Annotated in this window: 46 protein-coding genes, 1 pseudogene and 1 CRISPR repeat array; of the genes and pseudogenes, 20 read left to right on the forward strand and 27 right to left on the reverse strand. The window is 63.1% G+C overall.

The window, feature by feature from the left end:
- A partial coding sequence (locus V5F77_RS22530) for a transporter (RefSeq protein WP_429007592.1) occupies nt 1-586 on the forward strand: 586 nt, incomplete at its 5' end.
- 178 nt (nt 587-764) lie between these two features.
- On the opposite strand, the gene V5F77_RS22535 is transcribed toward V5F77_RS22530, so the two are convergent.
- The 3 genes from V5F77_RS22535 to V5F77_RS22545 are packed head-to-tail and all read right to left on the reverse strand — an operon-like array spanning nt 765 to nt 4,575.
- Complete coding sequence (locus V5F77_RS22535) at nt 765-1,985, reverse strand: ABC transporter substrate-binding protein (RefSeq protein ID WP_429007593.1); 1,221 nt, start codon at nt 1,983-1,985, stop codon at nt 765-767.
- A complete protein-coding gene (locus V5F77_RS22540; protein WP_429007594.1) occupies nt 1,985-3,922 on the reverse strand; it encodes an ATP-binding response regulator in 1,938 nt (645 codons plus the stop codon). The genes V5F77_RS22535 and V5F77_RS22540 overlap by 1 nt, the downstream gene beginning before the upstream one ends.
- Nucleotides 3,919-4,575: a LuxR C-terminal-related transcriptional regulator gene (locus V5F77_RS22545; protein ID WP_429007595.1), complete on the reverse strand. Its 657-nt coding sequence runs from the start codon at nt 4,573-4,575 to the stop codon at nt 3,919-3,921. Before V5F77_RS22545 ends, V5F77_RS22540 begins: the two co-directional genes overlap by 4 nt.
- 501 nt (nt 4,576-5,076) lie before the next feature.
- On the opposite strand from V5F77_RS22545, the gene V5F77_RS22550 reads away from it, so the two are divergent.
- The 3 genes from V5F77_RS22550 to V5F77_RS22560 all read left to right on the forward strand — a co-directional run bounded on the left by V5F77_RS22550 (nt 5,077) and on the right by V5F77_RS22560 (nt 6,908).
- On the forward strand, nt 5,077-5,541 hold the full coding sequence (locus tag V5F77_RS22550) for a hypothetical protein (RefSeq protein WP_429007596.1): 465 nt from the start codon (nt 5,077-5,079) through the stop codon (nt 5,539-5,541).
- Between the two features lie 132 nt (nt 5,542-5,673).
- Nucleotides 5,674-6,534: a hypothetical protein gene (locus V5F77_RS22555; protein WP_429007597.1), complete on the forward strand. Its 861-nt coding sequence runs from the start codon at nt 5,674-5,676 to the stop codon at nt 6,532-6,534.
- Between the two features lie 68 nt (nt 6,535-6,602).
- Nucleotides 6,603-6,908, forward strand: coding sequence for a hypothetical protein (locus V5F77_RS22560; protein ID WP_429007598.1), 306 nt, complete (start codon nt 6,603-6,605; stop codon nt 6,906-6,908).
- Between the two features lie 98 nt (nt 6,909-7,006).
- Here the strand turns inward: V5F77_RS22560 and V5F77_RS22565 are convergent, their stop codons facing one another.
- Both V5F77_RS22565 and V5F77_RS22570 read right to left on the reverse strand, forming a co-directional pair.
- Nucleotides 7,007-7,210, reverse strand: coding sequence for a hypothetical protein (locus V5F77_RS22565; protein WP_429007599.1), 204 nt, complete (start codon nt 7,208-7,210; stop codon nt 7,007-7,009).
- Between the two features lie 49 nt (nt 7,211-7,259).
- Nucleotides 7,260-8,225, reverse strand: coding sequence for a PDR/VanB family oxidoreductase (locus V5F77_RS22570; RefSeq protein WP_429007600.1), 966 nt, complete (start codon nt 8,223-8,225; stop codon nt 7,260-7,262).
- A 172-nt stretch (nt 8,226-8,397) separates the two neighbouring features.
- On the opposite strand from V5F77_RS22570, the gene V5F77_RS22575 reads away from it, so the two are divergent.
- A complete protein-coding gene (locus tag V5F77_RS22575; RefSeq protein ID WP_429007601.1) occupies nt 8,398-8,814 on the forward strand; it encodes a DUF2237 family protein in 417 nt (138 codons plus the stop codon).
- Nucleotides 8,815-8,830: 16 nt separating this feature from the next.
- Here V5F77_RS22575 and V5F77_RS22580 read toward each other — a convergent pair whose 3' ends face one another.
- Together V5F77_RS22580 and V5F77_RS22585 are read right to left on the reverse strand one after the other, a co-directional pair.
- The gene (locus V5F77_RS22580; RefSeq protein ID WP_429007602.1) at nt 8,831-9,163 is read right to left on the reverse strand and encodes a Rieske 2Fe-2S domain-containing protein; all 333 of its coding nucleotides are present in this window, start codon (nt 9,161-9,163) and stop codon (nt 8,831-8,833) included.
- A 63-nt stretch (nt 9,164-9,226) separates the two neighbouring features.
- Nucleotides 9,227-9,715: a hypothetical protein gene (locus V5F77_RS22585; protein ID WP_429007603.1), complete on the reverse strand. Its 489-nt coding sequence runs from the start codon at nt 9,713-9,715 to the stop codon at nt 9,227-9,229.
- A gap of 287 nt (nt 9,716-10,002) precedes the next feature.
- Between V5F77_RS22585 and V5F77_RS22590 the strand changes: the two genes are divergently transcribed.
- Nucleotides 10,003-11,298, forward strand: coding sequence for an aminotransferase class I/II-fold pyridoxal phosphate-dependent enzyme (locus tag V5F77_RS22590; protein WP_429007604.1), 1,296 nt, complete (start codon nt 10,003-10,005; stop codon nt 11,296-11,298).
- Between the two features lie 20 nt (nt 11,299-11,318).
- Here the strand turns inward: V5F77_RS22590 and V5F77_RS22595 are convergent, their stop codons facing one another.
- The gene (locus V5F77_RS22595) at nt 11,319-12,053 is read right to left on the reverse strand and encodes a DJ-1/PfpI family protein (protein ID WP_429007605.1); all 735 of its coding nucleotides are present in this window, start codon (nt 12,051-12,053) and stop codon (nt 11,319-11,321) included.
- Between the two features lie 165 nt (nt 12,054-12,218).
- On the reverse strand, nt 12,219-13,133 hold the full coding sequence (locus tag V5F77_RS22600) for a manganese catalase family protein (protein ID WP_429007636.1): 915 nt from the start codon (nt 13,131-13,133) through the stop codon (nt 12,219-12,221).
- 500 nt (nt 13,134-13,633) lie between these two features.
- Between V5F77_RS22600 and V5F77_RS22605 the strand changes: the two genes are divergently transcribed.
- The gene (locus V5F77_RS22605) at nt 13,634-14,401 is read left to right on the forward strand and encodes an alpha/beta fold hydrolase (protein WP_429007606.1); all 768 of its coding nucleotides are present in this window, start codon (nt 13,634-13,636) and stop codon (nt 14,399-14,401) included.
- Between the two features lie 42 nt (nt 14,402-14,443).
- Here the strand turns inward: V5F77_RS22605 and V5F77_RS22610 are convergent, their stop codons facing one another.
- From V5F77_RS22610 to V5F77_RS22625, 4 genes are all read right to left on the reverse strand, one after another.
- Entirely contained in the window at nt 14,444-15,691 is a 1,248-nt protein-coding gene (locus tag V5F77_RS22610) for a lytic murein transglycosylase (protein WP_429007607.1), read from the reverse strand.
- A gap of 122 nt (nt 15,692-15,813) precedes the next feature.
- A complete protein-coding gene (locus V5F77_RS22615; protein ID WP_429007608.1) occupies nt 15,814-16,122 on the reverse strand; it encodes an alkylphosphonate utilization protein in 309 nt (102 codons plus the stop codon).
- A 329-nt stretch (nt 16,123-16,451) separates the two neighbouring features.
- Nucleotides 16,452-17,663: a CaiB/BaiF CoA transferase family protein gene (locus tag V5F77_RS22620; protein ID WP_429007609.1), complete on the reverse strand. Its 1,212-nt coding sequence runs from the start codon at nt 17,661-17,663 to the stop codon at nt 16,452-16,454.
- A 2-nt stretch (nt 17,664-17,665) separates the two neighbouring features.
- Nucleotides 17,666-18,433, reverse strand: a complete 768-nt coding sequence (locus V5F77_RS22625) for an enoyl-CoA hydratase/isomerase family protein (protein WP_429007610.1) — start codon at nt 18,431-18,433, stop codon at nt 17,666-17,668.
- A gap of 252 nt (nt 18,434-18,685) precedes the next feature.
- On the opposite strand from V5F77_RS22625, the gene V5F77_RS22630 reads away from it, so the two are divergent.
- Nucleotides 18,686-19,747, forward strand: a complete 1,062-nt coding sequence (locus V5F77_RS22630) for an AraC family transcriptional regulator (RefSeq protein ID WP_429007611.1) — start codon at nt 18,686-18,688, stop codon at nt 19,745-19,747.
- A gap of 286 nt (nt 19,748-20,033) precedes the next feature.
- On the opposite strand, the gene fahA is transcribed toward V5F77_RS22630, so the two are convergent.
- Genes fahA through V5F77_RS22650 form a run of 4 tightly spaced genes read right to left on the reverse strand, consistent with a single transcriptional unit; the run spans nt 20,034 to nt 24,129 of the window.
- Nucleotides 20,034-21,389 carry a fumarylacetoacetase gene (gene fahA, locus V5F77_RS22635; RefSeq protein ID WP_429007612.1) on the reverse strand — a complete coding sequence of 452 codons (1,356 nt, stop codon included), beginning with the start codon at nt 21,387-21,389 and terminating at the stop codon, nt 20,034-20,036.
- Nucleotides 21,390-21,448: 59 nt separating this feature from the next.
- Nucleotides 21,449-22,042: a DUF302 domain-containing protein gene (locus tag V5F77_RS22640; RefSeq protein WP_429007613.1), complete on the reverse strand. Its 594-nt coding sequence runs from the start codon at nt 22,040-22,042 to the stop codon at nt 21,449-21,451.
- A 45-nt stretch (nt 22,043-22,087) separates the two neighbouring features.
- Complete coding sequence (actP, locus tag V5F77_RS22645; RefSeq protein ID WP_429007614.1) at nt 22,088-23,815, reverse strand: cation/acetate symporter ActP; 1,728 nt, start codon at nt 23,813-23,815, stop codon at nt 22,088-22,090.
- Complete coding sequence (locus V5F77_RS22650) at nt 23,812-24,129, reverse strand: DUF485 domain-containing protein (protein ID WP_429007615.1); 318 nt, start codon at nt 24,127-24,129, stop codon at nt 23,812-23,814. The genes actP and V5F77_RS22650 overlap by 4 nt, the downstream gene beginning before the upstream one ends.
- A 272-nt stretch (nt 24,130-24,401) precedes the next feature.
- Between V5F77_RS22650 and V5F77_RS22655 the strand changes: the two genes are divergently transcribed.
- Nucleotides 24,402-25,070, forward strand: a complete 669-nt coding sequence (locus V5F77_RS22655) for a GntR family transcriptional regulator (protein WP_429007616.1) — start codon at nt 24,402-24,404, stop codon at nt 25,068-25,070.
- Between the two features lie 242 nt (nt 25,071-25,312).
- Here the strand turns inward: V5F77_RS22655 and V5F77_RS22660 are convergent, their stop codons facing one another.
- From V5F77_RS22660 to V5F77_RS22670, 3 genes are read right to left on the reverse strand one after another with little or no spacing between them, the layout of a single operon-like run.
- Nucleotides 25,313-26,905 carry an efflux transporter outer membrane subunit gene (locus tag V5F77_RS22660; protein ID WP_429007617.1) on the reverse strand — a complete coding sequence of 531 codons (1,593 nt, stop codon included), beginning with the start codon at nt 26,903-26,905 and terminating at the stop codon, nt 25,313-25,315.
- A gap of 46 nt (nt 26,906-26,951) precedes the next feature.
- On the reverse strand, nt 26,952-30,110 hold the full coding sequence (locus tag V5F77_RS22665) for an efflux RND transporter permease subunit (RefSeq protein ID WP_429007618.1): 3,159 nt from the start codon (nt 30,108-30,110) through the stop codon (nt 26,952-26,954).
- Between the two features lie 9 nt (nt 30,111-30,119).
- Nucleotides 30,120-31,361 carry an efflux RND transporter periplasmic adaptor subunit gene (locus V5F77_RS22670; protein ID WP_429007619.1) on the reverse strand — a complete coding sequence of 414 codons (1,242 nt, stop codon included), beginning with the start codon at nt 31,359-31,361 and terminating at the stop codon, nt 30,120-30,122.
- 108 nt (nt 31,362-31,469) lie between these two features.
- Here V5F77_RS22670 and V5F77_RS22675 point away from each other — a divergent pair, with 108 nt between their 5' ends.
- Entirely contained in the window at nt 31,470-32,147 is a 678-nt protein-coding gene (locus V5F77_RS22675; RefSeq protein WP_429007620.1) for a TetR/AcrR family transcriptional regulator, read from the forward strand.
- Between the two features lie 175 nt (nt 32,148-32,322).
- Here the strand turns inward: V5F77_RS22675 and V5F77_RS22680 are convergent, their stop codons facing one another.
- The 3 genes from V5F77_RS22680 to V5F77_RS22690 all read right to left on the reverse strand — a co-directional run bounded on the left by V5F77_RS22680 (nt 32,323) and on the right by V5F77_RS22690 (nt 34,848).
- Nucleotides 32,323-33,000 carry an isochorismatase family protein gene (locus V5F77_RS22680; RefSeq protein ID WP_429007621.1) on the reverse strand — a complete coding sequence of 226 codons (678 nt, stop codon included), beginning with the start codon at nt 32,998-33,000 and terminating at the stop codon, nt 32,323-32,325.
- A gap of 169 nt (nt 33,001-33,169) precedes the next feature.
- Nucleotides 33,170-33,811, reverse strand: coding sequence for a pyridoxamine 5'-phosphate oxidase family protein (locus tag V5F77_RS22685; protein ID WP_429007622.1), 642 nt, complete (start codon nt 33,809-33,811; stop codon nt 33,170-33,172).
- A gap of 56 nt (nt 33,812-33,867) precedes the next feature.
- Nucleotides 33,868-34,848, reverse strand: a complete 981-nt coding sequence (locus V5F77_RS22690; protein ID WP_429007623.1) for an MBL fold metallo-hydrolase — start codon at nt 34,846-34,848, stop codon at nt 33,868-33,870.
- Nucleotides 34,849-34,989: 141 nt separating this feature from the next.
- On the opposite strand from V5F77_RS22690, the gene V5F77_RS22695 reads away from it, so the two are divergent.
- Both V5F77_RS22695 and V5F77_RS22700 read left to right on the forward strand, forming a co-directional pair.
- A complete protein-coding gene (locus V5F77_RS22695; RefSeq protein WP_429007624.1) occupies nt 34,990-35,904 on the forward strand; it encodes a LysR family transcriptional regulator in 915 nt (304 codons plus the stop codon).
- Between the two features lie 808 nt (nt 35,905-36,712).
- Nucleotides 36,713-37,357 (forward strand): hypothetical protein, encoded by a 645-nt coding sequence (locus V5F77_RS22700; RefSeq protein WP_429007625.1) that lies wholly within the window; start codon nt 36,713-36,715, stop codon nt 37,355-37,357.
- A gap of 65 nt (nt 37,358-37,422) precedes the next feature.
- On the opposite strand, the gene V5F77_RS22705 is transcribed toward V5F77_RS22700, so the two are convergent.
- Entirely contained in the window at nt 37,423-37,683 is a 261-nt protein-coding gene (locus tag V5F77_RS22705; RefSeq protein WP_429007626.1) for a helix-turn-helix domain-containing protein, read from the reverse strand.
- A 107-nt stretch (nt 37,684-37,790) separates the two neighbouring features.
- On the opposite strand from V5F77_RS22705, the gene V5F77_RS22710 reads away from it, so the two are divergent.
- From V5F77_RS22710 to V5F77_RS22730, 5 genes and pseudogenes are all read left to right on the forward strand, one after another.
- Complete coding sequence (locus V5F77_RS22710; protein ID WP_429007627.1) at nt 37,791-39,356, forward strand: hypothetical protein; 1,566 nt, start codon at nt 37,791-37,793, stop codon at nt 39,354-39,356.
- Nucleotides 39,357-39,418: 62 nt separating this feature from the next.
- Entirely contained in the window at nt 39,419-39,826 is a 408-nt protein-coding gene (locus V5F77_RS22715) for a hypothetical protein (protein WP_429007628.1), read from the forward strand.
- A complete protein-coding gene (locus V5F77_RS22720) occupies nt 39,823-41,019 on the forward strand; it encodes a COG3904 family protein (RefSeq protein ID WP_429007629.1) in 1,197 nt (398 codons plus the stop codon). Before V5F77_RS22715 ends, V5F77_RS22720 begins: the two co-directional genes overlap by 4 nt.
- Nucleotides 41,020-41,118: 99 nt before the next feature.
- Complete coding sequence (locus tag V5F77_RS22725; protein ID WP_429007630.1) at nt 41,119-41,655, forward strand: 3'-5' exonuclease; 537 nt, start codon at nt 41,119-41,121, stop codon at nt 41,653-41,655.
- Nucleotides 41,656-41,729: 74 nt separating this feature from the next.
- Nucleotides 41,730-42,896 (forward strand): annotated as a pseudogene (locus V5F77_RS22730) (CRISPR-associated endonuclease Cas3''); the annotation flags it as partial.
- A 63-nt stretch (nt 42,897-42,959) separates the two neighbouring features.
- Here the strand turns inward: V5F77_RS22730 and V5F77_RS29445 are convergent.
- From V5F77_RS29445 to V5F77_RS22745, 3 genes are all read right to left on the reverse strand, one after another.
- Entirely contained in the window at nt 42,960-43,400 is a 441-nt protein-coding gene (locus tag V5F77_RS29445; protein WP_449317026.1) for a hypothetical protein, read from the reverse strand.
- A gap of 54 nt (nt 43,401-43,454) precedes the next feature.
- Nucleotides 43,455-44,950: a CRISPR direct-repeat array (repeat unit 32 nt; unit sequence GTCGCCCCTCACGCGGGGGCGTGGATCGAAAC).
- Between the two features lie 104 nt (nt 44,951-45,054).
- On the reverse strand, nt 45,055-45,606 hold the full coding sequence (locus V5F77_RS22740) for a recombinase family protein (RefSeq protein ID WP_429007632.1): 552 nt from the start codon (nt 45,604-45,606) through the stop codon (nt 45,055-45,057).
- A 327-nt stretch (nt 45,607-45,933) separates the two neighbouring features.
- On the reverse strand, nt 45,934-46,716 hold the full coding sequence (locus tag V5F77_RS22745) for a LuxR C-terminal-related transcriptional regulator (RefSeq protein ID WP_429007633.1): 783 nt from the start codon (nt 46,714-46,716) through the stop codon (nt 45,934-45,936).
- 97 nt (nt 46,717-46,813) lie between these two features.
- Here V5F77_RS22745 and V5F77_RS22750 point away from each other — a divergent pair, with 97 nt between their 5' ends.
- Genes V5F77_RS22750 through V5F77_RS22760 form a run of 3 tightly spaced genes read left to right on the forward strand, consistent with a single transcriptional unit; the run spans nt 46,814 to nt 48,913 of the window.
- Entirely contained in the window at nt 46,814-47,461 is a 648-nt protein-coding gene (locus V5F77_RS22750; RefSeq protein ID WP_429007634.1) for an acyl-homoserine-lactone synthase, read from the forward strand.
- Entirely contained in the window at nt 47,421-48,713 is a 1,293-nt protein-coding gene (locus V5F77_RS22755) for a cytochrome P450 (RefSeq protein WP_429007637.1), read from the forward strand. The genes V5F77_RS22750 and V5F77_RS22755 overlap by 41 nt, the downstream gene beginning before the upstream one ends.
- Nucleotides 48,710-48,913 carry a hypothetical protein gene (locus V5F77_RS22760; protein ID WP_429007635.1) on the forward strand — a complete coding sequence of 68 codons (204 nt, stop codon included), beginning with the start codon at nt 48,710-48,712 and terminating at the stop codon, nt 48,911-48,913. The genes V5F77_RS22755 and V5F77_RS22760 overlap by 4 nt, the downstream gene beginning before the upstream one ends.
- Nucleotides 48,914-49,025 lie beyond the last annotated feature (112 nt).

Genomic DNA, 49,025 nt, shown 5'->3' on the forward strand with positions numbered 1-49,025 from the left:
CTCCTTCGTTGTGGCGCCTACGGTGTTCGATATCATCACCTCCGTGAGTCCAGACGAAATCGGTTTTTACAATACCTATTTCGCAAGTCAGGTGAGCTGGGCCATTACCGATGCATTGCGCATCGGATACCGGATCGGCGGTTACATCCCGCAAGATGGACCGGTTGCTTATAACTATGGAACTATTGAACAGCGCGCGGGCTTGACCTATCTCGCGAACGGTCTCCAGATGACCGCCAACTTCATGTATGGCGTGACCGTAGGCAACGGGCAGCAAGATCGGGGGCCAGATTACTTTGTGGCCGATCTTTCTGCGACCCAGACCTTCGGAAAATGGCAATTAGGGCCGGTGATGTATGCCACCGTCGATCTGACAAGCCCCTATGCCGGCTATCAGAAGCAGAGCCAGGTGGCTGTCGGCGGTCTGGTGGGATACGATTTCGGCGGTGCGACCTTGCAATTGAAGCTCACCACCGATGTATCGGAAAGCAACTACGGGGGGCGCGAGACGGTTGTGTGGAGCAACCTCATCATCCCGCTCTGGACGGCGAAGCCCGCGCCTGCGGCGCCTGCTGTTCACAAGTGAGCTGAGAAGATCAGCAGGAAGTGCGCCACGGCTTCGTATCGCCGTGCCTTGAAAAAGCGGATGGCATGGTCTTTCATGCCATCCGGACCCGTTGAATGCGGATGGACGGGACGAGTTGACCTATGCGGGCTCAAAAATGGCCCAGGCAGTACATCTCAGGCATCGGCTGCGGGACCGGTCAGACCTTGCGCATCCATGCCGGCAACTGGAAACGGCCGGTATTATACGGAACCGGGGCGATGACGACTTGTCCCTTCCGGTAATCTTGCACCTGATAAAACAGATGGGGCATCCCGCGTGAGGGGTCGTCGGTGGCGTCGGGATAGGGAATCGCGGCTTGCCATTTGGGATGATACTGAATCATGCCGAGCATGCTGCGGTAGCTGATATCCTTCAGCCGGCCCGCGACTTTTCTGTTCTGGGTGAATTCATAGGGCGCTCCGGTGCCCCCTGCCACGGCCGCGGCCAGGGCAAAATGATGCAAGGCGCTGTAGGACAAGGCGCCCACTTCGGGGGTCGAATTGGCGCCGAACCGCGCGCGGTAGCGCTCGCTGTAGGCAAAGCCTTCGGCATCGTGGACCAGGCCGACGACGGTGCCGATGATGGCCCCTTCAGCCGCTTGCCCGGCGATGTCGGTAAATGTCTGATGCATGCCGCCATATTGCAGGTAAACGAGGCAATCCATCGGGTTCTTCATGAATTGAAGCTGGAAGTGCGCAATATCCCCTGCGTAAAAATGCGTATTGGCGAGAACGGCCGGGCGGGTCTCGCGGGCGCGCTCGATGGCCGCCCGCCAATCGGTGGTCGGCGTCCTCACGATCTCCGGTCCGAACACCACCTGCCATCCGAAATCGGCCGCGACCGATTTCATCGCATTGGCGGTGACGATGCTGTAGGGGCGCGAGCCGGAGATGATGGCGAGGCGGTTCGATGCTGGCTGCCACTGCCCGCTGTCGCGCAGCCAGGATAGGAACTTGATGAATCCCTGGCCGTACCAATATTCCGCCGGATCGCTCATGAAGCAGCCGAAATAGCGCTCCGGATCGCTCATGACCGTGTCGTGATGCTGCAGCAGCGTATTGTGGTGGACGTAGATCAAGCCCGCGTCGGCGATGGGCTCATATTCCGCGTTCTGGGCCCCGATGTTGTAACCGTTTATGATCGCATGGACATGATGCTTGCCTATCAGCTCGCGGGCGGCGGCGGAGACGGATTCCGCGCTTTGATCACCGGTATCGGTGAAGATCGGCCGCAGTGGTATGCCGAGTATGCCGCCCTTTGCATTGACCTCTTCGATTGCGAGGATCAGCCCGTTGCGAAACTCGTGCCCGTCGGCGGAGGATGCACCGGTCAGTGGAACCATGCTGCCGATCGGAATCGTATCGGGCGGACTGGTCATCAGGTTCCAGGCTCCACCGAAACATGCGGGGTCTCGTACAGCAGGTGATGCATCGCGGAGCGCAGCCGCGCTGGGCTGATGGGCTTTATCAGAACCGGCAGGTCCGCCTCGCGGATCTGCGCGATCAGCGCTGGATCTGTATCCGCGGTGGCGACGATGCCGGGCAGGCGGATGCCCACCAGTTCGCGCAGGCGGGCCAACACCTCGGTGCCGGTCTGCCCGTTGGGGAGCCGGTAGTCGACGAGAACGAGGTCGGGGACCTCTCCGCCCTGCGCGACCAATTCTATCGCCCTGACGCCGTCGCTGGCGGCAGTCACCTGCACCCCCCAGCGCTCGAGCAGGCCGCAGACGGTGGTCCGCAGCATCTCGTTGTCTTCGATGACCATGACGTTGACCCCGAGAAATTCGCCACCCACCCGCTCTGAGATCTCGGGCTCGCCAAGATCGCTCTGCCATACATTTCCGATCGGTACCGAAACCGAGAACATAGACCCCCTGCCAGGCTTGGAACTTACGTCGATCTTGTGATCAAGCAGTTCTGCAAGCCTGGAAGCAATATTAAGGCCAAGTCCAAGCCCCTTCTGCCGATGGCTGGGTTGGTCAGCAACCTGATGAAACTCCTCGAATATCAACTCAAGCTGATTGCTTGGAATTCCAGCTCCCGTGTCCCACACTTGAATGTCCAATTGGCTGCCGCGTCGACGTGCGCCAAGCAGAATTCCACCGTATTCTGTGAAGCGAATTGCATTGGCGATGAAATTGCTCAAAATACGTTCAAGAAGCACACGGTCGGATTGAATTGTGGTGTGGCTGTTCACAAAATGGAACGATAGACCCTTCGCTTCGGCCTGAGGGGCAAACTCGATTCTGAGCCGCTCCATCACCTGTGAGATCTGAAAATGCACCACCCTCGGGGTGATGCGGCCGGCGTCCAATTGCCCGATCTGCAGCAGGGAGCCTAAAATATCCTCCATGATGCTGACGGTTACGTCCATCGAATGCAGGAGATCCTTTTTGGTGTTCTCGTCCTGCACGCTAAAGCCGCTGTAGATCAGGATCTTGAGCGTCGCGAGGGGCTGCCGTAGATCGTGGTTGGCGGCACGAAGGAAGCGGCTCTTCTTCATGTTTGCGGTTTCGGCGATCTCCTTTGCCTGGCGCAGGGCCCGTTCTCCGCCCTTTTGGTTGGTGATGTCCTGCACCCGGACAATCGTGCCTTCGGGAATGCCGATTGGGGCCATCTCGATCCAGCGCCCGTCCGACAATTGGTGCTCGCGCACGCGATTTTCCCGAAAATCCAGCCGTACCTGATCGATCCAGGCCGCAAGCGGTCCCTCGATGAGGAATGCACCCGAATGAGCGATGGCGAGAATGAAGTCCTCACGCGACATTCCAGGCCGTAGATTGGTCCTGAACGCATCGTGCAAATCGCGGAAGCGCCGGTTGGCGAGCACGAGCCGGTCGTCCTCATCCCAGCAGGCAAGGCCTTGATCGAGATGTTCGATGAAGCGGCTGCGCCAAATCTCGTTCTCCGCGTCGCGCGCGGTCCACACCTCGTCGGAGATATCGCGTACCGTTCCCACGATGCGGATGACGCGTCCCTGACTGTCGAATTGCGGCCGACTGGAATCCCGTAAGCAGAGATTGGGCGCATCTGCCCCCTCCCAGTTGAACTCGATCTGCGAAGCTCGGCCGGCGATCAGGCTTTCCAGATGCTGCTGAACCAGGGGGGCAGATGCCCCCAAGCGACCCTCGATCAGGGCGAGGATTGGCAGCGGCGTCGCGCCGACCAGCGTACCTGCTTGCCATTCCAGGGTCGGTTGCGCGCTTGCGTTTAGAGAGAATGAGTAGGCGAGGCAATTGAGCGTCGCGCAGATCAGCTCAAGTTCTTCTTTTTGTGCGCCCATCGGATCTATTAGCGAGGGCACAGGCGCCTTCAATGCGTTTCCCTCAGGCTGGCAGCATGGGTGACGCCGTACGAGATGAATTCCGAGCGGTCTTTCAGGTTCAATTTTCGGCCGATGTTACGCAGATGTACCCGAACTGTATTCGGGCTCATTCCAAGTTCTTCGGCTATATTGAAATTGGACAGTCCCTGAGCGATCAGCTCCAGAACCTCGTCCTCGCGTGCCGTAAGCGTCGCGGGCTTGTCTGCGTCACGCCGAGCCTCCGTTCCCGGCCCGCGATGGTGGCGCGAACCCTGGAGGACATCGCGCGGAAAATACACGTCGCCATTAAGGACGGTGGTCAGTCCCTTGAGCAGCTCCGCCCCGTCGGCGCTCTTGGGAATATAGCCGATGACGCCTTCCGAGATGGCTTGAAGGACGTGCTCACGGTCTTCATGAACGGAGATGACCGCGATTGGAATGTCGGGATACCTGGACCGCAGCGTCCGCAATCCCTCGAACTCGGAAAGGCCCGGCATCACGAGGTCAATGAGCATCAACTCGATGTCGGGATTGGCGCGCACGATATCCATCGCTTCCTGGAAGTTCGACGCCTCCAACGGCTCAAAGGCGATGCCGACAGACTTCATGGCATATTTGAGCGACGCGCGGATCATCCAATGATCGTCGGCAATCAGGACTTTCATCACATATTCCGGCCGAGATATTTCCTGCCTAATCGGATTCGCGTAATCGCCCAGCGTGTGAGTCTACACGAATTTTCTTATCTCTTACGCGTAAATGAGTCTGTGTGAAAGGCGCTCTTGGCCTCACGGCGAGCTGTCACGCGCTGGTGATCGAGCGCAACGACACCTGTGCATTTGCCGTGTTGGCGAGCCGTTTCGTCTTGGTCGCGCGCGTACCGCGAAGCCCAAGACAAGGCTTCCCCAAAGAGACTGCGCAAGCTTGGCGCGATGCGCCGATGGTGGTGGCCCCGTTTAGGCCCGCGGGCGAGGGGCAACGGGCCGGGTCCGCTTGGAGGCATTGGAGCTTAAGGCGGCGGCCGCGACGGGGGCGGGGCCGGAATGACTCGCTTGGGGGACCCCGCACCCGCAGGCGGGTTGTCGACTTGGCGCGCTCTGTGCGTAGGGCGCGGCGTATGGCAGCCGTGTCGGATTCCCGACGGCGAACCCCACCAGGAGCGTATCGTGCCCGTCTTGCAAGAACTCCGTGTCGTCGTCGCGCTCGCACCCGCTAAACCCAATGGATTGGCGGATCTTGGCGCTCCCCTGGTCGAGGCGACCGGGGTCAAGAAAGGGCGCGCGCACGAGTTCGCGCAGGTGCTGAGCGACGGCAAGATCGGGCGCCGGTTCCAGGATCTGCGCGTGGTCGCGGTCAAGACCGTGGAGGGCGGCGCGCCCTCGGCGAAAGTGTTCGTGCAGTTCGAGGTGTTCGGGGACAATACCGCCGTCGCCACGAACGGGGTCGGCTTCGACGCGGTTCTGGGCGCGGGCACGCAGGATCTGGCACATCTTTCGTCCAGCAGCCTGTTCCTGCCCTATTCCAGCTTCTGGTATCCGAACCGGTTCGTGTTCGACATATCGATCGCAGATTTCGACCAGGCCGACAGCCTCGCATTCATCGCGAAATCCGAAGAGGTGCGCAGTATATAGCCGGCTCTAAATCACGCGCGCGGGAGGTGGCACAAGCGTTGCTTCGTCCGGCATCTTGGACATGCAACGCGGGCAGGGGGCTTTAAGCGTGAGGCGGGGGACCAGACAATCCGTGCCGGAAGCCGCCGCGCCATGAGCCTCGATCTGGTCCGGCTCGGCAAGCTGCTCGCCCTCGCGGGCAGCGAGAACGAGAGCGAAGCCATGGCGGCGATCCGCAAGCTGAAGACGCAGCTTGTCGCCGAGGGCCTGAGCTTTACCGATCTCGGCCAGAGGCTGATGGCACAGGCGGGAAAAGCTGCAGACGCCGGCGGCCGCCCGCCGCCCCCCGCGGCGCCCAGCTTCACCGATGAAGCCGGCGTGGTGTGGCCGAGCCGCGAGGCCCATGACACGTTTCAGGCGGCGGCCGCCGCGCGGCGGGACAAGGATTGGCAGCGCACCGAGGTCGAGCGCACGGCCGTGATCGCCCGCTACGGCTCGCGCGAAGCCGCCTTGGCCCGGAGCGCGCGCGAGCAGATGCTGCACGATGCCGTGGCCGATCTGCTGGTGCGGCAGGAGCCGGACACCGACCCGCCGGGGCGGTGGCACGCCAGCCTCGGCGGTTGGGATCGCAGCATGATGCAGCCGCCGGACATGGTCCGCGCCCGCATCGATCAGGCGTTGCCGCTGCCGGTCAATGTGCGGCAGGCGAAGGACGAGTTCGACTATTGGACCGCGCGTTCGCGTGAGCTGGAGATGCTGATGGGTCGGCCGGGGGACAGCCAGCTTGATCTGCCGGCGGTGTGCCGGGCGCGGCGCGTGCAGGCGCTCTATGAGCGTGAATTGCCGATCCGCTCGATCGATGATCTGCATCTGCGCCTGCAGTTTTCGGTGAATCCCGAATGGGTGGACGAGACCGGCGAGGGCCTGCCGCAGATCCTGGAAGCCTTCGAGGCGCTGATCATCGCGCCCGCACAGGACGCGCCGCCTGCTGAAGCGTGCCCCTCCGATGCGTAACCAACGGGCGCCCGACCATGGCCTGCGATGATGATCCGCGTCCTTCAGGCCGAACCGAGCGGGGACCGATGAGCTACCCTTGCGTCAAACGCGTGCCGCACCGCATGCTCGGCGATCTTCTGCGGATGATGCTGAACGAGCGGCTGTTTCTGGATCTCACATTGGAGGAGGGCCGCACCCTGTCGCGTGCCTTCACCGCCGTGGGGCACGATTGGCGGCGCACCGACTTGGTCTATCTCAGCCCGGTGGCGAGCGACGCCGATTTCACCGCCAATGTGCGGCAGGACGGCCTTCACGTGGAGACGCCCGAGGGCGCCCTTCATCTGACCTGGGATGACGTCAGCGAGCTTGCCGAGCGCCTCGCCGTGGAATGAGGCGGGGGCACGCGCGGGCCGAGCACCGCCCGGCCGGAACCGTGCCGGGCGCCCCCCATCTTCGTCGCGTGCCTTTCTTCGTCACGCTCCGTTCTTCGTCACGCCGCGGCGCCGCCGCTCGCGTGCGGTTCGGCGGTCAGCGTCTGGACCTTCTGGGCGATGGAAATCCAGGTGTCGTGGGCGTCCATCTTCCCGCCGATCTTGAAGCTGCGCGCCATCTCCGCCGCGAAGCCCACGCCTTCCGCGCCATATTGCTCGGCGATGATCCAGGCGGTCTGCCATAAATCGGTTTCTGTCACCATTGCGGCTCTCACGCACTCGGGCGCCGGTGTATCGGCAGGGGTGCTGTTGTCACAAATCCAACACCAGCGTGTCGCCTTTGGCGCGCGACACACAGGCGAGGAAGTAGCCCTCGGCGCGCTGCTCGGCGGATAGCCGCTTGTCGCGGTGGTCGACCTCGCCCTCAAGCACCTTGACCTTGCAGGTGCCGCACAGCCCCTGCTCGCAGGAGGTGGGAATTCTCACGCCCTTCTCTTCCAATAAGCCCGCCACCGTCTTGTCGCCGGGGATCTTGAACACCGCGCCGGTGCTGGCGATCTTCACTTCGAATACCTTGTCGAGCAGGGGGGCCGACTGCTTTGCGGTAAAGCGTTCCACATGGATCCGCTCCTCGCCCCAGCCCTTCTGCGCTGCGGCCTTGACGATCGGGTCCAGCCACCAATCGGCGCCACAGAGGAACAGGTGCGTCTCCTCCGGCTGCGCGGCGAAAACCGTCGCCGGATTGAACACCTGGTTCTTCTCGCTATCCTCTAGATAATAGCGGGTGTCGGGCGAGAAGCTCGCCGCGTCGATGGTTCCGCGAAACGCGCCGGGGGACATCAGCGCGAAGACATAGTGAAACTCGAACGGAATGTTCTGCGCCTTGAGATAATCGGCAATGCTGAGGATCGGCGTGACGCCGATGCCGCGCGCCACCAGGATGGCGCGCTTGGTGGTGCGGGGAACGCGGAAGCGGTTGCGCGGCAGGCCGACCTGCAAGGTGTCGCCGACATTCACCGCCTCGTGCAAGGCCTTGGAGCCGCCACGGCTGTTGGCATCCTTCCACACGCCGATCCGGTAGCGGTGGCGGTCCGAGGCGCTGTTGAGCAGCGAATATTGGCGCACCAGCCCGCCGGGTATGGTCACATCCACATGCGCGCCGGGGGAGAAGGCGGGAAGCTCCGCGCCCTCGGGATCGACGAGTTCGAACGAGACCATGTTGTGGGCCTCGATGGCCTTGCCTGCTACGATAAGTGAGTGCAGGGCGGTGTCTGTCATGTCATCCTCCGTGTCGCGCCAAACCCGCGTCTGCGATGGGTCGTGCAATTTGGAGACCACGGACCGCGCACGGCGGCCTGGTGTTTGCTTTCTTCTCCTCGCCTGCCCTGTCCTCGCCAGCGGCGCGTGGGGCAGACGCCGGCTTTCGACCACAACCGATCGGGATGCAGTCATGTTCAGAGACGACAGCAGTGGTGGGCGCGGGGGCGGGGGGCGGCGCAGCGTGTCGCGCAATGTTCTGGGCGAGCCGCTGGAATTGTGCGCGACAAGCCCGATGACCGGCTTCTACCGCGACGGCTGCTGCAATACCGGGAGCGAGGATGTCGGAAACCACACCGTCTGCATTGTGGCGACCGCCGGGTTTCTCGCGTTCTCGAAGGCGAGCGGCAATGATCTCTCGACGCCGCTGCCGGCCTATGGATTTCCCGGCCTGAAGCCCGGCGATCGCTGGTGCCTGTGCGCGCCACGCTGGCAGGAGGCCTTCGAGGCGGGGCAGGCGCCGCGCGTGGTTCTGCGCGCCACCCATGAGGGCGCGCTGCGCTCTTGCGCCCTGGCCGATCTCAAGCGCGCCGCCATCGATCTCGCCTGAGGCCGGCCCACAGCCCTCAGGGCGAGACGAACACCGGGGAGACGCCCTCGGTATCGATATAGACGATGCCCTCCTCGATCTTGACCGGATATTCGGCCAAAGCCACCGCATGCTCGTGGGTGGGATCGCCCGAATTCATATCCCAGGTCCAGAAGTGGAGCGGGCAGGTGAGCACGGTCCCGTCGAATTCGGCTTCGGCGAGTGGTGTGTTGGTGTGCGGACACACGCCCTGAAACGCCTTCACCGCGCCGTTTTCCGGCCAGGCGAGAACGATGAGATGGGCATCGGCGATGACGAGCCGCATGCCGCCTTCGATGATCGTATCTTCCCTGCAGACCCTGGTGAACATTCCACCCCCCGAATTGGCAAGATCAATATGTTGAAGGCGGCCCATGCCTGGGCTTTGCTGTCCTTATGAAGCCGTGTCCGCGTGGGGGGCATCGGCGTCCGGCGCGCGTGCGACGTCCTCGGTCTCGGCCATCAAGCGGGCGCGCCAGCGCTGCTGGAAGGCGGTCCAGGATATGAGGCGCGGGAAGGTCACATCGACGAACCATTCGCGCGTCGCGGCCCCATCCGGCCATTGGCGCTCCTCGCCATGCCATTCCAGCGCCGGCCAGAGCGGATTGCGCTGGGCAGGACCGGTTGGCGGATGCTGGGAGGGTCGGCCAAGGTCCAGGCTCAGCCACGCCATGATTTCCGGACGAAACGTGTTGGCGAAGAACAGGCCGTGACGGCCGAGACGCTGCGGCGCGCGCAGAAGCTGTTGCTCGATCCAGGCAAAGGCCGGGGGCGCGGACGCGGCGTGAAACTCGCGCAAGGTCAAAAGTCGGAATCCCTGCGCAAGCCATTGCGCGGGCACGGCATGGATGCAGGCGGAGGCCGGCGGATCCGCGTCCGTCATGGCCCGGTCGACCCATGGGTTCCCGCCTCGACCCGCGCCCCGGCGTGGCGCATGTCCGACACGAAGCTGCGTGAGAGAGCCGGTTCAATCCTCATGCCGTATCACAGGCAATATGAGTGCCAATCCTTGCGTCAGGTCGCTTGCGCCCTGTGTTGGGCCTCCGGCGGCCGAGTGACGGTTCGGCCGGGCGGTCAAGACAAAGCGACATGTGGGGAGAAAATTTGACTTGTTTTGTCTGATCGCGGTATCAGAGCGGGGCTGAACGCCGAACCAGATCGGAGCAGGGTGTGATTACCGGCCGAACGGCAACCGAGATCGTCGAGAGCGTTCAATCCGCGGTGGATGGCGGCAGGTTGAAGCACGGGCAGAGCCTGCCCACCGTTCGCATGCTGGCGAGCGAACTCGGCGTCAATCGCAACACCGTGGCGGCGGCGTACAAGCAGCTCTCCGAGGCCGGCGTCATCGAGGGGCGCGGCCGCCAGGGCAGCCGGGTCACCGCCGAGGCCTCCGCCGCACCGTGGATGAGCGTGTCGCCGCGCGATCTCGCGGGAGGCAACCCCGATCCCGCGCTGCTGCCGGACATGACCGCCGTGGTCCGGGCCCTCGTGTGGCACCAGCGGGCCTATGAAGAGCCCCCGCATGATCCGCGCTTGCTTGGGATTTTCGGCCAGCGGTTCGAGGAGGATGGCCTGCCGGTCGGCGAGCTGTGGCTGGCGTCGGGAACCTTCGATGCGATCGCGACCATCTTCCGCAAGATGCTCGCGCCCGGCGATGCCATCGGCGTCGAGGATCCCTGCTTCATGACGACGCTCGGGCTGGCGCGGCAGGCGGGCTACGCCACCTTGCCGATGGCCGTGGACGACGAGGGCGTCACACCCGAGGGCTTGAGGAGCGCGCTGAAGAGCGGCGCCAAAGCCGTTATCGTGACGCCGCGCGCCCACAATCCCGTGGGCGGTTCCTGGACGAAATCCAGGCTGGCGGCGCTCCGCGAGGTGATGCGCGCCTATCCCGATGTGCTCCTCATCGAGGACGATCATTATGCCGTCCTCTCCCGCTTCCCGCCCATGTCCCTGGTTGACGTCACCCGGCCGCATTGGGCGATCATCCGCTCGGTCTCGAAACATATCGGGCCGGACCTGCGGCTTGCCGTGGTCAATTCCAGCCGCGAGCTGGCGCGCGCATCACTGTCGCTGAACGCATTCACCGGGCGCTGGGTCAGCTCGATCCTGCAGACGTCGGTGCTGGCGGTGCTGTCGGCGCCGGGCTATGGGCCTCTGGTCGCCAATGCGGCCTCCACGTATGACCGGCGGCGGGAGGGCGTCATCGAGGCCCTCGCCGCTCGAGGCGTGCAATCCCAAGGGCGGGACGGCATGAACGTGTGGATTCCCGTGGAGGACGAGCAGGCCGTCGCGCGTCGGCTGCTTGAGGGCGGGTGGACGGTGCGCACGGGATCCACTTTTCGCCTGGCTTCGCCTCCGGCGATCCGCATCACCGCCAGCGCCATGGATAAGGCCCTGGCCCTGGAATTTGCCGACACGCTTGCACGTATTCTCCGGGACGAGGTGATCGAAAGAGGCGCCTGACGCCGCTTTCGATCCTTCCTTCAGGCCGAGTGCGGCGCGGGGCTGTTCCCCGGCTCGGAGATGCCCAGCCGTTTCGCCACCCGCTTTGCCGTTTCGATGCGGTCCGCAGTAAGCTGCTTTACCGCATCGCGTGCCGCCGCGACGATCGCCTTTGGGGCACGCTCCGGCGTGCCGGCGTCGAACGGCGGCTCTGGGTGGTATTGCATATAGAGCTGGATCTGCTGGGCCGCCGCGTCGCCGCGCAGGATGGCCGCGAGCCGTAGGGCGCCGTCGATCCCCGATGTCACGCCGCCGGCGGAGATATGGTTCCCCTCGACCACGACGCGGTCCGTCACAGCAACGGCGCCGAGATAGGGAAGAACATCCAGCGCGGCCCAATGGGTGGTTGCCCGCTTGCCCCTCAGGAGGCCCGCGGCGCCACAAATGAGCGCGCCGGTACAAACGGAAAAGACAAACATCGCCCCCGCGGCTTGATTGCGAATGAAGTCCAGAGTCTCGTCGTCCTCCATCAGCGCTTGCTGGCCGGGGCCGCCAGGCACGTGAAGCACGTCCAGCCGAGGCATCTGCGAGAACGTCTTTTCCGGCGTCAGAATGAGGCCGCGCGTGTCTTTCACCGGCGCCAAGGTCTTGGCTCCGATGTGGAAGGTCGAGTTGGGGATTCGGGACAGGACCTCGAACGGTCCGGTGAAATCGATCTGATCCAAGCCGTCGAACAGAATCGAGCCGATTTGAAGATGCGTGTCTGCGGGGATCATGGCTTGTCCTTCCTGAGCACGCCGCGCGTCGCGACGCCTCGGTGTGACAAAACCGGGCCCATGTCGTCAAGACAAATAAATTACAAAAATCAATTTGACCTATTTTGTCTTTAAACAGCGGCTCTGCAATGCGGTGGCGACGCCACGCGTCGCCACCGCCCCTGTTCAGCGGCTCTTTTTGTAGAGCTTCGCCGCGATCTCATACATTTCCTCGGGCGCATAATTGGGTGCAAAAGCCGAGGGGGTTCCTTCAAGGTCGGGAATCTTCCCGCCGTCCGGCATCCCCTCGACGACCTGCAATTCTCCCGGCGGGTCGCCCGGCAGAGCCTTCTCGCCCTTGCCCCAAATCGTCGCCATGTCGAGATAGTCGTCCGGGCTGAAATTGTAGAGGCGGCGATGCGATCCTTCCGCCAGATATTTCTGGGACTCGGGGATCTTGTCGAGATTGATGTTCGGGACCGGCAGCATCTTCTCCAGCTCTACCCCGGTCAGCTTCTTGATGGCCAAGGCATAGGCGTGAGCATGTAGGCTTCCACGCACCAGCAGATAGCCGCACACTTCCCGCCCCGTCGGTTCCGTCATGGTCTCGTAGACGCGCAGCTTGTGCAGACGGGCACCGCATTCGAGATGGAAGTTATGCAGCAGATCGAAGATCACGTTGCCGGTGGTGGTCACGAAATCCATGTTCCATGACGCACCATTGCTGTTCATGGGCATGGCGCCGCCGCCGTTCGAAAGGAACGAGGCAGCAAGCCGGATGTCCTGCATGTCGGCGAAAGGGGCATCGCTAATGTCGACGTCCTCGGTCGGGTCACCCGGGCCATTATTCAACATGGCGACGCCGGTGCTGACCAGTTCAACATGGCCAAGCTCCTCGGCGGTGATTGCCGCGACCAGGCTGTAGAAAGGCTTAAGCTTGGTCTTGCTGCGGAAATTGAAGCTCTGGAACATGTAATTGCCGAGCGTGGACATCTCGCCGTACTTCCCGCCCAGCAGTTCCTGGAGGGCCGCCGCCGCGTTCGGATTGGGGGCTTTGGGAATGGGTAACTCGGTTTGAAGCTTGTCGACGCGCATAAACATCGCAGTGTTCCCGATTATTTGACCAATGGTCATAAACCCCGCGATCTACGTCTACGTTCCCTGTAATGAGTAAGTATGTTCTGCGCTTGCGCTTAAGTTAAAGGCGAAAGCGCTGCCATATGCGGTCATTGATCGGTATAAATGGAAATGAAGAAGCATTGTTTATGAAATGACTAAGGTAAAATCTTGCACCTGGGGCCGCAAAATTTGATCTCTGTTCTTCGCGGAAGGAACCAGTTCGCATACGGCGGGTTATCCGGTGTGCGTTGCAGCAGAAAGGTCAATGGGGCCGGCTGGCCTCGCCTGGAGGTGTGGCCGTGAGCCGATTTGGTACTGCACAAACAATGGGACTGGTGGCCCTCGGGGCCCTTGCGGCAGCCGCCGTCTTCAATCGCCTCGCCTCGCGGCGCGCCGAACGCAATAATCCACCCACCGGGAGGTTCATGGAGGTGGAGGGCGTCAAGCTCCACTATACCGATCAAGGCCAAGGTCCGGCCATCGTGTTCCTGCACGGCAATGGGGCGATGGTTGAGGATTTCCAGGCGAGCGGCCTTCCCGACAAACTGAAGGACGCACGATTGATCGCGTTCGACAGGCCGGGCTTCGGTCACAGCACACGGCCACGATCGAAAGTGTGGACCCCCTCCGCTCAAGCGGATCTGATCCAAAAAGCATTGGCCCGGCTTGGCGTGACAGAGGCCATTGTCATTGGTCATTCCTGGGGGGCGCTGGTGGCCGCGACCTTGGCGGTGCGCCACCCTTCACATGTGAAGGGGTTGGTTCTCGCATCCGGCTATTATTTCCCCAGCGCGCGGCTTGATGGGGTGATGTCCGCCGGTGGCGCCATGCCCGGTGTCGGGGATCTGATGAGCCACACCGTGTCGCCCCTTCTTGGCCGAATGATCTGGGGGGCGATGCTGCGCAAGATATTCGGGCCGGCTGAAGTCCCTGAAAAATTCGATATATTTCCTAAGGAAATGGCTCTGCGGCCGTCCCAATTGCGGGCCGCCGCGGTCGAAGCCACCATCATGGTGCCCGCCGCAGCGGCGGCTTACCAACACTACGGCGAGCTGAAAATGCCTGTCGCGATCATCGCCGGCATGGACGATCGGCTGATCGACTTTCGCGCCCAATCCAAGCGCCTGCACGACGTCATCCCCCAGAGCACGCTTCGCGGCGTTCCCGGCTGTGGACATATGGTGCACCAGACCGCGACGAACGATGTTCTTGCGGCGATCGAAGAGGTGCGCACGAAGACCAGCCGGTAAGACGAGTCTGGGTGGCCGGCCGCTTGGCCCGGCTTCCCGGCTTTATCTTCCCGTACGCATCGATTGCAGCACCGCCTCGCTCGGCCAGCAATCCACCTTCAGGCCGGCCGATTTCTGGTAGGCGCCGAGGGCCGCGCGGGTCAGCATCCCCGCCTTGCCGTCGATCTTGTCGGTGTAGAGGCCGATGCGCGCCAGATGTTTCTGCATCGCCTCCACCGAGGTGGTGCGCAACTGCGTGGAGGCCGACCACGGGGTGGCGAACGGCTGCGGGGTCACCATGCGGTCGGAGAGATGGCCGACGAACAGGACGTAGAGATCGGAAAAATTATATTCCTTGATCACGAAGTAATTCTTCGTGGTGAGGAAGGAAGGGCCATAGATGCCCTCGGGTTGCAGGAGCGAGGCGGGCTGCGCCTGCTCGGCGGCGGAAAGCTTCTGCCCGCCCACCGGCGTGTAGCCGGCGCGCAGCCATTCGCCGATCGGCCTCTGGACCTCGGGCACGCCGAGGGTGCAGTCCGCATTCGCGGGGGCGCGGACTTCATAAGCCCAGCGCACGCTGCTCTGCCAGCCCTTGTCCGCGAGTTGCTTGGCGGCGGAGGCCAGGGCATCGGGCACCGAATGCCAGATATCGGCCCGGCCATTGCCGTCGAGATCGACGCCGTGCCCGTAATAGTCGGACGGCAGGAATTGCGTCAGGCCGGTCGCACCGGCCCAGGACGAGCGGAAGTCCTTCCGCGATACCGTGCCCTCGTCGAGGATCTTCAACGCGAGAATGAATTCGGTGCGGTACTGCTCCTTGCGGCGGCCGACATAGGCCTGCGTCGCCACCACGCGCAGCGTGTCATAGGGGGATGTGTACCGGCCGAAATCCGTCTCGCGGCCCCAGAGTGCCAGCACCATCGTACCAGGCACGCCGAACTGGCTTTCGATGCGGTCCAGCGCCGCCCGATACTTCTGCATCAGGCGCTGCCCCTCGGCGCCCAGCCGCGCGATGTTGGATTCCTTCACATAATCAGCCGGCACCTGCACGAACTCGGCCTGCCCCCGCGCGCCGGTCACGGGCCGTCCCGGCAGGGCCAGATCGGGTAGCTTGTAGTCGGGCTCCAGTCCGCGCGTCTCGCGCTCGAATGTTGCGCGCGAAACACCGGCCGCCTGCGCCTCCGGCCAGAGCGAGGCGACGAACTGGGTGAAGGCGGCATCGGCCGCGTGGGCGGCGGGTTGAAGCGCCAGTGCCGAAAGCAGCAGGCCCAGGACGAAGATGCAGCAAGCTGATCGCACGGAACCGCTCATGCTTGGATTTCGAAAGTGTGCATGCGCGACGCTAGCACGCAGCGCCACGGCCGGGAACGCGGGGAGGGGCCTCGCCGCTCGGGCGATGGGTTCGGCAAGGCGCGCCAGCAGGAAGCTACGATCTAGACTTTCCTCACGAACTCGGCCCGCAGCACCAGCCCCTTGATGCCGGGATAGCGGCAGTCGATCTCCTGATCGTGGCCGGTCAGCCGGATCGTCTTGATCACCGTTCCACGCTTGAGCGTCTGGTTCGCGCCTTTGACCTGGAGGTCCTTGATCAGCACCACGCTGTCATCGTCGCTGAGGAGGGTGCCTGCGGAATCGCGCACCTGGACATGCGTCGCCTCTGCCTTCAGGGCCGCCTCGCTCGGGCTGAGCCATTCGCCCGTCGCTTCATCGTAAACGTAGTCACCTTCGCCGTTCGCGCTCATCTCGCCCTCCTGTGCCGAATCTGATTGCCGCACTATATAGGCGATCCGTCCGACGTGCCGTGCCCCGCTAGTCAGACTTTTTCGGCCTATGGCAGCGGCGCTCGACGGGCCGTCCGGCCTCATCAAGCAAATCGGCAAGCGAGGGAGGGGGCGCACGCAGGCATTCATCGATCGTGTGACGATTGAAGTTCTCCACGAAGGCGTGGTTCCAGCCAGTTCGGCCCCTGCAGGGCAGGGGCCGAAGGCGCACGCCACTTCTACCGCAGGCCACAATCCCGGGTGGCCGAAACGGACCTCGCGGGGTTTTTCCGCGGGCCGAGACGCTCGGGCTAGCGTCGACTGAGAAGGATGCCGCGCTCCTGCATGTCGCGAATCCGATCGTCGGGAACATGTAGCTTTTGCAGGATTTCCTCATTGTGCTCGCCCTGGAAGGCAGGCACGCCGGGAACCGGCAGTTCCGATTGGCTAAAAATCCAGGGATTGCCCGGCATGCGCAGCGTTCCGCCGCCTCGGTCATCGACCTGCACGATCGCATTCCACTCGCGCACCCAATCAGAGTCCGCGAACTCATTGATCGTTCGCACGCGGCCAACAGCAAGGCCCGCCTCGCTGACTTGTGCCTGCAATTGTTCGAGATTCTCGAACGTCGCCAGCCAGGCGCGAACTTCGGCCAGCAAGGACGGCAGGTTTTCTCGACGCAGTTTGGCCGTGGCATAGCGCGGGTCGGCCAGAAGATCGCTCCGCCGCATCATCGCGCAATAGCGCGTGAACATCGGCGAATAGATCGGACTTGCGGCGATCGTCAGCCGCGTGCCGTCAGCCATTTCGAAGATATGGGACTCGTTGGCTGACAACGCGATCGGCTCCCCGTCGGTGTCCAATTCCGACAGCATCGCTCCGGCACGCTCGTTCACCGAAAGCATCGTCGCAGCCATCGAAACGTCGACATGCTGGCCCTCGCCGGTGCGATTGCGGTGCTGCAGGGAGGCGAGCACGGCGATCACGCCCTGCAACCCTGTATAGACGTCCGCGTGACTGCAGGAATCGCCCTTCGGCTCCGAGAGCGCTTCGCCGAAATGATCCTGGACGATTGCGGTCAGGCCAGTTTCAGCCTGGACCGTAGGAGCGAAGGCGGGACGGTTCTTCCAGGACGTGGACTGCCCATACCCGCTGAGGGACACGTAGATCACGCGCGGATTGAACGCTCGCACATCCGCATAGCCGAATCCGAACCGAGCGAGCGTACCGGGACGGAAATTCTCGACGATGACATCGGCATTGAGGCACAGTTCCCTGACGATTTCGCGCGCCTCCGCATAGTTCAGGTCGAGACTAAGATTCTTCTTTCCAGCATTTTGCTGCACGTAATAGAGGCCGATGCCGTTGACATAAGGCAGCCCCACACGCCCCAGGTCGCCCGCCGGGGGTTCGATCTTCGTTATATCGGCGCCGAGATCACGGAGGGCTTTGGTGCAGTGCGGGCCTGCCAAGACGCGGGTGAAATCGACCACGCGCAATCCTTCAAGCGGAGCAGTGGACATGATCAATCTCCCTGAAAGACCGCAGTCGCGGGACCCGTCGCAAAGAAGGCGTCAGCACCGCGCTGCCGATCCTTGGCCGTCCAGATCATGTCGTTGATTTCGACCTGGCGCGCGTCGGCAGCAGCAATCCCGCCGCGTGCCTCCAGGTTGGCCTGCATCTTGATGCCCTTGATGACCTGGGTCGGTCCAGCGGCGAGCTGCCGCGCCCAGGTCATGGATGCCGAAGCCAGCTCGGACTCCGGAACGACCAGATTCACGATCCCCCAGCGCTCGAACGCTTCCGGCGTGTGGCGCCGTCCGAGCATCGCGATTTCCTTCGCGCGCGCTATGCCGGCCCGCTGCGAGAGCCGCTGCGTGCCGCCGAGCAAGGGCAGGAGACCAACCGCGACCTCGACCTGACCGAAGAATGCGGTGTCCGCAGCAATGATCATGTCACAGGTCAATGCGAGCTCGAGACCGCCGCCCAGGACCCCGCCGTTGACGGCAGCGACGGTCGGCACCGGCACATCTTCCAGCTCCCTCAGCATGGCCTCCAGCTTCGCCTGGTTGGTGTGAATTTTCGTGGTGGTCCCCCACGACTGCATCTCGGCACCGGCGCAGAAGTGCCGCATCGCGCTTCGCAGCAGGATCGCGCGACAGCCGTCCGCGACCACCGCATGGTAGGCCGTGACCATGTCGTCGATCAGTTGGTCGTCGATGAGATTGTGCGGCGGTTTCGCCAGCGTGACCACGCCGACCTTGCCGTCGATTTCGTGCGTGACGGTTGTCATCCTTATCCCTCGGTTCAATCGAATGCGGCCGACGGCCCATAACCGGGGGCATGTCTCACCGATCGATCTGCGTTCCCTCGCGTCGCCGGATTTTGCTGGGCATCCGGCTGTTTTTTACGCATCGAATGGTGCGCCGCATGGCGGAAAGATGACAACGTCTAGCTCTGCCAATTATGATGTCAAAAGCTGCCAAAATGAACGAGAGCGGCCCTTTAGGGGCGTCAAACTGTGTCAGTGCGTTCGGGAGGATCCATGAAGCCGCTTAAGATCGTGACGCCGATCTCTGGAGATCCTGATGCGCCGACGCAGAACTTGCTGGGTCTCGGTGCTCTGGCAGCGGAACTCGGCGCCGAGGGGATTTCGGTCCAGGACCTGTTTGCGCGGACGGGCGTTGAAGCTGCCCAGCTCGAAGATGCGCATGCCCGCATCTCACACCGACAGCGATTGGCCATCTATCGGAACGCAAAGCGGCTCGCAAAGCGACCGGATATCGGCCTGCTGGCAGGGGCCCGGCAACGGATCAGCGACTATGGTATCTACGGTTACGCGATGGTCTCCAGCCTGACCTTCGGCGATGCACTCATGTTCTCGCTCGATCATGTCACCATGGCCGGGCCCGCCGTTCGGCAGATCAGCTTTCGCATTGAAGGAGGCAAAACGGCCATCCTGCGTAGCCATGGCCTCGACACGCTGGGCGATGTCTTGCCCTTCGCTGCGGAGTTCTGGCGGAGTTCCATGTCCGCGCTGTTCAGCCGTGTCCTCGAGTCTCACTTTCCCAGCAAGCGGATGCTCTTCCCGTTCCCCGCGCCGGCGCATTGGCGCAACTACGAACGCTTGTTCAATTGCCCCATAGACTTTGATGCCGACCGCATGGAATGGCACTTTGATGCCAAAGTCCTTGATCAGCCGTGTCCGAACGCGAATCCAATTACCGCGAAAATCTGCCAGCAGGTTTGCAATGTCGTGATGACCGAGGGGCCGGGTGAATCCGAATTCGTTCGCAGGATCCGCGCTACCTGTCTCAACAGTCCCAGCCGGTTTCCTGCTGCGGCGGAGATTGCATCCGAGCTAGGGCTTTCCGTGCGCACCTTTCACCGCAGGCTTGCCGACGACGCACTATCCTACCAAACCATCGTCGATGGGATGCGCCGGTCGCTTGCGATAGAGCTCCTGGAAAACACGCATATGGGCATGGACCAGGTTGCGGAACGTGTGGGCTTTGCGGACGCGACCAGCTTTCGAAAAGCGTTCAGGAAGTGGACCGGCCACTCGCCCTCCGATTACCGTCATCTGGAGCGCAGTCCGCGTAGCTAGAGCACGTTCCAATCAGATTGCATCCCCAATCTGATCGGTAAAACGTTCCCGTCTCTGAGTTAGAGATGGGTTCATCGCTCGCATCGTTTCAACCTCAGCGGCTCTGGCGCTAGAATGCGATGGATAGAACCACCTTTGCCAGTACATATGCGCTCACGGTCAGTGAGAGCCCTATCAGAAGGGTCATCAGCTGCCCATAGCGCACGTCATCCCAATCGAGATCAGGTGAAGCAAGATAGGCGTATGCGAGAAACGATGGGCATTCCATTGCGGCCTCCCAAGTCTGTCAGGCAATCTTCTTGTTGATGCCGGCGACGCTGGCGGCCTCGATTAATCCAACGCACGATCCAAAGCCGATGGTGACATAGCCTTCCCGACTGCAGGTCCCGCGAAAGGTGATTTCATCATCGTCTTCCAGGAAGCCGCGACGCTCGCCATTCGGAAGCACAACCGGTTTGGACCCTGCGGTCGTGAGCTCCAGCATGCTGCTGAGCTCTTCGGGGCTTGGCCCCGAAATGGTGCCCGTGCCGATGAGATCACCGGGCTGCAGGTTACAGCCATTGATCGTGTGATGAGCCACCATCTGCGCGGGAGTCCAGTAGAGATACTTCGCATTCGACGTCAGGATCTCGACCGCGGGCTGCTTCATGCTGCGCATCTGTGCAGTCGACAGAAGCACCTGGAGATGGACATCAAGCCCCCCATCGGCCTGGTCCGTGGCATCGAGCAAGTAATCGAGCGGGCGAGGATCGCCCTCGGGGCGGGCCAGAGCGGGCGCCCGGAAGGGAGCCAGGGCGTCGGCCATGACCACCCAGGGCGATACGAACGTTGCAAAGCTTTTGCTCAGGAACGGCCCGAGCGGATACATCTCCCAACGCTGTAGGTCGCGCGCCGACCAGTCGTTCAGCAGCGAAAAGCCGGCGATCTCCTGGGACGCTTCGCTGATCGGGATTGGCTTGCCGAGGCGATTGCCGCCCGCTAGATAGAACCCCATCTCAAGCTCGAAATCCAATCGCTCGCACGGGCCAAAGCTGGGAGCCGTACCGGGCGTCATTGGTGGGCGCTGCCCAAACGGCCGCCGCACTGCGGCCTGACCAACCCGCACGGACGACGCCCGGCCATGATAGGCGATGGGCACCCATTTGTAGTTATCAGGAAGCGGATTTTCAGGCGTCAGCAACGCGCCTGCCGCGCGTGCATGATAGATGCCGGCGTAGAAATCCGTGTAGTTCGAGACCCTGGTTGGAAGATGAAATGTGCACGCTTCTGCTGGAGTCAACAACTCCGCAGCGTGGCTCGCAATATCGTTGCCGGCACTGCCTTGATCGAGCATGTCGGCAACGATGAGACGGAGGTCACGCAAGGTGGCCCGGCCCAACGAGAAGAGTACGTTGAGCGAGCCGTCCTGCAACGCGTCCAGCGTTGGTCGGGCGATGCGTTCGTTTCGTCCGCTGGCTCTCTTCAGGTCAAAAACCCGGTCGCCGATCGCCACGCCAATTCTCGGACGAGGATCGGCTACCGTGCTGAATACCCCGAAGGGCAAGTTCTGGATCGGAAAATCCGTTCCCGGGCGGTTCGCGGATTCGACAAAGCTGCGACGTGCCGGATCGTGGGTTTCGTCGAGAGTGTTGGACAGCGTCATGGTCGCTCCGATCACAGGATGTTGGCGGTGCGCGAAACCGGTTCGCGCGTCGAGGTCGCCTACATGCTTACTTTCTTCAGGAAGGTGAGAAGCCGCTGATCGAGCGATTGCGCCATCGCGTCGATTTCCGGATTCTTGAACTGGCCGAACATCGAGCTGGGCTTGTCGTATTCCATGGTCGTGCCGCCTTGGTCATTGGCGTAGACAACAACCCGGAGCGGTGCATAGAGGCCGGCTGCTGGATTTACATTGGTCATTTCGACAGCCGACAACACGTTGCCAATATAATAGGCGGTGAGGGGCCGGCGCTCTCCTTTCAACGCGAGCAGGTCGCCGTGCAGTGCGATGTAATGGATCGCAAGTCCATCCTCGCCGGCAATTCGCTTCAGCGCCGCGCGCAAACCTTCGATATCGTTATTCGAAAGCAATACGCGGACGCTTTGATCCAGCCGGCCGAGCTTCTCGATCCCGGCCTTGACCTCCGGGTAGGGCTTCGATGTCTTGATGACGATATGTTCGACCGGCAGCGGCGCCGATGTGATTTCAATATTCTGCGTAGCCGCTGCGGTGAAAGAGCCGATCATCGGAACAATTGCCATGGCCAGAAGTCCGCCCAGAATTGGCCCCCGGAGTCGCGAAATGGCGTGTGTCATGGATCTCTCCCTTTAAAGTTTCTGGTTGCGTTGGATTTTTGGGCTTTACGCCGTCTTCACGGTTGCGAAAGCTCCGCTTTCCGCCGGCCGAGCCGCTCCGATTGGCTCCTCGGCTGGCCGAACGATGCCGATCTCCGACTGGACCAGCTGAGCGTCGAATGCCTCGCGTTCGTGAGCCCCCCGCGCGCTCCGGTCGGTCACCGAGAACAGCCAGGTGACAAGGAAGGCGAGCGGCATCGAGAACAAGGCGGGATTTTCGTATGGGAAGACCGGCGCCTGGAAGTGGAACGCGGCCACCCAGACAGTCTTGCTGAGCACGACCAGGATGACGGAAGCAAAAAGGCCGACCAATCCCCCTGCGACGGCACCGCGGGTCGTGGTGCCCCGCCAAAAAATCACCATCGCAAGGACCGGGAAGTTGCAGCTTGCGGCCACCGAAAGAGCAAGACCCGCCATGAATGCGACGTTCTGCTTTTCGAAGGCGTATGCGAGCAGGACTGCAATGATGCCGATCACGAGTGCGGCGATTTTGGAGACCCAAACCTCACGCGTGTCCGACGCGCGGCCTCGGGCTATCACCTGACCGTAGATGTCGTGGCTGACGGCGGATGCGCCGGCGAGCGTCAATCCGGCGACCACCGCGAGGATGGTCGCGAAAGCGACGGCGGAAATGAACCCGAGCAGGATCGGGCCGCCCATGGCATGAGCCAGATGGATCGAGGCCATATTCGGGCCGCCGATCAGGTCGGTGATCTTGTTGAACTGCCCGGACGCGCCCACGTTGAAATAGCTTGGGTCCGCCATCAGGATCGCCACGGCGCCAAACCCCAACATGGGAATGACCAGACAGAAATAGGCGATGCAGGTTGTCGCATAGAACACGGACTTCCGTGCCGCCGCAGCGTCCTTCACGGTGAAGAAGCGCATCAGGATGTGCGGCAGGCCCGCCGTTCCGAACACCAGCGCCATGCCGGGCGAAATGGCGGAGATGGGCTCGGCAAAGAGACCACCCGGCGCGAGAATAGCGGCTCCCTTCGGATGGATCGCACTGGCAGCGGTGAATAATTGGCCGAAGCTGAAATTGAAGTGCCAAAGAACGGCAAGCCCCATCAGCGTGCCACCGCACAACAGCAACACAGCCTTGGTGATCTGCACCCAAGTCGTCGCCTGCATGCCGCCGACGGTCACATAAAGGATCATCAGGATGCCGACGCCGACCACGGCGAAGAGATAATTGACGCCAAACAGCAGCTCGATGACTTTTCCAGCCCCGATCATCTGCGCGACAAGGTAAAACAGCACGACGACGAGGCTCCCCGTCGCGGCCACCAGCCGGACAGGTGTCCGGTCGAGGCGGAATGCGACAGCATCGGCAAACGTATAGCTTCCGAGATTGCGCATACGCTCCGACATCAGGAACAGCACGATGGGCCAGCCGGTGAGGAAGCCGAGCGCATAGAGAAGACCATCAAATCCGCTGGCATAGACGAGTGCGGAAATCCCTAGGAATGCGGCGGCCGACAAGAAGTCTCCGGCAATCGCGAGACCATTCTGCAGCGGTGTGATCGCATGACCGGCTGTGTAAAATTCTGCTTTAGATTTCGTTTTTCCCGCCGAGCGGTAGGTGATGATGAGCGTGACAACCACGATCACCATGAACATGCCGATGGCGATCCAATCGGGCCCATGAGCAGCTGGTGCCGTCGCCGTTTGCGCAAATGCTGCGAACGGGAACGAGGTGGCGCAAATCGCCAATAGATATCGAAGGATCATTGGCCGAACTCCCGGTTCAAGGTACGGGCGAGTTCGTCGAAGCGGGCATTGGAGCGTTGGACATAGATTCCGGTCAGCATGACGACCAGCGCGATCATGGCCAGGGCGAGATACAGGCCGAGCGGTATAGCGCTCCCCGCGACGTTCGCGCTGAGTGCGGTCTTGGCGCCCAAAATCAGCGCGATGAATCCGAAGAACATGACCAAGGTCACAATCGAGAGACCCCAGCGCAGCCTGGCGCGCGCCGACGTGAGTTCTCGAAACGTCGGATTGGCGAGAATCTCCCGCGTCCGATTGGACGTTGATTGTTGCATTCGTTCCTCCCTTTGAGGGCTCGTTCGGCTCCCTGGATTTCGGTCACAGCCTGCCGGAAACGCGTCATTTTCTCCGAGGAACCCCGCCTGACTTCGGTGAGGTCCGTGAAAAGATGAGAGAAATGGCGCCTGCCTGCCTGCGTTCGGAATCCGTTGCGGCGCTCCTCGTGTCGCCTTGAAAACAAGCTTACCCAACGCCGTCATATATTCAACGAAAAAAAGATATTTTTCAGATTGATTGATTTTAACCGCTTCTGGTGCAAATTAGAGGGATGACGGATTCACCCAGCCGCACCGTTTCGGCCTACCGGCACATCCGGTCGGATATTCTTGCGGGCCGGCTCGAGCCCGATCGCAAGCTTCGCATTCAAGAGCTGGCTGGAAGCCTCGGCGTAAGCCCGAGTGTTGTGCGGGAAGCGCTTTCTCGGCTTTCTGCGGAATCCCTTGTCGTCGCAGAGCCGCAACGGGGTTTCCGCGTTGCCCCCATCAATGCCGAAGACGTCAAGGACCTGACCGCGGTCCGGATCGACATTGAGCTCAAATGCCTGAGGCGCGCGATGAGCGAGGGTGATGTGAGTTGGGAAGCAGCGATCGTTGCAGCAAACCACGCACTGAACCGAACGCTCTACAATACGGATGACATGAGCGATGAGTGGACTTCGGCTCATGCGAAATTCCACTATGCGTTGGTTGCCGCATGCGACAGCGCTTGGCTTCTGCGTATCCGCGAACAACTGTTCCTGCAGGGCGAGCGGTATCGCCGCATAAACATCCGGATGTCTTCGGACGACCGCGACCTGAGCGGCGAGCACACGAAACTGGCCGAAGCTGTCTTGAGCCGCGATATGGAGCTCGCAAGCGAACGAATGACCGAGCATCTGCGCCTGACGGAAACGCTTACGTTGCAGTCCTTGCAATCACAGGAATCCGCAGTCGCTTGACCGAAAGCGGACCCCCAAGATCATCTCGGCTCAGGGCTCAGTGATTGGCCGATCGGGCTCAACAGGGCGCTCGTCGATGCCGTGCTTCCCGTGCTCCCCCGCTCAACGAGCGCGGTATCGTCCTGGCTCGCCGGGGGGATGATATCGGCGGCCAGGGCATAGTTGCGGTCGTTGCATTTTCAGACCGGGCTCGATGCTGCGGTGCCAGCCACGGTCGCGACGCTGGAAGAGCCTTCGCGCCATCAGTGCGCGAAAGCCTCGCTGAGGCCCTGGTTCTCCGGGTCGCGTGGCTTCAGCCCGGCACGGTCGAGCGAGACCAGCCGCGGCGCCATCTGCGTGTCCACCACCGCCGGCGTGCGGTCGTCCACCGTGCCGGTCCACCCACCGCCCAGCGCCTTGTTGAGCGCGACATAGTCGGTGGCAATGGCGACCCGGCTGGAGAGCAGCGTGTCGTCGGCGGAATAGGCCGAGCGTTCCGCGTCCAGCACGTCGAGGAAGCTCGACGAGCCGCTCTGGTAGAGGATGCGGGCGAGCGAGGCCGCCTGCCGGTATGAGGCGGCGGCGGAATTGAGGCTGCGATACTTGATGCGCTCCTGCTGCAGGGCGACGCTGGCATTCTCCACATCCTGCAACGCGCTGAGCACGGCGGCACGATAGCTGAGGAAATACTCGTCGCGCTGCGCCTGCGCGTAATCCACCGCAGCCTTGAGCTGACCGGCATTGAAGATCGGTATGCTCACGCTCGGGCCGAAGCTCCAGCTGATGGTCGAGCTCTTGGCGAGATCCCCGACCTTGGTGGCCGAGGTCGTGACTTCGCCGGCCAGACTGACATCCGGATAGAGCGCCGCCTCGGCCTGGCCGATCTTCGCTGTGTATTGCGCATATTGGCGCTCGGCGAGCCGAACATCGGGGCGCGAGCGCAACACATTGGCCGGTATGCCGCGTGGAATCGCCCGGACCGGCGCGGGGATCGGGGCGCTGCGCTTCATCGTTTCGTTCAGGGCGCTTGGCGGCTGGCCGAGCAGGATGGCGAGCTGGTGGACGGTCTGCTGGTAGTTCGATTCCAGGGCAGGGACGTTGGCCTCGGTGCTCGCCGCCTGGCCCTCCGCATTGGCGACGTCGACGGCGGAGGTGGAGCCGACCTGCAGCTTGGTGCGGGTCAGCGCGGCGGTCTCTCGCTGCGAGGCGGCGGTGCGGCGGGCCAGCGCGGCGCGGGCCTGATAGCCGCGCGCCTCGACATAATAGGTCGCCACGTCGCCGATGAGGGTGAGCAGCGTATTGCGCAGCGTCTCCTCGGCGGCGTCGAGCCCATAGGTTGCCGCCTCCGCCCCACGGCGGTTCTCGCCAAACAGGTCGAGTTCCCAGCTCGCATTGGTCCCGAGGGAGTAAGAATCGAACGCGCCGGCCACCGTCACGTCGCCGGAATCGGAGATGTTGCTGGCATTGTCGGCGCGGGTATAGCTGCCACTGCCGGTGACCGAGGGGGCCAGCGCGCCGATGGCCTGCTGCCGCGTGGCGCGGGCTTGGCGCACCCGCGCCTTGGCGGTCGCGACGTCGAGATTGTTGGCCACCGCCTCGTCCATCAGCCGGTTCAGTGTTTTATCGCCCAGCCGTTCCCACCAGCGGGCGAGTTGCGGGGGGCGGTTGTCCGGTTCCTCGCCGGTGACCGTCACCGCCGGGGACGCCGTTCCCCATTTGGCCGGCAGTTGCAGCCCGGGCGCGCTGTAGTCGGGTCCCACCGCGCAGCCTCCCAGCAGCCCGGCGATGAAGACCACACTTGCAAGGCGCGTGGGCGCAGCGTGGAAGGGGCTGCGGTTCACGGGCGGGATCGGCATCGATTCACCTGACGGGCGGGAGTAGGGCGCGGCGGGAAGGCAGGGATCAGGGCGATGGAGCATCGGGTGTCTCCCCAGCCGGATGCGTGGGCACGGCCTCGCCCGCCGTTGGCACCGTGCCGGGGAAGATGCGGCGGACGGTCACGAAGAGCAGCGGCACGAAGAACACGCCGAGCACGGTGGCAGCGATCATGCCGCCCATGACGCCGATGCCGATGGCGTTCTGCGCCCCCGAGCCGGGCCCGCTGGCGATGGCGAGCGGCGTCACGCCGAGGATGAAGGCGAAGGAGGTCATCAGGATTGGGCGCAGGCGCTGGCGTGCCGCGTCCAGCGTCGCCTCGACGAGGCCAGCTCCATGGGCCTGCCGCTCAATGGCGAATTCGACGATGAGGATCGCGTTCTTCGCGGCGAGACCGATGGTGGTGAGGAGGCCGACCTTGAAATAGACGTCGTTGGTCTGGCCGAAGAGATGGGCGCCGAGCAGCGCACCGAAGATGCCGATCGGCACCGAGAGCAGCACGGCGAACGGGATCGACCAGCTCTCATAGAGGGCGGCGAGGCAGAGGAAGATGACGAGCACGGAGATGGCGTAGAGCGCCGTCGCCTGGTTCGAGGAGAGCCGCTCCTGATGCGACAGGCCGGTCCATTCATGGCCGAAGCCGGGCGGCAGCTTTGCCACGATCTCGTCTATCGCGTCCATGGCCACGCCGGAGGATACGCCGGACGCCGCCTGCCCGCCGATCTCCACCGCCGAGGCGCCGTTGAACCGTTCCAGCCGAGGGGACCCATAGGTCCAGCGGGTTGAGGCGAAGGAGGCGAAGGGCACCATGGCCCCGTCGGAATTGCGCACCTCCCATTTGGCGAGGTCTTCCGGTTGCATGCGGAAAGCCGCCGCCGACTGGAGATAGACCTTCTTCACCCGACCGCGATCGAGGAAGTCGTTGACATAGGCGCTGCCCCAGGCGGTGGAGAGCGTGTCATTGATGTTGGCGAGGGAGACGCCGAGCGCGCTCGCCTTCTCCTGATCGATGTCCACGACGAATTGCGGTTCGTCCTCTAGCCCGTTGGGACGGGTGGCGGTCAGGCGCTGGTCCTGCCCCGCCATGCCGAGCACCTGGTTGCGCGCGGCCATCAGCTTGTCATGCCCGGCACCGGTGATGTCCTGCAGGTAGAAGCTGAAGCCGCCGGAATTGCCCATGCCCTGGATGGCCGGGGGCGTGAGGGTGAAGACCATGGCGTCGCGCATCCGCAGCGCGCCCATCGCCCGGCCGGCGACCGCGCTGGCGGCGACCGCGGGGGTCTTGCGCTCACCGAAGGCCTTGAGGCGTACGAAGGCGATACCCAGATTCTGTCCCTGCCCACTGAAGCCGAAGCCGTTGACGGTGAAGACCCCTTCCACCGCGTCCTTCTCGTCCTCAAGGAAATGTTTGCGGACCTTGTCGAGGACCTGCTCCGTGCGGTCGGAGGTGGCACCGGCAGGCAGTTGAACCATGGTGATGAGGATGCCTTGGTCCTCCTCCGGCAAGAAGGAGCTGGGCAATCGCGCGAACATCCAGCCCATGCCGACGGCAATGGCGAGGAAGACCCCGAGGAAGCGCCACGACCGCGCCAGCATCCCGGCGGTCCCGGTGCGGTAGGCCCGGGTGGTGCGGTCGAAATTGCGGTTGAACCAGCCGAAGAAGCCGCGGCTCTTGGCGTGCTCCTTCGGTGGCTTAAGAAGGGTCGCGCACAGGGCCGGCGTGAGGATCAGCGCGACCAACACCGACAGCACCATGGCCGAGACGATGGTCACGGAGAATTGGCGATAGATCACGCCGACCGAGCCGCCGAAGAAGGCCATGGGCACGAACACGGCGGAGAGCACGGTGGCGATGCCGATGAGCGCGCCGGTGATCTCGCCCATCGATTTGCGGGTCGCCTCCTTCGGCGAGAGGCCTTCCTCCTCCATCACGCGCTCGACGTTCTCGACCACGACGATGGCGTCGTCGACCAGGAGGCCGATGGCGAGCACCATGGCGAACATGGTCAGCGTGTTGATGGAATAGCCGAACAGCGCCAGCACGCCGAAGGTGCCGAGCAGCACGACAGGCACGGCGAGCGAGGGGATCAGCGTCGCGCGGATGTTCTGCAGGAAGACGAACATCACCACGAAGACGAGGACGATGGCTTCCAGGAGCGTCCGCACCACTTCCTCGATGGAGAGCACGACGAAGGGCGTTGTATCGTAGGGGTAGACGACCTCGACGCCTTCCGGGAGGGTCGGCTTCATTCGCTCGATGGCGGCCTTGACCTTGTCCGCCGTGTCGATGGCGTTGGCGCCGGTCCCGAGATTGACGGCGAGGCCTGCCGCCGGCTTGCCGTCATAGCGTGAGGACGTCGTGTAGGTCTCCGCGCCGAGTTCCACCGTTGCGACATCGTTGATGCGCACCAGCGAGCCGTCCGTCGTGCTCTTGAGGATGATGTTGCGGAACTGCTCGGGCGTCTGCAGGCGGGAGCGCGCCGTGACCGTGGCATTGAGCTGTTGGCCCGGCCGCGCCGGAAGACCGCCGAGCTGGCCGGCGGAGACCTGCGTGTTCTGCGCCTCGATGGCGCTCGCCACATCGTTCGGCATGAGCTGGTACTTGGAGAGCTTCTCCGGATCGAGCCAGACACGCATGGCATAGGACGAGCCGAACAGCGTGGTCGAGCCGACGCCCTCGATGCGCCGCAGCGTGTCGTTGAGTGTTGAATCCACATAGTCCGAAACGTCGGTCGAGGACATGCGGCCATCGCTTGAGACAAAGCCGATCACCATCAGGAAGCCGTCGGAAGCCTTGTCGACGGAGATGCCGTTGGTCTGCACCACGCTCGGCAGCTGCGAGGTGACGAGCTGCAGCTTGTTCTGCACCTGCATCTGCGCGATGTCGGGATCGGCCACATTGGTGAAGGTGAGCGTGATCGACGCCTGGCCGGTCGAGGTCGAGGTGGCCGACATGTAGTCGAGATTGTCGATGCCGGTCATGCCCTGCTCGATAATCTTGGTCACCGAGTTCTCCACCGTCTGGGCATCGGCGCCGGGATAGGAGGCGGTGACGCTGACCGTGGTCGGTGCGATCTGCGGGTACTGCGCAATGGGTAGGGTACGCAGCGCCAGCACGCCGCCGAGCATGATGAGCAGCGCGATAACCCAGGCGAAGACCGGGCGCTCGATGAAGAAACGGGACATGGACGCGCCTCAGTTCGCCGTGGGAGTCGAACTGGCGGCGGAATCGGCCGGCGCCGAGCTCTGCTGGCCGCGCTCGCGCACCTCGCCCGTCGTGTCGTCCACCACCACGTCAACCGGGGTGACGTCCTGACCCGGGCGGGCAAACTGGCTGCCCTCGACGATGATGCGGTCACCATCCCGGATGCCGGTGTCGACCAGCCAGCTATTGCCGACGCTGCGCGAGACCGCGAGCACGCGCTGCTCGACCTTGTTGTCGGCGTTGACGACGAGCGCCACCGGCTCGCCCTTGGTGTTGCGCGTCACGCCGCGCTGGGGAACGAGAAAGCTGTCGGGGGCCACGCCCTCCTCAATGAGGGCGCGCACATACATGCCGGGCAGCAGCAGGCGCTCGGGATTGGGAAACTGCGCCCGCACGCCATAGGTGCCGGTGGTCTGGTCGACATAGGACGAGGTGAATTCCAACGTGCCGGGATGGGCATAGGTCTCGCCGTTATCGAGCCTGAGCCGCACCTGCACCATGTCGCCGGAGATCTTGATGCGCCCGTCGCGGATCGCTTGCCGCAGGTTGAGCAGGTTGGTGCTCGACTGGGTGACGTCGACATTGATCGGGTCAAGCGTGCGGATGGTGGTGAGCACCGTGTCCTGGCTGGCGGTGACGAGGGCACCGGGGGTAAGCGAGGACTTGTCGATCCGCCCGGCGATCGGCGCGGTGATGCGGGTATAGTCGAGATTGATGTGGGCGGTCTCCACATCCGCGTTGGCGGCAGCGACGCCAGCCTTGGCCTGCGCAAGCGAGGCGACGGCGTCGTCGTAGTCCTGCTTGCTCACCGCGTTCTGCTTGATAAGCCCTTCATAGCGCTCGACCTTGGACCGAGCGCTCGGCACCGCGGCCTCGGCCTTCTGAAGGGCTGCGACGGCGCTATCGTAGGCCGCCTGATAGCTCGCCGGATTGATCTGGTAGAGCGCGTCGCCCGCCTTGACCTCAGAGCCTTCCTCGAACAGCCGGGCCTTGATGATCCCGCCGACCTGCGGACGCACTTCTGCGACCAATGAGGCGGTGGTACGGCCCGGCATCTCGGCGGTGATGGCCACCGATTGCGGGTGCGCCGTCACCACACCAACCTGCGGACGGCCCTGCGCTCCTGAGCCCTGCGGTGCTGCAGCCTCACGCCCGTCGCATCCGGCCAGCGCGAGAAGCGCGACCAAAGTGGCGGGAAGGAGCGCCAAACGCTCCGGGCGATATGACGCCACAGTGAAATCCCTATTTATAGTACCCATAAGTATCTATATTATCCGCCTCGCTGTTCTGTCAATTCTGGCGGTCGGCGGGAAACATTTCTGCTGGGAGGGACGGTTTTCGTGTCACAGACTTCGATCGACGCGCGGGCGCCGCTGCGCCGTTCACGGGGGCGGCCTAAGACGGTCCTCGATGCAACACGCCGAAAGGAAATCGTGGCGCAGGCGCTGCAGATTTTCCGGGAACTCGGCTATGCGCGACTGACGACCGATGCCGTGGCTGCCCGTTGTCGAATATCCAAGCAGACGCTCTACCGGTTGTTTCCCAGCAAGACCGATCTCATCGCGGCGATCATCGAGACCCACCGCGAGAGCATGATCGCCTTGCCCCGCGATGATGATCATCTCTCTCTTGCGGAGGCCCTGGACCGCATATTTTTCAACGACATCGGTGATGATGCCGATCGGGAGCGCTTTGCTTTCCTGCAGTTTCTTTTTGTCGAGGCGGCAGTGAACCCCGAACTCGATGCGATCTCCGAAAAATACGGGCGCCATGTCACGTTAAGTTTGGTCAGCGAATGGATCGCCCGTCAGTGCGCGCTTGGCCGCATTGAGGTGCCGGATGTGCAGGATGCAGCTCGCATGTTGATGGACATGGTGGTCGGCTCGGTCGCGTCCGCCCGCCGGGGGGCCATGGAGTGGCCCGGCAGTGAGCGGCGCCGCGACTATGTGCGCGAGTGCATCAGGGTGTTCCTAGGCGGAGTGGCAACGCGGCCGGAACCTGTCCGCGGCTTGGGGTAGAGAAGTTGCCCGTTGGCTCGGGGTCTCAGCCCTGCGGGAGCAAGGCCTGGGCGGGCATGAGACCAAGCCGCCCGGGCCGATTTCACAAGACTTCAGCCAATGAACGGCCGCTACGCCTTCCCATCGCCAAGTCGAGCAAACGGGCGGCCGCGCCGGGCGTGCTCTGCCTGATCGGCTACCCCGCCGGTGCGGCCGCTTCCTTGGCTCGCTGATAACTCTCGATAACGGCGGCATAATTCGGCGCGACCAGTCCATAGAGTTGGGCGAGATGTGCCGCTTCCGGACGCGCCCAGGTTCGGTGGAGTTCCGACAATAGCGCATTGGCTGAGGTCGGTTTTACGCCGCCTTGCACGAAGCGGGCGAGAGACGTGCGGGACACCATTTCACTGGGATCCCCCGACGCATCGATCACCGCATAGACGTCGTATCCCGCCGCGCGGGCGTCGAGCGCGGGAAACATCACACAAACGCTGGTCCAGACACCGGCCATGACGAGCGTCTTGCGTCCCGTGGCCTCGACGTGAGCCACGAAATCGTCATTGTCCCAGGCGTTCACCTCTCCCTTGCGCGCGACGTAGACAGCGTGTGGGGCGAGGTGATGGATCTCCGGCATAAGTGGTCCATTGGTGCCGGCGGGTTCCGAAGCGGTCGTGATCACCGGGATGTTCAGGAGCGTGCATAGTCTAGCAATCATCTCCACATTGCGGCGAAGGTCGGCAACCGGGATATCCTTGACCGTCTGGAACAGCCCGGACTGATGATCGAGCAGAAGGACCAGCGTATCGGACGGGTCCATGAGTGCTGCGCCCCCACCTGTCGGGAGCACGCTCGATTTTTCGGACGACGATGCCATCGCTGTTCTCCCGTGCCATTGTTGCGTTAGCTGGATTGGATGAAAATGAGATTCAGCACGGAAGCGTGCCCCACTTAAGAAGCGCCCCCGACCTAAAGCGCCGTCTAGACCATTCAACTGAGATGATTATTTGACTGTTCAACGGGCCTCGACCGTCGACGTTCGGCGCTTAGTCGCGAGCATGCACTTCGCGCCGCAGGCGCTCATTCTCCAGGCGTAGGACCGCTATTTCCTCGCGCACGGGTTCGAGCACGGCCTCCAGCTCGGCCTCGGTGAAGCGCGGCGTGATGTGCTGCGGGCAGTTCCAGTCGAATGCCTCCACCGTGATCAAGACGAGGCGCTCGATGCGCCCTGGATAGGCCGGCACCGCCAGCCGCTCTCTCAGGCTCGGATCCTCCCCGGCATCGCTGACGCGCATGCGGCCGAAGATCTTCAGGCGCTGTCGATGCGCGTAATCCATCATGAACAGCGACACCCGGTCATTCGCCTGGACATTGCCGGTCGTGATGTACTGCCGGTTGCCGCGGAAATCCGCAAAGCCCAACGTCTGATCATCCATGACCTTTAGGAAACCGGCCGGCCCGCCGCGGAACTGGACATAGGGCCAGCCGGTCTCGGAGACGCTCGCGAGATAGAAGCCATCGCGCGCGGCGATGAACTCCTGCTCGGCGAAACCTAGCCGTTGGTGGCGGGCGGGCTCATCGGGATCTGCGGGGCCCTCCGCGCGCGCCCACTGGCCCACGCTGCCATAGTGCTCGCGCGCGGCCTTGACCGAAGGCGTCGAGGCGATCTCAAGATATCTGTGACGCATGATGCCCGCTTCGCTCCGTCGGGGTCGGCATGGCGGTCATCGCCGCCACCGGCGGTTCAGGTCTGCAACGCCCAATCGGCTACCTGCCAGCGCAACTGCCCTCGGTCGGAGACCACCCGGCCAAGCCCTGGGAAGGGCATATGCGTCGCGGCGATCAGCGCGCCTTCCGATGCGGCGAGCGGAAAAAAGCGCTCCCGCATCGCCTGTGCCGCCGCGCGGTCCTGCTCGAACAGGAAGCCCACATCGGTCGCGCCCGGATGCACCACCGGGAAGACCATGTCGGACACCATGATGAGGCTCTGCCCCGCATCCGCGATCCGCACCCCGATATGGCCGGGCGTGTGGCCGGTCAGGTCGACGATGGAGATGCCGCGCGCAATCTCGCGTTGGCCGTCGATCGCCTGCAGCCGCGGATAGAGGCGCACGACTTCCGCCGACATTTGGAAGCTGGGCTGGAGATAATCGGGGGCACCGGAGCGTTTGGCGGGATCGGTCCAATGAACGACATCGCGCCGGTCGATGTACAGATCGGCATTGGGATAGTTGGCCTGCCCGCCGACGATCAGACCGCCCATGTGGTCTTGATGCATGTGGGTCACGATCACCGCGTCGATCTGGTCGCGCCGCAGGCCGGCTGCGGCAAGCGCCTGCGGCAGCGCGCCCGTCTGCCCGATCGAGCCGGCCGGCCCGGTATCGAGCAGGATTTTGCGGTCACCATCCTCGATCAGATATTGGTTGAACACGAAGCGGACGCCGCTCAGCCGCGCAACGAATTGCGCCGTCGCCGCCTGTTCAACCTGGGCGGCCGTGCGGCCCGGAAAATAGGTGTAGGGCATATCCGCATAGCCATCCGTGAGCGCGGTCACGGTGAAGCGGCCGATTTTGATCTGCGCCAGGGGCGTCACGCGGGCCGTCGCAGGGGCCTCCTTGGGAGCCGCCGCCTCGCTGCGGGCCGGGGTGATGAGCGGCAGGAGGCCGCCGCCGATAAGGCCGAGCGGAAGGCCACGCGCAAAGGCGCGGCGGGACAGGTGAGGCATAATTTCCACCGTCTGATATGAATGCGACGGGGCACCGATCCTCCTGACCGGCCCTTCCATCTGACCCAACGGTAGAACATCCATCCCTGACACAGTATTCTGCGGTTTCGGGAGCTATCCTCTCAAATTACGGAAGGCCTGATGGACCGGTTTGAGGCAATGTCGGTGCTGCTGGCCGTTGTCGAGGCGGGCAGTCTTTCGGGCGGTGCACGGCGCCTGCGCGCGCCCCTCGCCACCGTCAGCCGCAAGGTGGCCGAGCTCGAGCAGCATCTGGGCACGCGGCTGATGGTCCGCACCAGCCGCCGGCTCGCTCTGACGGACGCTGGACGCGCCTTTGTCGCCGCCTCCCGGCGAATCCTTGGACAATTGGAGGAGGCTGAGCGAGAGGCGGCCGGCGAATACAGTTCCCTGCGCGGCGCGCTGCATGTCACGGCGCCGGTCGCTTTCGGGGAGCGTCATCTGTTACCCATCGCGCTGGGCTTCCTGGCGGAACAGCCTGAGATCAACCTGCGGCTCATGCTCGCGGACCAGCAGATCAGCCTGACCAACGAGCACATCGATGTTGCCTTGCGCATCGGGCATTTGGCGGACAGCGCGCTAATTGCGACGCGGGTGGGCACCGTCCGCCGGGTCATCTGCGCCAGCCCCGCCTACCTCGCCAAACGTGGCGTGCCGCGCCTGCCAGAGGATCTGGCGCAGCATGACGGTATCAGCTTCCAAGGCTTCGCCACCGCCCCGGAATGGCGCTATCGGAGGGACAGTGCGGCGTTTGCCGTCGAGCCACACCCAAAGCTGGCCGTTAACACGACGGAGGCGGCCATCCAGGCCGCCCTTGCCGATCTCGGAATCATCCGCGTTCTGTCCTATCAGGTGGCGGATGAGTTAAGGTCAGGCCAATTGCAGGTCCTCCTGCCGGATTTCGCCCCCGAGCCACTACCGGTCAGCCTCATTTATCCCGAGGCTGAACTGCTGCCCCTGAAAGTCAGGTGTTTCCTGGACTGGACCGTGCCGCGTCTGCGGGCCCGGATGGCCGGACTCCATGCTGAGGGGCTGTAACGGCAAAGGACACAATGGTGACAGAGGGTAAGGTCTGCTGATCTGCCCGGGAGCCGAAACGAACTTCGGACCGGACATTGCGCCGTGTTCCGTTGGCGTCCCGCCCTTCGCGCTCGAAGCACGAGCTCGGCGAGCGAGATCTCCACGAGATGCGACGGCAGGCGAAGAGCCGCCATAACCCCTTGAAACGGGCTCAAGCTATTGATTTTAAATGATTTTGAAGCTCTGTTAGACGCTCTAAAAGGAGCGAATGGTGCAGGGGCGGAATCGAGGTAGAGGATTAAGCCTATGATTTATAACAGAAAATGTAGGTAGAAAATTTTTCATGCCTACAGACATGCCTACATTTTTCGCGGCTGCAACTTCGTTAGTTCGGTCCGCAAAAAGCGGAATCCCACTGCATTTCACCGCGTATCTTTGAGAGCCATAGCAGCCTCGCGCACGCGAGGCCAAGCGATATTGAGCGCCGGGCCGCATTCGGCCGAATCCGATCGTCTGCGAATCGCAGTTCTGCTTAAAACCGAGGATCGGTGTCCAAAGCCGCTTGGATTCTGAATATCGGCCATGCCTGCCGCAAACCACATAGATGACCCGAGCTTTGAAACTCCGGACGGGCAAGCGGGGTAAATATAGGCTCAGGTTCTATAACCAAATATTCGATCCGAACTGACGCCAAAGCCTCCCTCGGCACGAGTTGCTTGACAAATAGACGGTATCATGATACAATGCAAAGGCGGAGACTGCCGCCAGCCTCACGAAAGATCACATCATGACTGTCAAATCTCAGGCCGCTTCCCCCGGCATTCTCGTGCTCTTCAATGCCACGCCGTCCCAGGCCGCAAAGTTCGAAGGCGAGGCCGCTGAAAAGGCACGCGCCGCTGCCGAGGGCCTCGGCCACCGCTGCGTGACGCTGAACCCGGCGAAGGACGCGAAGCTCATCGCCAGCCTGGCGCGCGGCGCCTTCGACAAGGAGGGCGTTCCCCTGCTCGGAGCCGTCACGCCGCGCATGGTCAGTGAGCTCTCGGCCGTGGCCGATAGCGCGGCCAAAATAGCGCCTGTCGTGCAGCTGATTCCGAAGGCCGCTGAGGCCAAGGCGGCTGCGAAGGCGGCAACGCCAGCGCCGGCCGTCGAAACGGCCGCTGAGACGGCCTCGGACGCTAAGCACAAGCCTGTCTCTGCCGTGGCCATCGCATCGCAGAACATGCTCGACGGCGGCAATCTCGGTGTCGTCAGTGAAGAGGTCGCCGTGGGGCTCTGGCCCGAGATTGCCAGCGGGCATCTGGTGCTGGCGGCGGATTATGAAGGGGGTGAGTTCAACGGCTGGTGGCCGGCCGAGGTCATCAACCGCGACGCAACCCGGGCCACGCTCAAATGGCACGGCTTCGACGATCTGCCGGTGATCACGCGGCCCATCAGCCAGCTCGCTTTGATGCACCCCGACTGCAAGGCGTGAGCGGGAAGCTGGGAGGCCGTGCGGCCTCCCAGCACCATTTCCCAGAAGCGGAACAGGCAAAGTTTCTAAGGTCGCTTACGGCCACCCTTCAGTGGCGCGGGAGGGGCCGCGCCTGCTGGAGGCTTCTGTAACAGCTCAGCAACGGGAACCCCGAGTACATCCGCAAGTCTATCAAGAAGATCTATGGTGGGATTTTCCGTCTGGCGCTCGATGCCGCCAACATAGGCACGATCAATACCGGAATCAGCTGCGAGTCTTTCTTGCGAGACTCCGCGAGCCACGCGCAACGCGCGGACATTCCAAGCCAAGATAGCGCGCCCTTTCATGCGCTCGAAAGCAGCAGTCAGATGGCCATTAAAACACTGGCTATTGCCATCATGTATGAATATCTTCGTCGCGAAATACCTCCACGCCTCAGAAAGGAACCCCTTAGATGGCCTCCCCCAGGCTGATCAGGACGCTTGCGCTGTGCGGCAGCCTCGGCCTGCTCGCCAGTCCCGCGTTCGCCCGATCCGAGTACGGCTACAAGGACCGCATCTTCGAGCAGAAGTACGTCCTGCCGGAAAAGCTCAGCGACGATGAGCTTGTAATGCTCCGCCTACTATTCATGACAATCGGCACCACCGTCGCGCAGATTGAGGCGTTCTTCGGTCAGGAACTGGCTCAGGCCATGGGCGGCTTGTGCGACACGGTCGTGATTCTGAAGACGGCGGTCTCCGCGCCGCCCCTCTCACCGGCGCAGGACATCATCGCAAAAGCCGCCCAATCTTCGCCGGCACCGACATCGAAGCCACAGCGATCTGGATTGTCCGCCGACGAGCTCTGCCTCGGCCAGAGCGTTCTGTTCAAGTTCGCCTATGCCGACAGCCTGTCCACCGATCGGCAATTGAGTGATCTGGCGGCCGCGACCCGCAGGCGCTTTGCGGCGAACTGGATGTCGCTGGCCGAGCTGCAACGGACGGACATGCAGACCGCCGCCCGCAGGCTCTCCGACATCCGGTCGCGCGTGGCGCGCCTCGCCGCTGTCGGCGTCGTCGTTTCCGCCGCCGATGGGGGCGCCATGCAGGACACCCCCGTCAAGGAGACCCTGAAGCAGCTTTTAGGTGACGAGCCCTACACCACCATCGATCGCCGCCTGACCGAGATCGAAGAGGAGGCGGTACGCTCCCTTGAGGAGCGCGAGGCAACGCGCAAGCAGCAGGACGCGCAACGCCAGGAGGTGGCCCGCCTTCAGGAGCAGACCCGCCGCCAGGATGAGGCGCGTCGTCAGGAGGAAGGCCGTGCGATCCGCGATGCGGAGGCGCGCGAGACACAGGCGAGGACGCAAGCCGCGGTCGCCGCCAGTGCATTGGACACTGCTCAGGCGCGTGTCGCACGGGCGCGCCAGGCCGTGCAGGCGGCCGAGCGGCGCTTGCAGGAGCGGTCCGCCGCACTCCAGGCCGATCAGGCGCGCCGTATGCAGAACCTGGCCATGGGCATGGCGCGGGGGCCATATGGCATGGCGCAGGCGTTCCAGGGTCTGGCGGGCGGCGGCGGTCCCGATCCCCTGGATGGATTGCGGCGCGAGCGAGCAAGGGCGCAACGCGAGCTTGATCAGGCCTTGGCGGCGTTCGCCGCGCTGCGTTCAGCCCAGAAGACGGCATCTGCGCCGCAGGCCGTATCTGCCGCACAGCCGGGCGAGGAGCGCTGCGTCGAGGGCGGCCGCTGCACCATCGTCGAGCGCACGGTCTTCTGCCGCACCCCGCAACAGCTCACCACTTTGCTCTCGGAACGGCCGGGACCGGCGCGGCGGCGCGTGCGCGACGTTCTCACAGACGCCGGCGAATGCGCCGTGCTCGATGTCGGCGAAGCGCTCTCATGGACCGGGCCGAGCCTTGCCATCCAGCCGAAGGGCGAGGCGGCGGCAACGCTGCTGCCCGCCCAACTCGCCGATGGGCGCACCGGCTTCGTGCTCAGCGGCGGCGTGGGGATGACAGCGCCAGCCACGGCGCAGCGCTGAGCCCTCCACCCTCGATCTCAATTCCATCGCTTCATCACATGGGGGAAAGCATGAAAGTTCTGATGAAAAACCCGAAGACGGGCGAGCTCAAGCGCATCAAGGTCGGCTGGAGCTGGGTCCTGTTCTTCTTCTCCACCGTCTTTGGCATCCCGCTGTTCCTGCGCCGCCTCTATGTCTGGGGCATCCTGATCAACGTGATCAATTTCTCCTACAGCATCACCGAGAGCGTGACCGACCTCGAGCCGAAGGAGATGGGGACGCTCGTCCTCATGGTCTGCCTCCTCGATCTCGGCCTCTCGATCTTCTTCGCCATCAAGGGCAACGAACTGACGGCCAAGAACTATCTGGAGCACGGCTGGGTGTTCGCCGAACCGGATTCGCAGGAGACCTGGTACGCCAAGACCAGATGGAGCCTCGCCATCGACCGACCGCCCTCTCGCACCGAGCCGACCATGCGGAGCGAGGGATGATCTCTCGCGCGAGATGTATCTTCGCAAGCGTTGCCGCCGTCGCCCTCCTGGCGATGGCGGCTCCGGCATCCCACGCGGAAGAGCTGGATTGCGATGCGCCGGACTATCGCCCGGCCGATTTGCGCAAGCCCATGCGCTTCTTCTCCCCGCCGAACGCAGCCTGCCGGGGCAATGCGCTGGAAAGCGCCGACCTCGCCGTCGGCATGATCACGCCGGAGACGCCGCAGGCCTTCGCCGCCTTCGCCCGCGACAATCCCGATGGCGGCATGCTGCAGTTCGTCTCGCCCGGCGGGGATCTCGCCTCCGCCGCCAAGCTGGGCGAGCTGATCCGCAAGGCCGGCTTCGGCACCAGCCTCGGGGAGATCTGCGTCGGCGCCTGCGCCTATACCATCCTCGGCGGCGTGAAGCGCTACATGATCACGCAAGACCCCGGCGCCGAGGACCAGGGAGATCAGTTCGACCGCTTCGAAGGCGCCACCGGCACCCGGCTCGGGGTGCATCAGTTCTCGTTCTCGGGCACGACGGCCTACGCCCAGCAGATCATGGGGCGGCTGATCGACTACACGCTGAGCATGGGCATCGATCCCCGCTTCCTGGCGCTGGCGGCCAAAACGCCGGAGGGCTCACCCCGCTGGCTCACCCCGGACGAGATGCGCGCCTGGAATATCGACAACACGGCGCGCCGCTATGCGCCGCTCAGCCTAGAGGCCGCCGGTGGCATGGGCACAGAGATCGGCGCCACTGCCGAAGTGGCCAGTAACCGCTTCGACGACACGACCCGCCTGCGCCTGTTCTGCCGCAGAGGCCGCAAGACCCCCCTCGTCGCCTTGGTGTTCCAGCCGGGCTCTCGCGATACGGCTCTGGGCCAAAAAACCAGCCGGCCAGACGATGTGCTGAGCATGCTCGAAAACCTCGACATGGAGGTGCGCTTCGAGCGCGGCGGCACGCTCAAAGTCGCCGCGCGTGTGCTCGATATCAAGCCCAGCCCCACCGCCGAGGCGCCGTTCCAGCTGATCGCCGTTCTGGAGCTCTCTGGCGTGTCGTTCCAGAATCTGGAGGCCGTGGTCGCGGTCTCCTTCCTGGATGCCGGCGATCTCTCCCGCGCCGACTGGTCGATCCAGGACGCCCTGCGCTTCCGCGTCTCCGGAGATCGACGGCTGATCCACCTCGCCATGGCCAATTGCACTGAGTGAGCTGTCGCCAGTCTGGACGCCGTACCCCATGGAGTAAGGTGACGGTATCCGGGATAAGGCGATAGGAGCTTTCTCCAGATGTAGGGCAAGGAGCAGCAAGTGCCGACGATCCAATGGCCTCTGCGCATCATCGATTTTGAGGCGAGTTCTTTGGAGGATGGCGGATATCCCATCGAGGTGGGACTTGCCGTTTGGCCGGCGTTGGACGAGCCCATCCGGACGTGGTCGGCGCTTATCCGGCCGACGCAGGATTGGAACGACTTCGGCCATTGGAGCGAACTCTCCGAAGACGTGCACGGCATCGACCGGGCCGAGCTTGCCACAGCCGAGCCGCCGATGGTCATCGCGAGGACCCTGAATCAGCTCTTCGGCAGCGGTCCAGTCTGGTGCGATGGCGGCCCCTTCGACGCCTATTGGATGGATGCCCTGTTCGAGGCGGCGGGAATAAAGCCGAGCTTCGCGCTGCGCAGCTGGGATGGTCTGCTTCGCGAACTTGGCGATGAAGTTAGCGAGGGGATACGGGATCAGCTGGAACACGCCGCAGTGCGGCACCGGGCCGGCGAGGATGCCGCAATGCTGATGGAGGCGCTTGCGGCTGGGGTGAGGCCGGAGAGGCGGTTGCAGAAACCCTTCTAATTCCGTCATTGTCGTCGGCAGGGCGTGCACGAAAGGTGTCCGTCTTTGGAGGAGCGGCTCCCGCCTGAAAGCTCATGGTCAGCGTTTACGCCCACTCCCTGCGTGATCGACCCAAGGAATTGTGGGAAACCCTTGCGGATCATAGCGCCGCCGTAGGTGCGCTTGCGGCTGAGTTTGCCGCGCCTTTGGGATGTATGGAGCTTCTGCGCCTTGCGGGACATTTGCATGACATCGGCAAGGCTTCGGGCGAATTCCAGGGCTATATTTGTGGTGATCTCCCGTCGGGCGGCGATCACTCCTCCGCCGGGGCGCGGATCGCGCTGGATCGCTACGGGAAGACTCTCGGCACGATCCTCGCCGCCATTATCGCGGCCCATCATGCGGGACTGGCGGATGGCGCGGATCTGAACCGGCGCATGGAAGCCGCTGCGCGGTTGGTGCCGGACGGCTGGCAAGAACATGCCGGTGCGCTGCCCGAGTCGGCGATGTTGAAGCCAAGCATGGCTCCCGGCAAGGCAGGCCCCAAAGGCTTTATGCAGAGCTTTCTTGTCCGGATGCTGTTCTCCTGCCTCGTCGATGCCGATTTCATCGCCACCGAGGATTATTACGCGCGGGCGACCGGCAACAAGGTGGAGCGTGGCCAGCACACGGACCTTGCCGTGCTGCGCGATCGGCTGCGCGCCGATATGGCCGCTATGGTAGCCGCCCGCGCGGGCGCGCGGCTGACGCCGCTCAACGCATTGCGCGCCGACATTCTCGACCATGCTGTGGCCAAGGCGCCGCTTCCGCCAGGACTTTTCAGCCTCACCGTACCCACCGGCGGCGGCAAGACGCTCGCCTCTCTTTCCTTCGCGCTGGAACATGCGGTGCACCACGGCCTGCGCCGGGTCATATTCGTAATTCCCTACACTTCGATCATTGAACAGACGGCGCAGGTGTTTCGAGAAGCGCTCGGGTCATCTGATGACATCCTTGAACATCACGCCAGTTTCGATTGGGAGAAGGCGCGCAGCCTGCGCGAGGCCGACGATGAATCCCCCGGCGCCCTCGCAAAGCTGCAACGGGCGGCGGAGAATTGGGACGTGCCCATCGTCGTCACCACGGCGGTGCAATTTTTCGAGAGCCTGTTCGCGAACCGCACCTCGCGCTGCCGCAAGCTGCACAATATCGCTGGCAGCGTGGTGGTGCTCGACGAGGTGCAGACGCTGCCGCTGCCCTTGCTGCTGCCGAGCCTGGCGGCATTGGAGGAACTGGCGCGCACCTATCGCACCAGCGTGGTGCTGTGCACCGCCACCCAGCCGGCCTTACGGAAAGTCGATGCGGCGCTGCGCGACAAGAACAATCAGCCCATCGGCCTCGACCTGCCGGCGGAACGCGAATTGGCCCCCGATCCGGCAGGGCTCTACGAAAAGCTGAAGCGCGTGGCGGTGGAGCGGATGGCCGACCCCATCGCGGACGAAGCCATCACGGCGCGCTTTGCCGAGCAGCCGCAGATGCTGTGCATCGTCAACACGCGCCGGCATGCGCGGGCGCTGTTCGATGCGATCGGCGATCTTGACGGTGCGGTGCATCTCTCCACCCTCATGTGCGCCCGCCATCGCCGCATCGTCTTGGCCGATCTGCGGGAAAAACTGAAGGCCGGCAAGCCGGTGCGGCTGGTTTCGACCTCGCTGATCGAGGCGGGCGTGGACATCAGCTTTCCCGAAGTGTGGCGCGCCGCCACGGGGCTGGACGCCATCGCCCACGGGGGCGTGGATCGAAACAAACTGATTCGCCAGAAAGTCCCCTGCAAGGTGGAGGTCGCCCCTCACGCGGGGGCGTGGATCGAAACCGCCAAACAATTAATTAGGTTAGCTAATAGCGAAAGTCGCCCCTCACGCGGGGGCGTGGATCGAAACAACTGCCGCGACGTGGCGCCCGCTGGCATCGGGGCGTCGCCCCTCACGCGGGGGCGTGGATCGAAACAAGCAGCTTCATGTGGCGCGGCGCATCGCTCCTGGTCGCCCCTCACGCGGGGGCGTGGATCGAAACTTGGCCTGCGCCCGCTGTGCGGCCGTCCAGTGATGTCGCCCCTCACGCGGGGGCGTGGATCGAAACGCTTTCTTCCGTGTCGCTGCGGTGCTCTACCTCTAGTCGCCCCTCACGCGGGGGCGTGGATCGAAACACGTAGTCATAACGCGGCTGCGCGGCTTTGCGGTGTCGCCCCTCACGCGGGGGCGTGGATCGAAACGTCGAGCTGGCCGGATCGGGCACCGCCGGCACCGGTCGCCCCTCACGCGGGGGCGTGGATCGAAACGCGCGCGTCGCTCAGCTCACGCGCCAGTTCGGCTGTCGCCCCTCACGCGGGGGCGTGGATCGAAACAAAAGGTCATCCAGGCAAAAAAGGATATCGACGATGTCGCCCCTCACGCGGGGGCGTGGATCGAAACAGGTTCGTGATGAATTCGAACGTGATGCCGTTTCGTCGCCCCTCACGCGGGGGCGTGGATCGAAACAGGGCTTCACCATGGGCTACTCGGCGGGCCTCGTCGTCGCCCCTCACGCGGGGGCGTGGATCGAAACAGGTAAGGATTGGCGGGGATTTCCCGCAGGCGACGTCGCCCCTCACGCGGGGGCGTGGATCGAAACCAGGGTCGCCGTGACCTACGGTCAAGTTGATGCGGTCGCCCCTCACGCGGGGGCGTGGATCGAAACACGGTGTATCTGTCCCGTTTCTGTCCCTTGGATCGTCGCCCCTCACGCGGGGGCGTGGATCGAAACCACACGCCCTCTCCATTCTGGAGGCCTGTGCGGAGGTCGCCCCTCACGCGGGGGCGTGGATCGAAACTTTACGTCCCCGCGCGGTGGTGAAGACCTTCCGTGGTCGCCCCTCACGCGGGGGCGTGGATCGAAACTTGCCCATGTGGCCGACCAGGAACTCGGACCAGTAGTCGCCCCTCACGCGGGGGCGTGGATCGAAACAGCATGGCCTGGAGCTTGCTGACGGACGACTTCGCGGTCGCCCCTCACGCGGGGGCGTGGATCGAAACAAGACGCATCTCTGCGGGCGCAAAAAGAAGCGCTGTCGCCCCTCACGCGGGGGCGTGGATCGAAACGCCAAAGGACAGACGCCGTTCGATGCCCTTTACAGTCGCCCCTCACGCGGGGGCGTGGATCGAAACGAATAGCTGGGCGACGTCGAGATGCGCGTCCTCAGTCGCCCCTCACGCGGGGGCGTGGATCGAAACGTCGATGCCACCGACACGACGGACGAGGATGCGGCGGTCGCCCCTCACGCGGGGGCGTGGATCGAAATACCTGGATAACTGTCTGAACAGAGAGCCCTCCCTGTCCGCAAATCCACTCGAGGCAGCGATCCAGTTCGTGCGCACCGAACGCACATCTGGCATAGAGGTGAGGTTAGTCAATGGGTCCGATACGGCTGATGGTGGCCTTGCTCACGCCTGTGATTCGCGCTAGCTCGCGCACGCTCTCTCCTTCCGCCCTTCGCTTGGCAACGAAGGCACGCTGATCGGCCGATAGCACGTGCTTGCGGCCGAATCGCACGCCTCGCGCCTTGGCGCGAATGCGGCCTTCTCCTGTGCGTGTTCTGATCAGCTCTCGCTCGAATTCGGCAAGGCCACCAAGCACGGTGAGCATGAGGCGACCATGCGGCGTTGTGGTATCGGCCCAGCCGTCGCCGAGAGACTTGAACGCGGCGCCGTGCTCAGCGATCTCGGCGAGAATATTGAGCAGATCGCGCGTCGAACGGGCCAAGCGATCAAGCCGAACGACGAGGAGCGTATCACCCGCCTTCAAGGCGGCCAGGCATTTTCGCAACTGCCGACGGTCCGTTTTGGCGCCGCTTGCCGTCTCTTGGAAAAGCTTCTCGCAGCCGGCGGCCCTGAGGTGTTCGATCTGGCTATCTAAAGTCTGCCCATCAGTTGAAACGCGCGCATAGCCAACAATCATTTACGCATTATGAGACTATATTATGAGACAATCAACGCGTTGATATTTCAGCGCATAAATATCGTCTCATATATTTTGATTTTTGAGACGGTGCGCCGAGAGTTCGTTTTCTTGGGATTGGCCGGGAAAGACCTAGTCGAAGGCCGCTCCGGAATTCGCCTGCAGCGAGCATGTTGGCCAATTTTTGCTGGCTCCGTATTAAAATTGAGTCCTTGATGCATCAGCGTCGACTGGCGGCTTCGCTGCCGATGTCGGACGTGCCATGGCAGGGAGATTTCCGCCCTGATATCTCCATCTGCCGTGGCGCGTTCCGCCAATTGATTTCGGCTATATATCGATAAGATTTAGATACAACGCTTTGACCACTGCATGGGTCTTGTTCGTCGCTGATAGTTTCTTCATGGCGTTCCTAATATGTGTCTCAACTGTATCTTGTGAGATGCGCAATATGTCCGCTGTATCCGAGACCGTCTTTCCCCTTGCTGCCCAACTCAACACATCGCGTTCACGGTCCGTGAGAGAAATCGCCTCGGGCAATTCAGGGGAAACGTCCCGAAAACGCGGACGCCGGCGCCTTTCCTCCTCTGAAAGATCCACCACCCTCTGCGCCCAATAGAGCATCACGACGTGCAGATGGGAGCGGTTGTGGAGAAGTGCGAACCGAAATCGCGCCAGCGTGTCCGTCCAAAAGAAGGTCACGGCGCTCGAATAGGCGCGCCCGAGCGAATCCACATAATGGAAGGGAACGACGAGACCTTCTCTGAACCCGTGATCCCATGCCGCCATCATCGTTTTCAACGGCCCAGGAATGCGCTTTCCGGCCCGTTTTGGCAGTTTCACCGAGGACCAATCAAACGAAATATTGATCCGCCGCCAGGTCGAAATAATGGGATCCACGTGAACGAACCCCTCAGAGCGATAGGAACGCGCCCAGGCGCCCGGGACTGTCGTGATGACGATGGGATTATCGTCCCCCGGCCTCAGGGCGTCGATGAAGGTGTAAGAGGAAAAGCCAAAATTCTCGGCAATCTTTTGAAGGACGGCTGTCAGTTCGTCGATGGACGCAGCGCTTTCTATGCTTGAGATCGCTTCGTCCAGATCCCATGCCATGGCCACCGTCTCCCCCGGATCAAAACTCACGGTTTCCCGTGATACCGAAATATTACTGCTTGGCTAGAGTCCTTCCAATGCAATTGGGGGGCCAATAATGCAGCCGACCGGATTGACCGCAAATATCTTCTATTCAGGATCCTACAGAATTCTGGCGGACGATATCTTCAGATTGAGAAAATCCATATTTGTCAATGAACTTGGCTGGATACTTACGTGTGTCGAAGGCCGCGAGATGGATCAATTCGACCGCAACGACACGATACATTGCGGCCTGTTCCTCGATGGCGATCTGATCGGCACATTTAGAGCCATCCGTTGCGACCGGCCGTACCTCAGTGCCTCCGTATTCCCGCGCCTCGCGTCGCATAAGAGCTACCCCGACTGCGATGGGTGCTGGGAGATCAGCCGCTTCGGCCTTCTGAAGCAGCATCGGCGTCACGCTGCGGCGCTTTACGCCGTGATGTTTGGCTTCGGTTGGGCACGCCGCGCGCGGGCCCTGGTTGCGCTTGCTGACGCCACCTATGAGCGCTTCCTTCAAGCCTCCGGCATTGTGACCGTCCGCTATGGCGAGATGCAGGTGATCGGGGTCGACAATCACGGCCGCGATATCCCAGCCGTGGCGGGCGAAATCCCGATGGATGCACAGGCGCCCGCCCTGGTGGCCCGTATGCGCGCCCTTCTTCAAACCGTGGAGGTCTCCGATGAGACACTGGTTCTCGGACCTCGTCGCATTTCGGCGTGATCCCCTCACGTTCTTCCTGGATCGCGGGTCGCGCGCCCAGTCGCCTCTTGAGCGCCTGGCCATGGGGCCGGGCGACGTGTTCCTGGTCTGCGATCCGCAGGTCGTGCGCCAGATCCTCAAGGCGCCGACGGCGGACATCGATAAAGGCAGGCTTATCCAGAAGCTGAGCGCGGTCATCGGGCGCAGCTCCATGACGCTGTCGGGCGAGGCTCACGCGGCGCGGCGGCGGGTGCTGCATCAGCAGATGGCCCGCGGGCTCGCCGCCGGCTATGTGCCGCAGATCTCCGCCTTGATCCGGCGGCAGGCCGCATCCCTTGCGCAAGAAAGTGCCTTCGATGCGCACCACACGACCGCCCGGCTGACCTTGCGGGTGATCTGCATGATTCTCTTCGGCGCCGGAGCGCTGACGCAGGCAGATGAAAACCTGCTCATCGAGGCGATCCAGGAGGTGGAAGACGATCTCGCGGCGGACATGTTCCGGGTGCTCCCGCACTTGCCGTGGGTCGCGCGGGCAAAGGCCGTGAGGATGCGTGCCACCCGGGACAAGATGGGGCTCGTGGTCACCCGAGCCCGGATGCGCGCTGAGGAGAGCAGCCTTCTGGTTGCGCTCGCAGCCCTCGACCTTTCCGACGAGGAAATAGCCGACGAGGTGTTGTTGCTGCTGCTCGCGGGCCACCACACCACAGGCTCGGCGGCCGCCTGGCTGCTCTACCATCTGGCGCAAGATCCGGAACTTTGCGAAGAGATCGCGGGGGAGGCCAAAGCCGTCAGCGACGGGGCCGGCGAGCCGATCGCGGCGCGTCTTCCCACGGCGACGAAAAGTCTGGCGCTAGTGCGCGAAGTGCTGCGCCTTTACCCCTCGTCCTGGTGGATGTCGCGGGAGGTGCAGAGGCCGCTTGAACTCGGCGGCCAGAAGCTGAAGCGGGGGGCATCGCTCCTGATCAGCCCGTGGCATCTGCACCGGGATCCGCGATTCTGGGAACGCCCAGAACGGTTCGAACCGTCGCGCCCGCACAACGGGCCAGCCTATATCCCGTTCGGATCTGGTCCTCGGGCGTGCGTGGCTATGGGGTTGGGTTTGCTCGAACTCCAACTCGTCGCCCTGGAGTTCGCCTCCGCCTATCAGATCACTCCGTCAAGCGAGCCCGCCGACCGACCGCGCCCGTCGATCACTCTGATTCCTCCGGCGCTGCCGCTGCGGATCGCGTCACGGATCCAACCCATTCCACTCAACCAAGCATGGGCGACATGATGACAAGCGTCAAAAATAAAGACGCGGCAACGAACATCAATGATGCCGACGCGCCTCCGGCCGATCCGAAATTCCTGATCCAGTTTCTTGCCTACGCCATCGAAGAGGCGAAGGCTATTGATGACACGGTCGGTTTGCTGGTGTCCGCGGCGGTGTATCGCCTCGATCAGTTGATCGGAAAGCGGCCAAAAAGGAGGTAGTCAAGCGGAAGGTGCGCCGGCACAAGAATGGCCCTTATCCTGAGCGTGCCTCGCCGATCCCGTTAAGGAATGCGAGCAATGCTCATCCACTTCGGTGTGAACGGTGAAGTCG

It is taken from the genome of Roseixanthobacter psychrophilus, assembly GCF_043195195.1.
Taxonomy (GTDB): Bacteria; Pseudomonadota; Alphaproteobacteria; order Rhizobiales; family Xanthobacteraceae; genus NCEH01.

Bases quoted from the DNA above. Each gene is read 5' to 3' on its own strand.
- V5F77_RS22535 (WP_429007593.1), bottom strand. From the start codon at position 1,985: ATGACCAGTCCGCCCGATACGATTCCGATCGGCAGCATGGTTCCACTG.
- V5F77_RS22545 (WP_429007595.1), bottom strand. From the start codon at position 4,575: ATGAAAGTCCTGATTGCCGACGATCATTGGATGATCCGCGCGTCGCTC.
- V5F77_RS22555 (WP_429007597.1), top strand. From the start codon at position 5,674: ATGAGCCTCGATCTGGTCCGGCTCGGCAAGCTGCTCGCCCTCGCGGGC.
- V5F77_RS22560 (WP_429007598.1), top strand. From the start codon at position 6,603: ATGAGCTACCCTTGCGTCAAACGCGTGCCGCACCGCATGCTCGGCGAT.
- V5F77_RS22565 (WP_429007599.1), bottom strand. From the start codon at position 7,210: ATGGTGACAGAAACCGATTTATGGCAGACCGCCTGGATCATCGCCGAG.
- V5F77_RS22570 (WP_429007600.1), bottom strand. From the start codon at position 8,225: ATGACAGACACCGCCCTGCACTCACTTATCGTAGCAGGCAAGGCCATC.
- V5F77_RS22575 (WP_429007601.1), top strand. From the start codon at position 8,398: ATGTTCAGAGACGACAGCAGTGGTGGGCGCGGGGGCGGGGGGCGGCGC.
- V5F77_RS22580 (WP_429007602.1), bottom strand. From the start codon at position 9,163: ATGTTCACCAGGGTCTGCAGGGAAGATACGATCATCGAAGGCGGCATG.
- V5F77_RS22585 (WP_429007603.1), bottom strand. From the start codon at position 9,715: ATGACGGACGCGGATCCGCCGGCCTCCGCCTGCATCCATGCCGTGCCC.
- V5F77_RS22595 (WP_429007605.1), bottom strand. From the start codon at position 12,053: ATGATCCCCGCAGACACGCATCTTCAAATCGGCTCGATTCTGTTCGAC.
- V5F77_RS22600 (WP_429007636.1), bottom strand. From the start codon at position 13,133: ATGTTTATGCGCGTCGACAAGCTTCAAACCGAGTTACCCATTCCCAAA.
- V5F77_RS22610 (WP_429007607.1), bottom strand. From the start codon at position 15,691: ATGAGCGGTTCCGTGCGATCAGCTTGCTGCATCTTCGTCCTGGGCCTG.
- V5F77_RS22615 (WP_429007608.1), bottom strand. From the start codon at position 16,122: ATGAGCGCGAACGGCGAAGGTGACTACGTTTACGATGAAGCGACGGGC.
- V5F77_RS22620 (WP_429007609.1), bottom strand. From the start codon at position 17,663: ATGTCCACTGCTCCGCTTGAAGGATTGCGCGTGGTCGATTTCACCCGC.
- V5F77_RS22625 (WP_429007610.1), bottom strand. From the start codon at position 18,433: ATGACAACCGTCACGCACGAAATCGACGGCAAGGTCGGCGTGGTCACG.
- V5F77_RS22630 (WP_429007611.1), top strand. From the start codon at position 18,686: ATGAAGCCGCTTAAGATCGTGACGCCGATCTCTGGAGATCCTGATGCG.
- fahA (WP_429007612.1), bottom strand. From the start codon at position 21,389: ATGACGCTGTCCAACACTCTCGACGAAACCCACGATCCGGCACGTCGC.
- V5F77_RS22640 (WP_429007613.1), bottom strand. From the start codon at position 22,042: ATGACACACGCCATTTCGCGACTCCGGGGGCCAATTCTGGGCGGACTT.
- actP (WP_429007614.1), bottom strand. From the start codon at position 23,815: ATGATCCTTCGATATCTATTGGCGATTTGCGCCACCTCGTTCCCGTTC.
- V5F77_RS22650 (WP_429007615.1), bottom strand. From the start codon at position 24,129: ATGCAACAATCAACGTCCAATCGGACGCGGGAGATTCTCGCCAATCCG.
- V5F77_RS22655 (WP_429007616.1), top strand. From the start codon at position 24,402: ATGACGGATTCACCCAGCCGCACCGTTTCGGCCTACCGGCACATCCGG.
- V5F77_RS22660 (WP_429007617.1), bottom strand. From the start codon at position 26,905: ATGCCGATCCCGCCCGTGAACCGCAGCCCCTTCCACGCTGCGCCCACG.
- V5F77_RS22665 (WP_429007618.1), bottom strand. From the start codon at position 30,110: ATGTCCCGTTTCTTCATCGAGCGCCCGGTCTTCGCCTGGGTTATCGCG.
- V5F77_RS22680 (WP_429007621.1), bottom strand. From the start codon at position 33,000: ATGGCATCGTCGTCCGAAAAATCGAGCGTGCTCCCGACAGGTGGGGGC.
- V5F77_RS22685 (WP_429007622.1), bottom strand. From the start codon at position 33,811: ATGCGTCACAGATATCTTGAGATCGCCTCGACGCCTTCGGTCAAGGCC.
- V5F77_RS22690 (WP_429007623.1), bottom strand. From the start codon at position 34,848: ATGCCTCACCTGTCCCGCCGCGCCTTTGCGCGTGGCCTTCCGCTCGGC.
- V5F77_RS22695 (WP_429007624.1), top strand. From the start codon at position 34,990: ATGGACCGGTTTGAGGCAATGTCGGTGCTGCTGGCCGTTGTCGAGGCG.
- V5F77_RS22705 (WP_429007626.1), bottom strand. From the start codon at position 37,683: ATGAAAGGGCGCGCTATCTTGGCTTGGAATGTCCGCGCGTTGCGCGTG.
- V5F77_RS22710 (WP_429007627.1), top strand. From the start codon at position 37,791: ATGGCCTCCCCCAGGCTGATCAGGACGCTTGCGCTGTGCGGCAGCCTC.
- V5F77_RS22715 (WP_429007628.1), top strand. From the start codon at position 39,419: ATGAAAAACCCGAAGACGGGCGAGCTCAAGCGCATCAAGGTCGGCTGG.
- V5F77_RS22720 (WP_429007629.1), top strand. From the start codon at position 39,823: ATGATCTCTCGCGCGAGATGTATCTTCGCAAGCGTTGCCGCCGTCGCC.
- V5F77_RS22740 (WP_429007632.1), bottom strand. From the start codon at position 45,606: ATGATTGTTGGCTATGCGCGCGTTTCAACTGATGGGCAGACTTTAGAT.
- V5F77_RS22745 (WP_429007633.1), bottom strand. From the start codon at position 46,716: ATGGCATGGGATCTGGACGAAGCGATCTCAAGCATAGAAAGCGCTGCG.
- V5F77_RS22750 (WP_429007634.1), top strand. From the start codon at position 46,814: ATGCAGCCGACCGGATTGACCGCAAATATCTTCTATTCAGGATCCTAC.
- V5F77_RS22755 (WP_429007637.1), top strand. From the start codon at position 47,421: ATGAGACACTGGTTCTCGGACCTCGTCGCATTTCGGCGTGATCCCCTC.
- V5F77_RS22760 (WP_429007635.1), top strand. From the start codon at position 48,710: ATGATGACAAGCGTCAAAAATAAAGACGCGGCAACGAACATCAATGAT.